This is a genomic window from Nocardioides sp. (assembly GCF_047606145.1).
In the GTDB taxonomy this organism is placed as follows: Bacteria; Actinomycetota; Actinomycetes; order Propionibacteriales; family Nocardioidaceae; genus Nocardioides.
Genome location: NZ_JASGET010000017.1, coordinates 1 through 51,845, shown reverse-complemented (window position 1 = coordinate 51,845; position 51,845 = coordinate 1). Strand labels below are relative to the sequence as shown.

Here is a 51,845-nt window from a genome sequence, read left to right as displayed (position 1 = left end):
CTGGTCGCGGCGGCGCGGGCGGCACTGCTGGCGACCCCCGAGGCGGCGGTCGCCCGGGCCTTCGGCGAGCCGGAGCTGCTGACCGCGCCGGTGTCCTGCGATGGAGCGTCGAGCGCGGAGTTCCTGGTGGTGGCGGGCGAGACCTACTGGAAGGCGGCGGTCTCGTCCACCGGCGTCACGCTCAGCGCTCACCCCACCGACGCCTATCCGCGGCTCGGCTACCTGGCGGCCGAGCTGTCGCCCGCGGAGGGCCGAGGTTGACCTCCTCGAACATATGTTCGATCCTTAGGTGTGGGCACAGTTGCGGAGGCGATCCGGCCGCACCGGCGCGAGGCGGAGATCGAGCAGCTCCGCGCCCGGATGCGCCGGCTGGAGCGGGCCAGCACCGGGCGTGAGCTGACCACCCACCCGGTGCTGGCGGACCTGCTGCGGCTGCGGACGGGGAGTGCGTACGCCGTCGGCGACGTCGGGCTGGCCCTGTTGCTGCTCGCCGGACCGTCGGCGGCGGGCGAGTGGTGCGCGGTGATCGGCGAGCCGGACCTCGGCGTGCTGGCGGCCGCCGAGACCGGGGTCAACCTGGAGCGCACCATCCTGGTGCCGCAGCCGGGGGAGTGCTGGGTGGAGGCGACGGCGGCGCTCATCGACGTGGCCACGCTGGTGGTGCTGCGTCCGCCGGGGAGGGTCCCGGTCGGGCTCGCCGAGCGGCTGGCGGCGAGGTTGCGCGCCCGGGACGCGGCCCTGGTCTGCCTCGGCCGGGACTGGCCCCGGGCGGAGGCCCGGGTCACGCTGGGCGATCCCCGGTGGGTCGGTCCGGGACAGGGCGAGGGGCATCTGCGGGCGCGCCGGGTGGAGGTCGAGGTGCGCCGCGGCACCGCACCCGCCCGGCGTACGACGCTGTGGTTCCCGTCGGTCGAGGGCCGGATCATGCGCGCCGAGTCCGAGGCGTCCGGCGCCGTCGGTCCGGGGCTCCGGGAGGTCGGCTGATGCGGATCATGGTGGTGTGGTGCGCCGACTGGTCGGTCGCCGCGGCGCTCGCCGCGGCCGGCCTGCCCCGGCACCTGCCGGCGGCGGTCTTCGGTGGCGCCGGCGGGACGAACCTGGTCCACGCCTGCAACGAGGCGGCCCGCTCGTTCGGGATCCGCCGCCGGATGCGCCGCCGCGACGCCCAGTCGCGCTGCCCGGAGCTGGTGGTCCTCCGGGCCGACGAGGCGGGCGAGGCCCGCGCCTTCGAGGAGGTGCTGACGGCGCTCGAACAGATCCGGCCCGGGGTGAGGCCGCTGCGGCCCGGGCTGGTCGCCCTGCGTTCCCCCGCGCGGTACTACGGCGGCGAGGCCGAGGCCGCGGCGGTGCTCGCCGAGTGCGTGGTCGAGGTCGGTGTCTGGGATGTGCGGATCGGCGTCGCCGACGAGCTCTTCACCGCCGAGCAGGCCGCGCGCCAGGCGAGGGTGCAGGACAGTCGCATCGTCCCGGCCGGGGAGTCGGCCGACTTCCTGCGCGGACTGCCGGTCGAGGTGATCGCCGAGGAGGAGACGGTCGGTCTGCTGCGCCGGCTCGGGCTGCCCCGGCTGGGCGATCTCGCCGACCTCCCGCCGACCGACATCAGGGCCCGCTTCGGTGCCCAGGCGGCCTGGGTACGGGAGGTGATCGCCGGCGCCGGCCGCCGTCCGCTGACCGGCCGTACGCCGCCTCCGGAGCTGGCCTGCGAGATCGGCTTCGAGCCGCCGCTGACCTCGGCGGAGACGGTCTGCTTCAGCTCACGGCGGACGGCGGAGCTGTTCATCGCCGGCCTCGACCGGCGCCGGTTGGTGGCGACCGAGGTGATCATCGAGGTGGAGACCGAGCGGGGTGGCGGAGCCGGCTCCGCGGCGGCCTCGATCCGACGCTGGCTGCACCCGCGCTGGTTCACCTCCACCGACCTGATCGATCGGCTGCACTGGCAGATCGGCGGGCAGACAGATGGGCGGCCGGGCGGGCGGCGGCGTGCCGGCGAGATCGCCTCCGCCATCACCCGGGTGCGGTTCGTGCCCGGCGAGGTCGTTCCCGAGTCGGTGCACGCCGATGGCCTGTGGGGTGGTACCGACGCCCGGGTGGAGCGCGGCGTCGCCCGGGTGCAGGGGATGCTCGGGCCGGACGCGGTGGTGGCGCCGATGCTCCAGGGCGGTCGGTCCCCCGGTGACCGGCAGGCCGTCCGCTCCTGGGGTGCGCTCCGGCCGGGTGGACCGGGTGAGGGCGGGCTGCGGGACCCGGCCCTGCCCTGGCCGGGCAGCATCCCGCCGCCGGCACCGGCCCGGGTGCTGGCCGAGCCGTGGCCGGCCGAGGTGGCCGACGCCTCCGGCCGCCCGGTCGTCGTACGCGTCCGGGGAGGCGTGAGCGGCGAGCCCTCCCGGTTCCGGACCGCGCCGGGCGAGCGGTGGCAGCCGGTCGCCGCCTGGGCAGGTCCCTGGCCGGTCACCGAGCAGTGGTGGGAGCCGGGCGGGGGACGGCGGATCGCACGCTTCCAGCTGGTCGGGGTGGACGGTCGCGCCTGGTTGCTTCGCTACGACTGCGACGGTCCAGGTGGCCCAGCGTGGGCCACCGAGGCGGCCTACGACTGAGGGGGTGAGGCGATGGGATGGGACAACCCGAACATCGGGTGGAAGGAGATGGAGCGGAGGCTCTCCGGCCGGCCGCTGCCGAGTGATCCGTACGGCGACGCGCCGATCTCGCGGCGCAAGAGGCGGCCCGCCGCCGTACCGCCCGCCGAGCCGACGGAGCCGACCGGGTCCGCTGAGCCGATCGGACCGACCGAGCCGCCGGTGCCGTACGCCGAGCTGCACGCCCACTCCGACTTCAGCTTCCTGGACGGGGCCAGCAGCCCGGCGGCGCTGGTCGAGCAGGCGGTCGCGCTGCGGCTGGAGGGACTGGCGCTCACCGACCATGACGGCTTCTACGGCGCGCCGGCGTTCGCCGAGGCCGCCGCGTCGCATCCGGAGCTGCGCACCATCTACGGCGCCGAGCTGTCGCTCGGGCTGTCGGCACCACAGCAGGGCGTCGCCGACCCCGAGGGCACCCATCTGCTGGTGCTGGCCCGTGGCGTCCCCGGCTATCGCAGCCTGGCCGCCGCGATCACCGAGGCGCAGCTGCGTGGCGACGAGAAGGGCCGTCCGCGCTACGACCTCGACGAGCTCGCCGCGCACGCCCGGCACAGCGACGACTGGCTGATCCTGACCGGCTGCCGCAAGGGACACCTGCGGCAGGCGCTGGCTGCCGGCGGACCCCGCGCGGGGGCACGGGCGATCGGGGAGCTGGTGGAGATGTTCGGCGCGGCGAACCTCGCCGTCGAGCTGACCGACCACCGTCATCCGACCGACAGCGCCGACAACGACCTGGTGGCCGGTATCGCTGCCGAGCATCGGCTGCCGACGGTGGCGACCGGCAACGTCCACTACGCGACTCCCGAGCGACACCGGCTCGCCGATGCGATGGCCGCGGTGCGGGCCCGACGCTCACTGGGCGAGATCGCCGGCTGGCTGCCGGCGGCGCCCTCGGCGCATCTGCGCAGCGGTGCCGAGATGGAGCGTCTCTTCCGGCGCTACCCGGGTGCGGTGGCCCGCTCGGTCGAGCTGGCGGCCGGGTGTGCCTTCGACCTGCGCAAGGCCTCGCCGCATCTGCCCAAGCGGGGCATCCCGGCCGGGCACACCGCGGTCAGCTGGCTGCGGGAGCTGACCGAGCGTGGCTTCGCGCTCCGCTATGTCGACGCGAACCCGGGCGACCCCACGTTCGTCGCGGCCGCCCGGGAGCGGATCGAGGAGGAGCTGGCGACCATCGAGAAGCTCGACTTCTGCGGCTACTTCGTGATCGTGCACGACATCGTCGCCTATGCCCGGGACCGGCGGATCCTGTGTCAGGGCCGGGGGAGCGCCGCCGCCAGTGCGGTCTGTTACGCGCTCGGGATCACCGCCGTCGATCCGGTCTACTACGAGCTGCCGTTCGCCCGGTTCATCTCCGACAACCGCGAGGAGCCGCCCGACATCGACGTCGACTTCGACTCCGATCGCCGGGAGGAGGTGATCGGCTGGGTCTACGACACCTACGGTCGGCACAACGCCGCCCAGGTCGCCAACGTCATCAGCTACCGGCCGAAGATGGCGGTGCGGGACGCGGCCAAGGCACTCGGACACTCGCCGGGGCAGCAGGACGCCTGGTCCAAGCGGGTGCACAGCTGGTCCCAGGTGGAGGACGGCGGGGTCGACGAGGACGGAGCCGAGGATCGGGCCGGCCACCGGTCCGAGGGCAGAGGGTCCGGTGGCAGAGGGTCCGATGGGCAGGACGACCTGGCCATCCCCGAGCCGGTGCTGGCGCTCGCCCGGGAGTTCCACGGCGCCCCGCGCCATCTCGGCATCCACTCCGGCGGGATGATCCTCACCGAGGAGCCGTTGGGCGAGGTCTGCCCGATCGAGCGCGCTCGGATGCCGGGCCGCACCGTGATCCAGTGGGACAAGGACGCCGCGGAGTTCATGGGGCTGGTCAAGTTCGACCTGCTCGGGTTGGGGATGCTCGCCGCACTCGACCACATCATGCGGATCGTCGCGCAGCGGTGCGGTGAGTCCTGGGAGCTGGCCAGCATCCCGAAGGAGGAGCCGGCGGTCTACGACATGCTCTGTCGCGCCGACTCGATCGGCGTCTTCCAGGTGGAGAGCAGGGCCCAGATCGGGACCCTTCCCCGGCTGCTGCCGCGTTGCTTCTACGATCTGGCGATCGAGATCGCGTTGATCAGGCCCGGCCCGATCCAGGGCGGCGCGGTGCATCCCTACGTACGCCGGGCCACCGGCCGCGAGCCGGAGAGCTACGCCCACCAGCTGCTGGAGCCGGTGCTGCGGCGGACCAGGGGAGTGCCGCTCTTCCAGGAGCAGCTGATGGAGATGGGCCGGGTGCTCGGCGACTTCAGCGTCGACGACGCCGACCTGCTGCGCCGGGCGATGGGCTCCAAGCGGGGTGTGGAACGCATCGAGTCACTGCGCAGACAGCTCCTCGACGGGATGCGGGAGAAGGGGCTGAGCGAACAGCAGGCCGGGGCGATCTACACCCAGATCGTCTCGTTCGCGAGCTTCGGCTTCGCGGAGTCGCACGCGCTCAGCTTCGCCAAGCTGGTCTACGCCTCCTCCTGGCTCAAGCTGCACTACCCCGGCGCCTTCCTGGCCGGGCTGCTGCGAGCACAGCCGATGGGCTTCTACTCGGCGCAGTCGCTGACCCAGGACGCCCGCCGGCACGGCGTACGGGTACGACGGCCGGACCTGCTGCGCTCGGCCGAGGCCGCGGATCTCGAGCCCCTGGCCGGCCCGGCCGGCCCGGCCGGCCCCGACTCGTCCGCGGGGCGGGAGGAGTGCCTGGGCGATCATCTGGGAGGTCCCACCGACTGGGTGCCCGGCACACCCGATCCGACGCCCGAGCACCGTCGCGACGCCGGCCTCGCCGTCCGGCTCGGCCTGGGCTCGGTGCGCGGGATCGGCCAGGAGGTGGCGGCCCGGATCGTGGCGGCGCGGGCCGAGCGGAGCTTCACCGACCCGCTCGACCTCTCCCGCCGGGCCGGGCTGGACCGGGCGCAGCTGGAGGCGTTGGCCACCGCCGGCGCACTCGACGAGGCCTTCGGGCTGACCCGTCGGCAGGCGCTGTGGCAGTCCGGGTGGACCGAGACCGAGGAGCAGCTGCCCGGGCTGCGACTCAGCGGCGAGGTGCCGCTGCTGCCGGAGATGAACGAGGTGGAGACCACCCTCGCCGACCTGTGGGCGACCGGGGTGACCACCGGCTCGCATCCGTTCGCACATCTGCGCGCGCGGCTGAGCGCGGCCGGGATCCCGACGGTGGCGGAGCTGGCCCGGGTGGAGGCCGGCCGACGGCTGACGGTGGCGGGACTCATCACCCACCGGCAGCGGCCGGGTACGGCGGGCGGGGTGACCTTCCTCAACCTCGAGGACGAGACCGGGATGCTCAACGTCATCTGCACCGCCGGGCTGTGGCATCGCCACCGCAAGGTGGCGGTCTCGGCCAGCGCGATGCTGATCCGCGGCATGCTGGAGCGCAACGACGGCGTCACCAACCTGGTGGCCGACCGGCTCTCGACGCTCGACGAGCTCCATCCCGAGGCGGCCCGGGCGCTCGCGGCGCGGCATCGCTCCCGGGACTTCAGGTAGTTCGACCGGTGGCCGCGCCGTCGAGCCGATCGTCCTCGGGGAGCTGCTGCGCGCCCGAGCCCTGGTCCAGGGCCGATCTCGCGCGTGCGGGCCTTCGCGTCGGTCCGCGCGAACCTCGCGCGACAATGGGGCGTGCCCTCCACCCTGCCGCCCGGCGACCCCGTGCCCGACGACGGCGGCCTGCCGGCGGGGGCGCTCGAGGCGGTGGGCTCCCACGGCTTCGGCTGCTACGTGCACGTGCCGTTCTGCACGGTGCGCTGCGGCTACTGCGACTTCAACACCTACACCGCGACCGACCTGGGCCTCACCTCGTCCGGGGGTGCGGTCACCAGGGCGGCGTACGCCGACCAGGCGATCGCCGAGATCAGGCTCGCCCGCCGGGTGCTCGGTGAGCGCGACCTGCCGGTAGAGACGGTCTTCTTCGGCGGTGGTACGCCGACCCTGCTGCCGCCGGCCGACCTGACCGCGATGCTCGGTGCGATCGGAGCCGAGTTCGGGCTCGCCCACGACGCGGAGGTGACCACCGAGGCGAACCCGGACAGCGTCGGCCCGGCCGAGCTGGCCGCGCTGCGCGAGGGCGGCCTCACCAGGATCTCCTTCGGCATGCAGTCGGCGGTCCCGCACGTGCTGGCGACCCTCGACCGCACCCATGACCCCGACCGGGTGCCGCGGGTGGTCGAGTGGGCCCGCGCCGCCGGGTTCGAGCAGGTCTCGCTCGATCTGATCTACGGCACGCCGGGGGAGAGCCTGGCCGACTGGCGGACCTCGGTGCGGGCCGCGCTCGACTGCGAGCCCGACCACGTCTCGGCGTACTCGCTGATCGTCGAGGACGGCACCGCGCTGGCCCGCCGGGTCCGCCGCGGCGAGCTGCCGATGCCCGACGAGGACGACCTGGCCGACAAGTACCTGCTGACCGACGAGCTGCTCCGGGCGGCCGGACTGGAGTGGTACGAGGTGTCCAACTGGGCGAGCGGCCGGGCACAGCGCTGCCGGCACAACCTGCTCTACTGGCGCGGCGGTGACTGGTGGGGGATCGGACCCGGGGCGCACAGCCATGTCGGCGGCGTGCGGTGGTGGAACCGCAAGCATCCGGCCGCGTACGCCGAGCGGGTCGAGGCCGGCCTCAGCCCCGCCCAGGCGCGGGAGGTGCTGGGCGCCGAGGACCGGCGGGTGGAGCGGGTGCTGCTGGAGCTGCGACTGGCCGACGGCCTGCCGGTGGACGCGCTCGACGAGGCCGGTCGCGCCGAGCTGCCGGTGCAGGTCGAACGCGGCCTGGTCACCCGTACCGCGGACCGGCTGGTGCTCACCGACGCCGGCCGGCTGCTCGCCGACGGCGTGGTGCGTGACCTGCTGCCCTGACCGGTTGCCCTGACCGGTGACCGGGACGGCAGGTCAGGGGAGGACCCGGGGCGTCCCCGATGGCTCGGCGCACCACGGCGACGCATGCTGGAGCCATGACAGCAACCACTCTCTCCCGCCCCCGCCAGGGGCGCTGGATCGCCGGGGTCTGCGCCGGCCTCGCCCGCCGGTTCGGCCTGGACCCGAACGTCGTCCGGATCATCGCGGTCGTCTCCTGCCTGCTGCCCGGGCCGCAGTTCATCGCCTATATCGTCTTGTGGCTGCTGATGCCCGAGGACGACACGGCGTGACGACCACGACGCCGGTGCCCGGCGTGCCGACCTGACGCCCGGGCCCGGGCTACCGTGTCCGGGTGGCTGATCGATATGGCAACGACGTCCTCGCCGGTGACTGGCGCAAGCCGAAGCGTGGCCGGGCGGTCGAGACGCCCGCCGAGTACGGTGCGGTCGTCGAGGAGGTCGAGACCGACTTCGTCGGCGAGATCGTCAAGGTCGATCGCGACCTGTACACCGTCACCCTCGAGGACCGGCGCCGCAAGCGCCGTACCTTCCCGCTCGGGCCGGGCTTCCTGCTGGAGGGCCGACCGGTCATCCTGACGCCGCCGGTGGTCGCGGTCACGGCGCCCAAGCCGAGCAGGACGGCCTCGGGATCGGTCGCGGTGGCCGATGCGCGAGCCCGGGTCGCACGCGCCTCCCGGATCTTCGTCGAGGGCCGGCACGACGCCGAGCTGGTGGAGAAGGTCTGGGGCGACGACCTACGGATCGAGGGCGTCGTGGTGGAGTACCTCGGCGGCGTGGACGACCTCGCCGACCACCTGCGCGACTTCGAGCCCGGTCCGCAGCGCAAGGTCGGCGTACTCGTCGACCACCTGGTCACGGGCTCCAAGGAGGCCCGGATCGCGGAGTCCATCCGGCGCTCGGCGGTCGGGCAGCACGTCTTGATCGTGGGGCACCCGTTCATCGACATCTGGCAGGCGATCAAGCCGGACCGGGTGGGGTTGGCGGAGTGGCCGCAGATCCCGCGCAGCATCGAGTGGAAGAAGGGCATCTGCCAGCACCTGGGCTGGCCGCACCGCGACCAGGCCGACATCGCGCGTGCCTGGAAGCGGCTGCTCTCGACGGTGAGCTCCTGGAGCGACCTGGATCCGGCGCTGCTGGGCCGGGTCGAGGAGCTGATCGACTTCGTCACCGCGGAGTAGCTTTCGCCGCACCGTCACCGGGCGGCGGCCACCTCCACCAGGAGCGTCGTCCCGTTGAGCGTCACCCGATCGCCGAGGACCTCCAGCATCTCCCGGGATGGCTCGACGACCTCGACCCTGGCTCCCCGTCGTACGAGCGGCAACGTCGCGCGTCCGGTGCCGGCGCCCACGTCGAGCACGCGACCGTCGAGGCGTGCGCCCGCCGCGTGGCGAATGTCGTCGAAGAGCCGGCTCGGGAACTCCGGCCGCCAACGCTCGTAGTCATCGGCGGCACGTTCGAACGAGCGCGCCCGCCGCGTCCTGTCGGCTGGGTCCATGCCATCCACACCGATAGGACATCATCTGCGGCCGCGACCCGGTGTGCCGCCGCGCCCTCAGGTCGCGGACCGTCGAGCCGGCCGATCGGTGCCCTCGCGATCGGTGCCCGCCGTCGGTCGAGTAGCCCGTCGTGAGGAACGAGCCAGGGCGTATCGAGACCGTGCGAGACCGGCGCGGAATCTGTGGGGCACCTCTCGCTGTTGTGGGTGACTGCGATGACGAACCAGCCACCGAGCCCACCGGGCGCGACCACACCACGCGCCACCACAGCAGACGGATTCCGAGTGCTCGGCGTGGCGATCCGCCGAGAGCCGTGGGTCTTCACCCTCTCGACCCTGGGCAGTGCGCTCTTCGGCGCGCTCACCGTCGCCGACGCATGGGTGCTCGGCTGGTCGACCGACCACGTCATCCTGCCGGCGTTCCGCGACGGTGAGATCGGGGCGGGCTGGCTGGTGGCGGTGGTGGCGCTCTTCGTCGCGGTGGCGATCCTGCGGGCCGTCGGCGTGGTCGCCCGGCGACTCGGCGCGGGCATCATGCAGTACCGGATGCAGGCGCACTACCGACGCGCGGTCACGCGCAGCTATCTTCGGCTGCCGCTCTCCTGGCACCACCGGCATCCGACCGGCCAGCTGCTCTCGATCGCCAACTCCGACGTCGAGGCCGCGTGGGCACCGATCGCGCCGCTGCCGATGGCGGTCGGCACCATCGCGATGATGGTGATCGCGGTGGTGCAGATGTTCCTGGCCGACATCGTGCTCGCAATGATCGGGCTGTTGGTCTTCCCCGCGGTCATCGCCACGAACCTGATCTATCAGCGACTCAGCTCTCCGCTGATGACCCGTGCCCAGCAGCTGCGCGCCGAGCTGAGCGGGATCGCGCACGAGTCCTTCGACGGCGCCCTGGTGGTCAAGACGCTGGGTCGCGAGGACGAGGAGACGGGCAGGTTCGGCGCCAAGGCGCGCGAGCTGCGCGACGTCAACATCCGTGCCGGCCGGTTGCGAGCCGCCTTCGACCCGAGCCTGGCGGCGCTGCCCGAGCTCGGCGTGCTCGTCGTGCTGGCGGTGGGCGTGGCCCGGGTCCTGGCCGGGGCCGCCGTGGCCGGCGACGTCGTCCAGGTCGCCTACCTGCTCACCATCGTGGCCTTCCCGATCAGGTCGCTGGGCTGGCTGCTGGGCGAGTTCCCGCGCAGCGTGGTCGGCTACCGCCGGGTGCGGTCGGTGCTCGACAGTCCCGGCGCGATGGAGTACGGCGCGATGGGGTACGGCGATCGGCGGACGAGCGGCGACGGTGCTCGGCTCGAGCTGGAGGCGGTCGGCTATTCCTATGCCGACACCCGCCAGGAGGCCAGCCCGGAGACCAGCCCGGAGACCAGCCCGGACGTCGGCCCCGATGCCGACGGCCCCGACGACCACGGCCTGCTCGACCGGGTGGACCTGGTGGTCGAACCGGGCCGCACCGTGGCGATCGTCGGCCCGACCGCCTCCGGCAAGAGCACCCTGACGATGTTGCTCACCCGGCTGATGGATCCGGTGCGTGGCCGGATCCGGCTCGACGGCATCGATCTGCGCGACCTCTCGCCGGGTGCGCTCGCCGAGGCGGTGGCGCTCGTCCCGCAGACCGCGTTCATCTTCGACGACACCGTCCGGGGCAACGTCGTCCTCGACCGGGCCGTCGACGACGAGGCGGTGTGGGAGGCGCTGCGGATCGCCCAGGCGGACGGCTTCGTCGCCGCTCTGCCCGACGGTCTGGAGGCGCGCCTGGGGGAGCGCGGCGCCAGCCTGTCCGGCGGCCAGCGACAGCGGATCGCCCTCGCCCGGGCACTGGTACGCCGCCCGCGGCTGCTGATCCTGGACGACGCGACGTCTGCGGTCGACCCGGAGGTCGAGCAGCGCATCCTGGCCTCGCTCCGCGACGCCGACGCGGGGCGGGCCACCCTGGTCGTGGTCGCCTACCGCCGGGCGACCATCGCGCTCGCCGACGAGGTGGTCCATCTCGAGGGCGGCGAGGTGGTCGACCACGGCACCCATGACGACCTCCTGGCCCGCGATCCGGGCTACGCCCGGCTGGTCAACGCCTACCAGCCCGAGGAGGTGGAGACCCGGTGACGAGCCCCACCTCGACCACGCCGTCCTCGACGGGCCCCGCGACGACCGGCGTCGACTCGGGGGAGTCGCTCGGCGCGATGGCGACCATCCGCCGTGGGCTGCGGTACTCCCCGGAGCTCGCCGAGGGCATCGGCGTGACGCTGGCGCTGGCCGTGCTGGCGAGCATCGGCCAGGTCGTCGTACCGGTGGCGGTGCAGCAGACCCTCGACCATGGGCTGCACGGCGACCACGGTGCCGACGTCAGCTTCGTGGTGCTGGCCGGCGTCTGTGCGGCGGCCGCGATCGCGATCACCGGGATCGCGTCGTACCTGATGACCCGACGCCTGTTCACCGCCTCCGAGCGTGGGCTGGCGACACTGCGCACCAAGGCGTTCCGCCATGTCCACGAGCTGCCGATGCTGACCCAGGCCAGTGAGCACCGCGGTGCGCTGGTCTCCCGGGTGACCAGCGACGTCGATCAGATCAGCCAGTTCATCGTGTACGGCGGCCTGCTCTTCGTGGTCAGCATCGGCCAGATGCTCATCGCCACCGTCGTGATGGTGGTCTACTCCTGGCAGCTCGCGCTGGTGGTCTGGGCCTGCTTCGGTCCGCTCTTCGCCAGCCTGCGGTTCTTCCAGCGCAAGCTGGCCAGCGCCTACACCCATGCCCGCCGCCAGGTCGGCGCGATGCTCTCCGCGATCGCGGAGCCCGTCGTCGGAGCGGCCGTGGTCAAGGCGCACGCGATCGCCGACCGTACCCAGCAGCGCATCGACCGTGAGGTCGAGGCGACCCAGCTCGCGCAGACCCGCGCGCAGGGCTTCACCGCCTCGTTCTTCAGCCTCGGGGGCCTCTCCGGCGGGCTCGCCAACGCCGGGGTGATCGTCGTCGGCGTCCTGCTCGGCCTGGCCGGCGATCTGAGCGCCGGCAAGGTGCTCGCCTTCGCCTTCCTGGTCACGCTGTTCGTCGGTCCGGTGCAGACCGGGTCGCAGATCCTCACCGACGCCCAGAACGCGATCGCGTCGTGGCGCCGGGTGATCGGCATCCTCGACACGCCGGCCGATCTGAGCCCACCCGACGCGGCCACCGGTGAGATCGGCGAGATCGGCCAGATCGGTGAGACCGGCCAGGACAGGCAGGACAGGCAGGACAGGGCGGTGGCGCTGCCACGCGGCCCGATCGCGGTCACCTTCGACCGGGTCGGCTTCGCCTATCCGGGCGCGGCCCCGGTGCTGCACGACGTCAGCCTCGAGCTGGCGGCCGGCACGCGGGTCGCGGTGGTGGGCGAGACCGGTTCGGGGAAGTCGACCCTGGCCAAGCTGCTCACCCGGCTGATGGATCCGACGTGCGGCCGGATCCTGTTGGACGGCGTCGATCTGCGCCGGATCGGCTTCGACTCGCTCCGGCGCGGTGTGGTGCTGGTGCCGCAGGAGGGCTTCCTGTTCGACGACACCGTGGCGGCCAACGTGCGCTACGGCCGGCTCGAGGCCACCGAGGCGGAGATCGAGCGGGCGGCGGCGACCCTGGGCCTGGCCGACTGGCTCGACCGACTGCCCGCGGGTGTGCGGACCCGGGTGGGCCAGCGCGGTGAGTCGCTGAGCGCCGGCGAGCGTCAGTTGGTGGCGCTGCTGCGCGCTCAGCTCGCCGATCCGGACCTGCTCGTCCTGGACGAGGCCACCTCGGCGGTCGACCCCGAGCTGGAGGTCCGGATCGGTCGGGCGTTGGAGCGGCTGCAGGCCGGCCGTACCTCGGTCACCATCGCGCACCGGCTCTCCACGGCGGAGGTCGCCGACGAGGTGGTGGTCGTCGACGCCGGCCGGATCGTCCAGCGTGGGCCGCACTCCCGACTGGTCGCCGAGGTCGGCTCCGTCTATGCCCGGCTGCACGCGTCCTGGACGGCACAGCACACCGCCGAGCCGTCCCGGGCGAGGGCAGCGGAGTGAGACGCGCGGGAGTGGAGGGGGCCAGGACCGGCCGGGACCGGTTCAGTGCGAGGGCGGTGTCACCGGCAGCGGCAGGTGCATCGACATCACCGCCAGCTCGCCGTTCGTCTCGCTGACCCCGTGCACGGTGTTCGGCGAGATGATCAGCACGTCGCCCTTGGCGATCCGGTACGGCGTGGCGTCCACGCAGTCGCGGGCGCTCAGGTTCGGCCCGTGCCGCTCGGGGTCGACCAGCGAGCCGCCCAGCAGCATCGTTCCCTCGCCGTCGACGACGACGTAGATCTCGTACTGGTCCTCGTGCAGGTTGTAGCCGTCGGCCGGCTTCGCGCGGGACTCCAGCATCAGCTCGAAATGGCCGATGCGGAGCATCTCGGTGATGAACGGTGGCCGCGGCGTCCAGGTCTCGCCGCGGAGCTCGGCGGCACGCCCGTCGGCCACCACCCGCTCGATCTCGGCGGCGCGCACGATGACCGGCGCGACGCCGGCGTCGTCGGGGTGTGCGGCGGGGATGACGGGCTCGCCGGGCTTCAGCGCGGTCGGCTCACTCATGGTCGGGCTCCTTCGAGTCGTGTGATGTCGTGCCACTCCTGGCGACGTCGTGCCTGGTCGTCGGGGTCGGGCACCGGCGCTGCGGCGAGCAGCGCCCGGGTGTACGGCGCGCTCGGCGCGTCGCAGATCTGGGTGGCGGGGCCGTGCTCGACGACCTGGCCGGCGCGCAGGACGAGGATCTCGTCGCTGAGGTAGCGCACCACGCCGAGATCGTGGGAGATGAACAGATAGCTCAGCCCGCGGCGCCGCTGCAGCTCGACCAGGAGGTTGAGGACCTGGGCCTGGACGGAGAGGTCGAGGGCACTGGTGGGCTCGTCGCAGACGATGAACTCGGGGTCCATGACCAGGGCGCGGGCGATGGCGATCCGCTGCCGCTGACCACCCGAGAACTGGGCCGGGTACCGGTCGGCGGCACTGCTGGGCAGGCCCACGTCGGTCAGCGCGTGCTCGACCCGCTCGTCGATCTCGGCGCGGTCCAGCCGCAGGTTGTAGCGCAATGCCTCGGTCAGGGTGTCCCGGATCGTGCAGGCGGGGTTCATCGAGCCGTAGGGGTCCTGGAAGACCACCTGCAGCCGTCGGGAGAGCAGCTTGCGCTCCGCTCGGGAGGTGCGGGTGATGTCCTGGCCGTCGAAGACGACCCGGCCGCCGGTGGCCGGGGTCAGCCCCAGGAGGACCGAGCCGATGGTCGTCTTCCCCGAGCCCGACTCGCCGACCAGCCCCAGCGTCGTACCCCGGGCGACGGAGAAGCTCACCTGGTCGACCGCGGTGAAGACCCGCCGGCGCCGGCCCTGGTAGTCGACCCGCAGGTCGGTGACCGCGAGCAGGTCGTCGCGCTGTCCGGTCACCTGGTGAGTCTCGGTCATGCCGATCTCCCGTCGAATCGTTCGCCGGTCCGCACGCATCGGGCCGTCCGGCCCGCGGTCGGCTCGACGAGGGGGATCGGCGCGGCGCGACAGGCGTCGATCACCAGTGGGCAGCGGTTCTGGAAGTGGCAGCCGACGGGCCACTCGGTCGGCTGCGGCACGCTGCCGGGCAGCGCCGGCAGCGGTTGGCCGCGTACGCCGCGGTGCGGATCGGACCTGAGCAGGCCGGCCGTGTAGGGGTGGAGCGGGCCGCGGACCATCGCTCGCACGTCGGCGCGTTCCACGGTCTCGCCCGCGTACATCACCACCGCCCGTTCGCACAGGTCGGCGAGCACGCCCCAGTCGTGGGTGATGAGGACGACCGCCGTGCCGCTGTGCTGCAGGTCGCGCAGCAGCTCCAGGATCTCGGCCTGCACCGTGACGTCGAGTGCGGTGGTGGGCTCGTCGGCGATCACCAGCTCCGGACCGCCGGCCAGCGCGGCCGCGATCCCGATCCGTTGCGCCATCCCGCCGGAGAGCTGGTGCGGGTAGCTCTTCGCCACGCGATCCGGCTGCGGCAGCCTGACCCGTTCGAAGAGCTCGAGCGCCCGCTGCCGGGCGGTCGCGCGGCCGCAGCCGGTCGCGCGGCGTACCGCCTCGGCGACCTGCGAGCCGGCGGTGAAGCTGGGGTCCAGGCTGGCGATCGGATCCTGCGAGATCCAACCGATCCGGGAGCGTCGCACCGCGCGCAGGGCCGAGGAGGAGACGGTGGTCAGGTCGGTGCCGTCGAACCAGACCTGGCCGGTGCTGATCCTGCCGCCGACCGGAAGCAGACCGAGGATGGAGGCGGCGGTGACGGTCTTGCCGCAGCCGCTCTCGCCGACCAGGCCGACGGCCTCGCCGGGCCTGACGTCGAAGCTGACGCCCCGGATCAGGTCGGTCGGCGTGTCGTCGATCGGGACCGTCACCGTCAGGTCGCGCACCGCCAACAGGACGTCGGTGGGCGGGGGACCGGCGGCAGGCTCGGTGATGGCAGAGTCACCGGCCACCGCGACCCGGGCCTGCTGTCCCACGGTGGTCGTGAGCGTCCGTCGCCGCGGCCGGGTCGAGGACGCCGGCGCCTGCTGGTACCGCTCGGCCAGGGCGTCTCGGACGCCGTCGGCGGCCAGGTTCAGCGCGATGATGAAGGTGATGATGATGAAGCCCGAGGGCACCAACAGCCAGGGCTGCACCCCGAGGTTGCGGGACGCCTCGGCGACCAGGTTGCCCCAGCTGGCCGTGGTGGTGCCGACGCCGAGGAAGCCGAGCCCGGTCTCCATCAGCACCGCTCCGGCGGCGAAGGTGGAGATCTGCACCAGCGCGGTCCCGGTCACCTTCGGCAGCACATGCCGCACGATGATCACCCGGTCGCTCAGACCCGAGCTGACCGCGGCGCGGACGTACAGCTCCTCGCGTACGCCGAGGGTCACCGATCGGACCACCCGGGCGAGTCCCGGAGCCGCCAGCAGGCCCATGGCCGCCATCGCCGCGGTCTCGTTGCCCGGGAAGATCGCCAGCACGACGAGCAGCACGATCATCACCGGGATGGCGAAGAGCAGGTCGGCTGACTTGAGCACGAACCGGTCGAACCGGCCGCGGCGGTAGCCGGCGACCATGCCGGCGGGCACCCCGATCACCGCGAACACGCCGGTGGCGGTGAGGACGCCGAGCAGGGTGACCCGGCCGCCGTACAGGATCCGGCTGAAGACGTCCTTGCCGAGCTCGCCGGCACCGAGCCAGTGCTGGCCGCTCGGCCCGGTCAGTGCCGCGCTCAGCTCCTGATGCTCGGCGCCGTAGGGGGCGAGCACGCCGGCGAAGATCGTCCCGATCACGATCAGGGCGAGATAGACGAGGGCGATCATCGCCACCGGCTTGCGGATCAGCCGGGCTCCGAAGCCGGTCCGTCGGGTCGTGCCCCGCCGCGAGGTGGTCGACATGTCGGCCGGCAGCTCGCCGGTGCCGGGTGCCGTGGTCATGACCGCACCTTCGGGTTGACCAGCGAATAGCTGAACTCGATCACCAGGTTGATCACCATCACCACCATCGTGAAGACGACGGTGAGACCCTGGATCATCGGGATGTCGTGGCTGGCGGTCGAGCTCACCGCCAGGCCGCCGAGTCCCGGCAGCACGAACACGGTCTCGGCCAGGACGGTGCCGCCGAGCAGCACCACCGCGATGATGCCGAGCATCGTGATGATCGGCGCGGCCGCGTTGCGCAGGACGTGCTTGAGCAGGATCTCGCGCGGGGACGCGCCCCGCGCCCGCAGCACGCGCACGTACTCCCGGCCGAGCTCGGTCAGCACGCCGTCGCGGATCTGTTTCGCCACCGGGGCCGCGGCCGGGATGGCGAGGGTGAGGACCGGCAGGACCAGCGACTGGAGCCACTGCGCCGGCGACTGGCCGAGCGGGACGTAGCCGGTGGCCGGGAAGATCTGCAGGCGCACCGCGAAGGTGGAGACCAGCACGAGGGCGAACCAGAAGTTGGGGACCGCGATCCCGATCAGCGAGATCACGTCGACGACCTTGCCCAGCCACCCGCCGCGGACGGCGCTGATCAGGCCCAGACCGATCCCGAGCACCGCCGCGACCGCGACCGCGCCGACGATGAGGCTGACGGTGACGCCGATCCGACCGGCAATGGCGCTGGTGACCGACTGACCGGTGATGATCGACTCGCCGAGCTGGCCGTGCAGGGCGGCGGAGAGCCAGTGCCAGTAGCGGACCGGAAGCGGCTCGTCCAGACCGAGCTGCTTGTTCAGCGCGGCCACCTGCGCCTGAGAGGCGCTGGCGCCCAGGATCGTACGGGCCGGGTTGCCCGGAACCAGCGCGGAGAGCACGAACGTCACCGCCGAGACGGCGAGCAGCACCGGTACGGCGCCGCACACCCAGCGCCACAGGATCTTCAGCATGTCCGAGCACCTCCCGCATCCGCCGCGTCCACTGGCTCGCCGGCCTCCACCGACGGTCGGGCACCGGTGACCAGGTCCGCCGCGCGCTCGCCGATCATCACCGCGCTCAGGTGCGTGTTGGCGCGCGGGATGGTGGGGGCGACCGACAGGTCCGCGACGCTCAGCCCGTCGACACCGCGCACCCGCAGATCGGTGTCGACGACGGCGTGCTCGTCGTCGGCGCCGCCCATCGGGGCGCTGCAGCTCACGTGCGCGGTGTCGTGTGCGTGTCCGCGGATCCAGGCGTCGACCGCGGCGTCGTCGTCGACGGCGGGCAGCTCGCCACCGTCCATGCCGAGCACGGCCCGCAGCGGGGTCTCGCCGATCGCGGCGGTCAGCATCGGCACCGCCTGGCGGAACATGGCGCGCAACGCGGCCAGGTCCCGCTCGTCGCCGAGCAGATCGAGCTCGACGTCCGGCAGTGCCCGCGGGTCGGTGTCGGTCACGGTGAGCCGGCCGCGGGAGAAGCACTCGGCGACCTTGCAGAGCAGCCCGCCGACGGGGGCTCCGGTCTGCGGGACGTTGACGGTGGTCATGATGACGTCGCCGGCGCCGCCGAGGCCGGTGGTCTGCCGGATGGTGACGTTCCCGCGCTGACCCGAGAGCGAGCCGACGCCGTGGTCGAGCACCAGGCCGAACTCGTAGCCGACGTGGTCCTGGATCCTGCGGCCGACCGGAAGATCGGCGACCACGTCCCGGCCGAGCGTCGCCAGATCCTCCGCCGGGCCGATCCCGGAGCGCAGCAGCACGCCCGGGGTGAGGAGGGTGCCCCCGCAGAGGACGACGTGGTCGGCCCCGATGTCATGGACCTCGTCACCGATCAGCGCCCGGACCCCGACCGCGCGGCCGTGGTCGACCAGGACCTGGTCGACCAGGGCGCCACCCTGGATGGTGAGGTTCGAGCGCTGCCGGGCGGGCTCCAGGTAGCCGTCGTTGCTGGTCACCCGGACGCCGAGGCCGAGGTTGTAGGCGCTCGCCGACGCTCCGGTCCGGCCCGGCTCGTGATAGTCCGGCACCCAGTCCAGGCCGGAGGCCACCGCGGCCTGGGCCACGGCCTGGTCGACGGTGCCCCAGAACTGGCGCGGCATCCGCACGATGGGGACAGGGCCGGCGTCACCGTGGTAGTCGGCGTCGCCGAAGTCGACGTCGTTCTCCAGCCGGTTGAAGTAGGGGAGCACGTCGGCGGCACCCCAGCCCTTGCAGCCCGCGGCGGCCCAGTCGTCGAACTCCTCCAGCGGCGGTCGGATGGCGAAGCAGCCGTTGATCGTCGAGGTACCGCCCAGCCCGCGTCCACGCAGGTACTCGGTCGGTGGCCCGCCGGCGAACCGGCGGGCCCGTTGGCCGGCCCACAGGAACTGGCTGGGCAGCTCGTCGACGTGCAGCTCGAACTGTTTGAACGGATGCCGCAGCGAGTCGGGCAGGGCGGCCGAGCGCCAGTCCTCGCCGGCCTCGAGCAGGCAGACCTGCACCCCGCGCTCGCTCAGCCGGCCGGCGACGGCGGCGCCGGCGGAGCCGCCGCCCACGACGACTACCTCGTAGCAGGAGCGCAGCTGCGGCGCGGTGGTGACCGTGTGTGTCATCTCGATGGGTTTCCCTCGGTGGTCGGTCGGCTCGGTCGGCTCGGTCGGCTAGGTCAGCTCGGTCAGGCGGTCTGGTGGAACATCAACGGGCTCGCGTACGGCGCCCCGACACTGGTGGCGACACCTCCCAGGTCGTCGGCCGCGAAGTAGATCACCGGTGCGAAGGCGATCGGTGCGAACCACGCGTTCTTGACCAGGTACTCCTGCATCTGCTGGTCGAGCTTCGCGCGGGCGGTCTCGTCGGCGGCCGCCGCCCGGTGCCACAGCGTCTCCAGCTTCTTCGAGCGCGAGCCGAAGCCGTTGAACGCCTGCGATCCGGGCATGAAGAGGTCCAGCCCCTGTTGGTACATGGTGTTGCCGTCGTACCCGCCGACCCAGGCCGGATAGGTCTTGTTGGTCGCATCGTCGGTGTAGGTCCCGAGATCGCTCTTCACGTCCACCGTGCAGTTGATGCCGATCTTGGCCAGTTGCCCCTTGACCGCGTCGGCGACCTGGTCGAAGCCGGCGAAGGAGGCGGCAAGCAGCTTCAGCTCGAAGCCGTCCGGGTATCCGGCCTCGCCGAGCAGCTGCTTGGCCTTGTCCACGTCGTAGGAGTAGTAGTCGGCATAGCCGGCGGAGTAGCCGTCCCCGCCCTTGGCGATGGTCTCGTCCGTCTCCACCCCGTAGCTGCCGAAGACGGCGCTGGTGACGCTGTCGCGGTCCAGCGCGTAGTTGATCGCCTGCCGCACCCGGACGTCGCCGAGCGGCTTGCAGACCTCGCCACCGCGGTCGATGAGGAAGACGCCGGTCATGATCGCCGGATTGGCGACGATCTGCAGGCCTGCGCTCTTGGCCTGCGCGGCCATGCTTCCGTTGCCCTTGAACAGCGCGACCTGGCCGGTCTTGGCGGCGTTGAGCGCGGCCTGGCTGTCGGCGATGATCCGGATGACGACCTTGTCGTAGTACTGCTGCGAGGTGTCGTAGTAGCTCGGGTTGGCCTCGTAGGTGTAGTGGTCGCCGGCGACCGAGTCGTCGCCGTTGTAGACATAAGGACCGGCGCCGTGGCTCTGGCCGGTGATGGAGAGTGCCTGGGGGTTGGCCAGGCCGGTCGGGCTGATGACCTGCCCGATCGGGTACTTCTGGGTCAGCAGGGTCGGCAGTGCCGGGTTCGGTGTCGACGACCTGATCGACACCGTGAGCTTGTCGACGGCCGCGAAGGTCATGCCCTCCAGCAGCGCCGCGTGCGCGCCCTTGCCGTCGCGAACGTACTCGAGGGAGGCCTTGACCGCTGCCGCGTCGAGGGCGTCGCCGTCGCAGAAGGTGACGCCCGAGCGCAGCGTGAGGTCGAGCCGGGTGTTGCCCTTGCCGACGAACTTGTACGACGTGGCGAGCCGTGGCTTGACGCTGCCGTCGGAGTCGAGCAGCAGCAGCGGGTCGTAGGCCAGCTGGCTGAAGTCGGTGTAGTTGTGGTCGAGGATGCCCGGGTTGAGCGAGGACGGCGGTTGCTGCTCGGCGAAGGTGAGGGTCCCGCCCTTGACGATCTTGCTGCCGGTCGGACTCGAGGACGAGGTCTGCGCGCCGCAGCCCATCAGCAGCGCGGCGGTGCCGCCGAGGGAGAGCCCGAGGACCGAACGGCGGGAAAGACCGAGCGTGGGATGAGTGTTGTGCATCGGGCTCTGCTCCTGTCGCGGCCTGTGCCGCACGCGTAATTGATCTACAAAATTGTGGAACGATGTGACTGGTGTCACGCATTGAACAACAACCCTTGACTGACGTCAAGGAAAGTGAGGGTGCATCTCACCGACTGGTTGCGCATCTCAGCGCTTGACCCGCCGGCGCCCTAGGGATGGGCCGCGGACGAGCCCACCAACGGCCCTGCCGGCAGTTGGCCGGCGATGCGACGTGCCGCACGCAGCACGAGTGCCACGCTGAGCAGGGTGGGGTTGGCGCCGGTGGCGGTGGGGATGATGCCGTTGCCGCCGAGGTAGAGGTTCGTCAGGGACCAGACCCGACCGTCGCTGTCGCACACCGAGGTTCCGTCGTCGGCCGTTCCCATCCGGAAGGTGCCCTGGAAGTGCTGCGAGCTGCCCGGCTCGAGGAGGATCGGCTCCGCCTCCGGCACGAGCGGCTCGATCGCCCGGCGGGTACGCCGGAGGGTGTCTCGGGCGCGCTCGAGGTTCGCCTCGTCCCGGGCGCTGAACCCGTAGGAGATCGAGATCGCCGGCATGCCGAACGCGTCGGGGACCGCGTCGTCGAAGCTCACCGCGTCCTGGTGGCGAATGTCCTTGGGCACCAGCAGCGCCAGGCTGACCGAGGGCGACCGGGCGTCGTGGTCGTCGTGGTCGATATCGGTGTCGCCGTGGATCATGATCGGTCCATGGAAGGGGTGCGCCTCGGAGAGCGGCATCCACAGCGCATCGAGCAGTTCCCCGCCACCGGGATGAGCCTCGCCGGGTTCGTGGTCGGCCGCAGGTCCGGTGGGTACGACGAGCCAGGTGTGGTCGTTGAGATAGTGCCCGAGCGCCGGTGGCCTGATGCCGGAGGCCCAGAGCAGCTGGGGGGTGCGGAGCGAGTCGGCCGCGACCAGCACCGCGGCGGCGCGGGTCGTCCATCGTTCCCCGGTGCGCCGATCCTCGAGCTCGACGCCGGTCACCCGGGCTCCGTCGGTGTCGATGCGCCGGGCGAGCGTATCCGGCCGGATGGTGATGCGCTCGGCGCCCGCCCCGGCGGCCTCGAGGATGTCGGCGGGTCCGGTCCAGTGCTGTCGCCCGCTGTCGTCGACGTCCACGGCGAGCGGCATCGGCTGCGGGCCTCGCCCCTCGGGGAAGCCCGGATACTCCCTCGCCAGTGCGTCCACGATCCGGGCACGCACGGATCGTGCGGGCAGCGCCGACTGGGTCACCCGCAGCAGGGCGCGGGCGTCGTCGAGGCACTCGTCCAGCTCGGCGTCGGAGAGCTGCGGAGGACGCTCGGCGCCATAGGGCCACGGGCAGGCGCCGGTCCAGAGCACGCCCATGCCGCCGACGCCGGCGGCCATCGCCGCCGCCCGCAGGTCGACTCGCTGTCGATCGGGCGCGGCTGATACATCGGCTGATACATCGGCTGAGGCACCGGCTGAGGCACCGGCTGAGACACCAGCTGGGGCACCGGCTGCGGAGTCGGGCCGATTGTGCTCGACCAGGAACGTCCCGGGGAAGGCGAGTCGATCCGAACCCACCGGGTTCGTCCCGATGGCGCGATCCTCGATGCCGCTGGGTGGGTAGTCGCGGGCCACCGGCCCCTGCAGGCGGCGCAACACGGTGGCGAGCTGATCGTCGGCGAGGTGGCGCTGGTTTCGGCCGGGCGGATCGGTGAGCGCCGGCCCGACCTCGACGATGAGCACCCGTGCGGTGGGGTCGCGGCGGACGATCTCGACTGCGGCGGCGCTGCCGACCGGACCGCTTCCGACGATCAGGACGTCGGTCTCTTCGGGTCGTTCGTGACAGACCCGAGGGTGCTGTGGCATGCGGGAATCTCCCTGTGGCATGGGCGTCCGGTGGACGGCATCGTGCGGACGCGCACCGCACCGGGCGTACGTCACCGGTTCGGCGCGAGTGTGAGCGGTGCCACTCATCGAATCAGGGGCATCGGCACATGTCAATGAAATGTACCTACAGGATTACAAAAAGATTCCGGCGGTCGGGACGCTGCTGCGGGGGCCAGCCCACGGGGCCTGACCACGGGGGCGGATAATGACCCGGTGACCTCCTTGGACCCGGCCATCGCCGCACGCCTCAAGCGGGACCCGCAGGGTCTCGTGCCGGCGGTGGTGCAGCAGCACGACACCGGTGAGGTGCTGATGCTCGGCTACATGGACGACGAGGCGCTGGCCCGCACGTTGAGCACCGGGCGGGCGACGTACTGGTCCCGCAGCCGCGGGGAGTACTGGGTCAAGGGCGAGACGTCCGGTCACCGGCAGCAGGTCATGGAGGTGCGGCTGGACTGCGACGGCGACACCCTGTTGGTCAAGGTCGACCAGGAGGGCCCGGCCTGTCACACCGGAGACCACACCTGCTTCGACGCGGGCCTGCTCGATGGCTGATGACCGGGTGGACGACCAGGTGAGCGACGGCGCGGAGCCAGCCGATCCGTCGCCCGATCAGGCGTCCGACGATGCGGCACCGGGCGACCGGAGGCGCTCGCGCCGGAGGTCGTTCGGCCCGGTCGTCCTGGTCGGTCTGGTCGGCGCCGGGGCGGCGGCGATGGCCGGCAGCAAGGACTGGGTGAGCCCGAAGCCGTCGAGCACCAAGGCGATGCTGGACGCGTACGGCGTGACGCTGGACGCGCCGGCGGTGACGGCACTCGCCCTGGTCTCCCTGGCGGCGTGGGGCGCCGCACTCGTCACCCGGGGCTGGGTGCGACGGGTGATCCTGCTGCTCGCCGCGCTGGCCGCGCTGGTGAACCTGCCGATCGCCGTGCAGGCGGCCCGGTCGGTCAGCGATACGGTGACCGGCAGCAGCGGCGCTCACGGCGAGCTCGAGTCGGTGACCGGCTACTCCTGGACGCCGTGGCCGTGGTTCGCCGGGGTCGGACTGGTGTTGACCCTGGTGGCTGCCGTGCTCGGTGTCCTGCTGGCGCGGTCCTGGCCCGAGATGGGCAGCAAGTACGACGCCCCGGCCGGTGCCGCTCCGGCTCCCGCGGTTCCGCTGGAGGAGCAGTCCAACCTGGAGCTGTGGAAGGCACTCGAAGACGGCCGTGACCCGACCCAGGATGCGACCCAGGATGCGACCCGTGCGGAGAATCCGGGCGAGCACTGAATAGACTTGTGCCATTCGTGAGCCGGTGACCTCACCCCCTCACGTCGCCGGTGCCCGCCGGCACAGCCCATGCCCCGTTCGAAGGAGACCGCGCATGTCCGACAACCACGGCAACACCCCGGCCGCGTGGAGCGCCGTGGCGGTCGCGCTGCTCGGCTTCGTGATCGGCTGCGTCGGGATCATGCTCGAGCCGGTCAACTGGGTGATCTTCGCCATCGGCGCCGTCGTCGTGGTCGCCGCCGGTGTCCTGTTCGTGGTGATGGCGCGACTCGGCTACCACGCCGAGGGCCACTGAGCCGCGTGGGTGAGCAGCAGATGAGCAACCGATGAGCGGTCCGCAGGCGGGTGCGCTGGCCGGCGATGTGCTGACCGATCTCGTCGCCGGGGCCCGCGCCGACTTCGAGGAGCGCCGTACCAGGGTGAGCACGGCGGATCTGCGCGCCGCGCTCGCCGACGTGGACCCGCCGCGCGACCCCATGCCGCACCTGCGCGGTCGGGGCAGCAGTGTGATCGCCGAGGTCAAGCGGAAGAGCCCGAGCAAGGGCGCGCTGGCCGACATCCCGGACCCGGCGGCGTTGGCAGGTGCCTATGCGGCCGGGGGAGCGGCGGCGATCAGCGTGCTCACCGAGGGGCGTCGCTTCGGCGGCAGCCTCGAGGACCTGCGGGCGGTGCGCGCGCGTGTCGACGTGCCGTTGCTGCGCAAGGACTTCATCGTCGACTCCTACCAGCTGCTCGAGGCCCGCGCCGCCGGCGCCGACCTGGCGTTGCTGATCGTGGCGGCGCTCGGCGACGACCAGCTGCGCCGGCTCCACGACGAGGCCCGTGCCCTGGGACTGACCGTGCTGGTGGAGACCCACGACGAGGCCGAGATCGAGCGGGCGGTGGACCTCGGCGCGGAGCTGATCGGCGTCAACGCCCGCAACCTCAAGACCCTCACCGTCGACGCGGACCTCTTCGCTCGACTGGCACCCTTGATCCCCGAGCAGTGCGTGAAGGTGGCCGAGTCGGGCATCTTCACGCGCGGCGATGTCCAACGCTTCGTCACCCAGGGCGCGCGCGCCGTACTCGTCGGCGAGGCGCTGGTCAAGGACGGCGACCCCGCGGCAGCGGTCCGCGGCTTCACCGGTCTGACGGCCTGATCCGTCCTGATCCGGCCCGATCCGTATCGTGAGAGAGCAGCATGACGACCGACCCCATGACCTCACCTAACCCGAGCAGTCTGTCCGAGGCCGACGCCGCGGGATGGTACGGCGGCCGAGCCGACGGGTTCGGCGGACGGTTCATGCCCGAGGCGCTGATGAAGGCGCTCGACGAGCTCGATCTGGCCTGGCGTGAGGCGAAGGCCGACGCCGAGTTCATGACGCAGTTCGAGACGATCTGCCGGGACTACGCCAACCTGCCCAGCCCGCTCTACCACGCGACCCGGCTCAGCGAGCGGCTCGGCGTCCGCGTGCTGCTCAAGCGCGAGGACCTCAACCACACCGGGGCCCACAAGATCCGCAACGTGCTCGGCCAGGCGCTGCTCACCAAGCGGATGGGCAAGCCCCGGGTGATCGCCGAGACCGGCGCCGGTCAGCACGGCGTGGCGAGCGCGACCGCGGCGGCGTACTTCGGCCTCGACTGCACCGTCTACATGGGGAAGGTCGACACCGAGCGGCAGGCCCTCAACGTCGCCCGGATGCAGTTGCTCGGCGCCGAGGTGATCCCGGTCGACTCCGGCTCGGCCACGCTCAAGGACGCGATCAACGAGGCGCTCCGGGACTGGGTGGCCAGCGTGGAGCGGACCGCCTACCTGTTCGGCACGGCGGCCGGGCCGCACCCGTTCCCGACGCTGGTCCGCGACCTGGTGCGCGGCATCGGCGACGAGGCCCGGGCCCAGTGCCTGGCCGGCTACGGCCGGCTGCCCGACGCGGTCGCCGCGTGTGTCGGCGGCGGCTCGAACGCGATCGGGCTGTTCAGCGCGTTCCTTGACGACGCCGAGGTGGAGGTCCTCGGCTTCGAGGCCGGCGGGGACGGCTTCGAGACCGGTCGGCACGCGGCCACGATCGAAGCCGGCGACGAGGGCGTGCTGCACGGCGCCCGCACCTACGTGCTGCAGGACGAGGACGGTCAGACCATCGAGTCGCACTCGATCTCGGCCGGGCTCGACTACCCGGGCGTCGGCCCGCAGCACGCCTGGCTGGCCAAGTCGGGCCGGGCCCGCTACGCCTCGGTCACCGACGCCGAGGCGATGGACGCCTTCGCCCTGCTCGCCCGCACCGAGGGCATCATCCCGGCCGTCGAGTCCGCGCACGCCGTCGCCGGCGCCGTCCGGGTCGCGCCGCGGCTGCGGGAGCGGTACGGCGAGGACGCGACCATCCTGGTGAGCCTCTCCGGCCGCGGGGACAAGGACATGGAGACGGCGGTGGAGTGGTTCAAGCTGGGGGGGCGGAAGTGAGCACGAGCTTCGCCTTCGAGGCGGCGAAGGCGGAGGGCCGGGCCGCCCTGGTGGGGTATCTGCCGGCGTGCTTCCCGAGCGTGGAGGTCTCCATCGAGGCTCTCAAGGTCATGGCCGGGGCGGGCTGCGACCTCATCGAGCTCGGCCTGCCCTACAGCGACCCGGTGATGGACGGCCCCACCATCCAGGCGGCGGTCCAGCAGACACTCGACGCCGGAGCACGCGTCGACGACGTCTTCCGGGTCCTCGAGGCGGTGGCGGCCACCGGTACGCCGACGGTGATCATGACCGCCTGGAACCCGGTCGAGCGCCGGGGCGTGGAGCGCTTCGCGCAACAGTTGCACGATGCCGGCGGAGCCGGTCTGATCACGCCGGACGTCACCCCGGAGGCGGTGCCGGAGTGGAGCGCGGCCGCCGACGCCCGCGGACTGGACAAGATCTTCCTGGTCGCACCGAGCAGCACCGACGAGCGGATCGCGATGACCACCGCGGCCTGCCGCGGCTTCGTCTACGCCACCGCGGTGATGGGGGTGACCGGGGCCCGCGCGACCACCTCCGAGCTGGCCGCCCCGCTGGTGGCCCGCACCCGGAGCCTGGCACCGGCGGGGCTGCCGGTCGGCGTCGGGCTGGGCATCAGCAACGGCGACCAGGCCGCCGAGGTGGCCGAGTACGCCGATGGCGTCATCGTCGGCTCGGCGCTCGTCCGTGCCGTCCTGGACCATCCCGGTGACCGGACCGGCGCGCTGGCCGCGCTCTCCCGGCTGACCGAGGATCTGGCCGACGGCGTACGTCGGGGGGTGCGGTCGTGACGGTGCTGTCGATCCCCAGCCCCAGCTCGGGCGTCTGGGACCTGGGCCCGATCCCGATCCGCGGCTACGCGCTGGCCATCGTGCTCGGCATCGTGGTCGCGGTCTGGGCCGCCGAGCGCCGCTGGGTGGCCCGTGGTGGCCGCGCCGGTGAGATCCAGGACATCGCACTGTGGGCGGTCCCGTTCGGCCTGGTCGGCGGGCGGCTCTACCACGTCATCACCGATCACGACCTCTACTTCGGCGCCGGCCGCAACCCGTGGCGGGCGTTCGCGGTCTGGGAGGGCGGACTCGGCGTCTGGGGCGCCATCGCGCTCGGCGCGGTCGGGGCGCTGATCGGCGCGCGGCGCAAGGGCATCAGGTTCTGGCCACTGCTGGACGCGATCGCGCCTGCCTGCCTGCTGGCCCAGGGCATCGGCCGGTGGGGGAACTGGTTCAACCAGGAGCTCTACGGCAAGCCGACGGATCTGCCCTGGGGCCTGGAGATCGACCCGTCGAAGTACCCCGACGGCCCCGACCAGTTCCCGGCCGGCACCACCTTCCACCCCACCTTCTTGTACGAGTGCCTGTGGGACGTCGCGATGTTCTTCGCGGTCACCTGGGTGGACCGCCGGTTCAAGCTCGGCGGCGGTCGGGTGCTCGCGCTCTACGTGATGGCCTACTGCCTCGGCCGCGGCGCCATCGAGACCCTGCGGATCGACAACGTGGAGCTGCACGACGTCCTCGGCCTGCGGTGGAGCGACTGGATGGCGATCATCCTCTTCGTCGCGGCGGCCGTCTTCTTCGTCTGGACCACCGTCCGCGGCCGCGGCAAGCGCGAGGCCTCGGTCTACGTCGACGGCCGCGCCCCCGCCGAGTCGGTCGCCGGAACCGCCGAATCCGTCGACGGAACCGCCGAGTCGGTCGGTGGAACGGGCGAGTCGGTCGACGCGACCGAGTCGAAGCCTCCTAGAGGAGACTGACTCACCCGTCGAGATGCGGGGTGGCGGTCAGGGAGACGAGCCGCTGGGGAGTGCCCGGGATGGTGACGGTGCCGTCGATGCGGCGACCGCCGGTGCCGTCGACGGTGTACGTCGCGGTGTAGCTGACGTCGACGTGTGGATGAAAGGTGTCCTTCGTCAGGTACCGATGCGTGATGTCGCGCGGCAGATGGGCTTGGGTCGAATACGGGTCGCCCGCCTTCGTCGTGGTGAGGGTCCGGCCGTCACCGAAGACCCAGCGGTACCGGGCGGGCCTGATGTGGAACGTGATGTGGTGGCCGAGGAGAGTCACCGAGCGGGCGAACGGTCTGCGCGTGGTGTAGAAGATCGTGTCGAAGTTGACCAGGGTCCGGCCGTCGGGCGGTTGGATCTTCAGCGGTGCCTCCGGCATCGGGAGGCGACGGAACGCTTCGATCACCATGCCGACCGTCAGCATCGCCTCATCGTCCTCATCGTGCTTCGCTGCCATGAGCTGACACGACGTTGGCGTGCCGCCGGCCTGGAGAGCGGTCATCGAGACCAGCGAACTCGCGTCGGTGGTCGGGAACCACGACGTGGTGGTTCCATCGCCGCACGTCGACGGTGCGCAGCCTCCCGCCTGCTGGAGCTCGCAGGTCGTACTGGGCGAGGAGTAGTCGAATCCGGTCGATGTGGATCGGCTGTCTCCCGAGCGTGGCGGCCGGAAGGTGCCGCTATCGAATTGGGTGATCTTCACCCACACACCGGTGTCGTCGCTTCCCGCGTCAGAGGAGCCGCCGCCGTAAGCAATCCGAGGCTCGAGAGCAAAGGCGATCAATAGCGCTCCGACTACCGAGGCTCGGGCGATTGACACCATCGGCCAAGACCTCATTGCGTCCCCAGCCGCGCGATCTTCCAGCCCGACTTGGTGGGCATCAGGTTGATGATCGACGCCTGCTTGCCACCGTGATGCTCGACATCCCGTTTGCCGGGGATGACGATCGTCTCGGGTGCTACATGCAACCTGAGGTGGATGACTGCCACGCGCTGTTCGCCGTTGATGAGCCAGAGCTTCCCGGTGATGGACCGTATGGACCACGTGGACCCTCGGATGTCGCCCCCGCGGCGCTTGACGCTCCTAATGAACGCGAGCGCTCCCTTGCATCCGGCGCACACCGGATGGAAGAGCTTCGCCAGCGCGGGTGGGTCGAGATTCGCTATCGCGTAGTTCGCGGTGGCGACGAAGTAGCGGGTGAAGGCCTTCGCGCCGACGAGGGTGTGCTTGCGGGCCGCCGCCGGCATCGCGGGCGGCAGCGGGGAGGCAGGGGCCGAGCTGCGCGGGGAGGGGGTGGGGTCGACCACCGGGGAGACCGTCGCGGAGGACGCTGTCGGCGGTCCGCTCGATGTTGGGTCGCCGCCGCACGCGCTCACCGGCGCCGAGAGGACGAGCAGCAGCCCGATCACGGAGAACGACGTACGCCTCATTGCTGTGCCTCCCGAGAAGTGCGCGGGCGTAGCTCTGGTGAAGTATCGGCCGAGCCGTGATGCCTTGGCTACCCCGAGGCGGTGGGCTGTGGATACCGGTGTCGGGTCAGGTCTCGATGTCGTCGAGACGACTGATGACGGTCTCGAGCAGGCGAGCGAGCTCCTGACGCTCGCCGTTGGTGAGATCCTGCAGCACGTCGGACTCGACCACGTTCGAGCCCTGGATCGCGGAGCTGAACAGCTGCCAGCCGTCGTCGGTGAGGCCGACGAGCACGCGCGTGCGGTTCGTCGCGTCCGGGGTACGCCGTACCAGCCCACGTTCGCTGAGCTTGTCCAGTCGATGCGTCATCGAGGAGGGGGCGATGCTCGTCAGATCGGCCAGCTGGCTCGGGGTGAGGGCATCGCCGGCCTTGGCGAGCGCGGCGATCACACCCCACTCGCCGGCCGTCAGGTCCAGGTCGGCGAGCTGGCGGGCGTACCACTGGTCGAGCTTCTTGTTCAGACTGTGCACAGCGGTGATGACCTGCTGCACGGATTCGTCGCCGCCGGCCGCGACGTAGGTCTCGACCGCCTGTCGATAGAGCTCTCGCGTGCTCGGGCCTCTTCGTGCCATGCGGGAATTCTCCCACGCTCTCTTCGGTTGCTAATATTTCGACGTCGAAATCTTTGAACGCGAAGGGCGTTCGGAAGGGAAGGTGCCCCGTGCGTGCGAGGCTGCTCGTGCTCGCATCGGCGATCGGATCGCTCGGGTGGGGCGCCGTACTGCCCTATCAGTACGCCTACGCGAACGAGACCCGGGGCTGGGGCACGCTGGTGGCGACGGGTGCCGCGTCGTTGTTCTCGGTCGGCGCCCTGGTGGCGGCACCGCTGGCCGGACGGCTGGCCGACCGGTTCAACCCGGTGGCGGTCGCGGTGGTGGCACAGGTGCTCGGGGCGGCTGCGGTGGGCTCGCTCGTCCTGGTGGGCACGCCGGCGCTGTTCCTGGCGGGCATGCTCGTCTTCGGGCTCGGCCTGGCGGCCGCGATGCCGGCCAAGCAGGTGCTGGCGCTGCGCTGGTCCGACAGCGCGGACCGACGCAAGATCTTCGCCTACAAGTTCACCGCCGAGGCGCTCGGCATGGCGGCGGGGGCGTTCCTCGCCGGGCTGGTGGTCGACCTGGGGCGCAGCGACGGGCTGGACCCCGGCTTCCTGATGGCGGCCGGCGGGTTCCTGGCCTCCGCGGTCGTGATCGGGTGGGCCGGACGGCTGCGGACCGCAGGGTCGGAGGTGGAGTCGACGCTCGTCACCGGCGACGGCGCCGCGCGCTCGGTGATGAACCAGCGTCGCTCCGGCGTGGTACGGGCGATCCTCGCCGAGCCCGCGCTGCGCTGGACGATGGTGGTCACCATCGCCCTCGGGCTCGGGTTCTACGCCCAGTTCGAGTCCGGGCTGCCGGCGTACGCCATCACCATGCTCCACGTGGACCCGTCGGTGATCGGCACCGCGGCGGCGGTGAACTGCCTGGTGGTCGTGGTGCTGCAGGTCGTGGTGGTGCGGCTGACCGCGAAGCGGAGCGCGCCGTTGCTGCTGATGGCGGTCGGCGGCGTCTGGGTGGTGTCCTGGCTGTTGTTGGCGGTGGCGCAGCTCGCCCCCGGCATCGCGTCGGTCATGTTCATCACGACGTACGCCGTCTTCGCGGTGGGTGAGACCCTGTACAGCCCGGTGCTCAACCCGCTGACCGCGTCGCTGGCGCCGGCCGGGATGGTCGGCCAGATGCTCGGCACGATGTCCGCGCTGCAGACCGCGTTCTCCGCCGTCGGGCCGCTGCTCGCCGGGGTGCTGCTCGGGTCCGGCCTGGGTCAGCTCTTCCTGTTGCTCCATCTGGCCATCAGCGCGGTGGCGGTCGTCGCCGCCTGGCGCGTGCATCGGGCACTGGTCGAGCGGGAGCGCCGAGCGGTCGGCTCCGCGGTCGGCTCCGGCGAGCCGGGGAAGACGGAGCCCGGACCCGCGGAACCCGGCCGCCTGATCGGCGCGTGAGGGCTCGAACCCGCGGCCGGCTCGTCATAGCATCGTGCCGGGTCCGTGCTCCTGTCCGGGCCGGATCCATGCCGTGTCCGGGCCGCGTGGGTGCCCGATCTCCTGCCCGGTGTCGTGCCCGATGTCCATGAACGGCGCCTGCGTGGCTCAGCCGTGTCACATGCTGGTAACGTTTCGTCACAGCTAGGGCCAATGCCGTCCCCTGCAACCTGCCTTTGCCAAACGGTACGGCGCGAACCCTATGGAGCCGGCGGTCCTGCCGCTGGTCTTCACGAGTGCGCCGTGCATGGACAGATGACGGGAGACCACGGTGCCCTACGAGCACTCCTACCCCGCGGCCCAGGGCCTCTACGATCCGCGGTTCGAGAAGGACGCCTGCGGTGTCGCCTTCGTCGCCAGCCTGACCGGTGAGCCGACCCACAAGATCGTCCAGCAGGGCGTCCGTGCCCTGCTCAACCTGGACCACCGCGGCGCCGCTGGCGCGGAGACGAACTCCGGTGATGGTGCCGGCATCCTGATCGGCGTCCCGGACGCGTTCCTGCGCGCCGTGGTGGACTTCGAGCTGCCCAGCGAGCGTTCCTATGCCGTCGGGACCGCCTTCCTGCCCGGCGATGCCGACGCGGTCGAGGCGAGCGTCAAGCAGATCGAGGAGCTCGCCACCGAGGAGGGCCTGGAGGTGCTCGGCTGGCGCGATGTCCCGGTCGTCCCGGACACCCTGGGCGCCACCGCGCGCGCGGTGATGCCGACCTTCCGGCAGCTCTTCGTCGCCGGCGCCAAGCAGCGGGTCGCCGGGATGGCGTTGGAGCGGATGGCGTTCTGCCTGCGCAAGCGCGCCGAGCGGGAGACCGACGTCTACTTCCCGTCGCTGTCCAGCCGCACCCTGATCTACAAGGGCATGCTCACCACCACCCAGTTGGCCGAGGTCTTCCCCGACCTGACCGACGAGCGGGTCGCCTCTGCGATCGCGGTGGTGCACTCGCGCTTCTCCACGAACACCTTCCCGAGCTGGCCGCTGAGCCACCCGTTCCGCTACATCGCGCACAACGGCGAGATCAACACCGTGATGGGCAACCGCAACTGGATGCGGGCCCGGGAGGCGCTGCTCGCCTCCGACCTGATCCCGGGCGACCTCGAGCGGCTCTATCCGATCTGCACCCCGGGTGCCTCGGACTCGGCCTCGTTCGACGAGGTGCTCGAGCTGCTCCACCTCGGTGGTCGCAGCCTCCCGCACGCGGTGCTGATGATGATCCCGGAGGCCTGGGAGAACCACACCGAGATGGACCCCAAGCTGCGGTCGTTCTACGAGTTCCACGCCAGCCTGATGGAGCCCTGGGACGGCCCCGCGTCGGTCGTCTTCACCGACGGCAGCCAGGTGGGCGCCGTACTCGATCGCAACGGCCTGCGGCCCTCGCGATTCTGGGTGACCGACGACGGGCTCGTCGTGCTCGCCTCCGAGGCCGGGGTGCTCGATGACATCGATCCGGCCACGGTGATCCGCAAGGGCCGGGTGCAGCCGGGCCGGATGTTCCTGGTCGACACCGTCGAGCACCGCATCATCGAGGACGACGAGATCAAGTCCCGGCTGGCCGACGAGCAGCCGTACGGCGAGTGGCTGCACGCCGGCCTGGTGCACCTGGCCGACATCCCCGAGCGCGAGCACATCGTGCACACCCACGCCTCGGTCACCCGGCGCCAGCAGGTCTTCGGCTACACCGAGGAGGACCTGCGGGTGCTGCTCGCGCCGATGGGGAACACCGGCGCCGAGCCGATCGGCTCGATGGGCACCGACTCGCCGATCGCCGCGCTCAGCGCCAAGCCGCGGATGCTCTTCGACTACTTCAGCCAGCTGTTCGCCCAGGTCACCAATCCGCCACTGGACGCGATCCGCGAGGAGCTGGTCACCTCGCTGTTCGGCACCATCGGGCCGGAGGCGAACCTGCTGCACCCCACGCCGGCGTCGTGTCGTCAGATCGTGCTGCCGTTCCCGGTGATCTCCAACGACGACCTCGCCAAGATCCGGCACGTCAACCACGAGGGTGACATGCCCGGGTTCGCCGTCCACGTCTCTCGCGGTCTGTACGACGTCCAGGGCGGTGGCCAGGCGATGGCGGCGCGACTCGACGAGATCTGCGGCGAGGTGTCGGCCGCGATCGCCGACGGCGCCCGGATCATCGTGCTCTCCGACCGGCACTCCACCCAGGAGCTCGCGCCGATCCCGTCGCTGCTGCTCACCGCGGCCGTCCACCACCACCTGGTCCGGGAGAAGACCCGCAGCCAGGTGGGGCTGCTCATCGAGGCGGGCGACGTGCGCGAGGTGCACCACGTGGCCCTGCTCATCGGCTACGGCGCGGCGGCGGTCAACCCGTATCTGGCGATCGAGTCTGTGGAGGATCTCGCCTACGAGGGCTACTACGTCTCCGCGGAGCCGGAGAAGGCGATGGCGAACGCCATCAAGGCGCTCGGCAAGGGCGTGCTGAAGGTGATGTCGAAGATCGGCGTGTCCACCGTCGCCTCCTACACCGGCGCCCAGATCTTCGAGTGCGTCGGGCTGTCCGCCGAGGTGATCGACACCTACTTCACCGGCACCACCTCCAAGCTCGGCGGCGTCGGTCTCGACGTGATCGCCGAGGAGGTCGCCAAGCGGCACGCCACCGCCTACCCGCGCGACGGCGTGGCGCCGGCGCACCGGGAGCTGCCGATCGGCGGGGAGTACCAGTGGCGGCGCGAGGGCGAGCCGCACCTGTTCGACCCCGAGACCGTCTTCCGGCTGCAGCACGCCACCCGGGCCGGTCGCTACGACATCTTCAAGCAGTACACCGCCCGGGTGAACGAGCAGTCGACGCGTCTGATGACGCTGCGCGGGCTGTTCCGGTTCAAGGGTGTCGACGAGTCCGGCCGGCCGCCGATCCCGATCGACCAGGTCGAGCCGGTCGAGGAGATCGTCAAGCGGTTCTCCACCGGCGCGATGTCGTACGGCTCGATCTCGCGCGAGGCGCACGAGACGCTGGCCATCGCGATGAACCAGCTCGGCGGGAAGTCGAACACCGGCGAGGGCGGCGAGGACCCGGAGCGGCTCTACGATCCGACCCGTCGGTCGGCGATCAAGCAGGTCGCCTCCGGCCGGTTCGGCGTGACGGCCGAGTACCTGACCAACGCCGACGACATCCAGATCAAGATGGCGCAGGGTGCCAAGCCCGGCGAGGGCGGTCAGCTGCCCGGGCACAAGGTCTACCCGTGGGTCGCCAAGACCCGGCACTCCACGCCGGGTGTCGGGCTGATCTCGCCGCCGCCGCACCACGACATCTACTCGATCGAGGATCTCGCCCAGCTGATCCACGACCTGAAGAACGCCAACCCGTCGGCGCGGATCCACGTCAAGCTGGTCGCCGAGGTCGGAGTGGGCACGGTGGCGGCCGGGGTGAGCAAGGCCCACGCGGACGTCGTACTCATCTCCGGGCACGACGGCGGCACCGGTGCCTCGCCGCTCACCTCGCTCAAGCACGCCGGCGGGCCCTGGGAGCTCGGCCTGGCCGAGGCGCAGCAGACGCTGCTGCTCAACGGGCTGCGCGACCGCATCGTGGTGCAGACCGACGGTCAGCTCAAGACCGGCCGGGACGTCGTGGTCGCCGCGCTGTTGGGCGCGGAGGAGTTCGGCTTCGCCACCGCGCCGCTGGTGGTCTCGGGCTGCATCATGATGCGGGTCTGCCACCTGGACACCTGCCCGGTCGGGGTCGCCACCCAGAACCCGGTGCTGCGCGAGCGGTTCTCCGGCAAGGCCGAGTACGTGGTGAACTTCATGCGCTACATCGCCGAGGAGGTCCGCGAGCTCCTCGCCGAGCTCGGGTTCCGCTCCATCGAGGAGGCCGTCGGCCACGCCGAGCTGCTCGACACCCGGGCCGCGGTCGAGCACTGGAAGGCGGCCGGTCTCGACCTGGCGCCGGTCTTCCACACCCCGCAGCTGCCCGAGCAGTTCGCCGGCCAGGACCTGTTCCACACCAAGCCCCAGGACCACGGCCTGGAGCGCTCCCTGGACGTCACCCAGCTCGTGCCGCTGGCCGAGCCCGCGCTGGAGCGGGGTGAGCCGGTGCGCGCGCAGCTGTCGATCCGCAACGTCAACCGCACCGTCGGCACGATCCTGGGCCACGAGGTGACCAAGCGCTACCGAGGCGAGGGGCTGCCGGACGGCACCATCGACATCACCTTCACCGGTTCGGCCGGGCAGTCCTTCGGGGCGTTCGTGCCGTGCGGGATCACGCTCCGACTCGAGGGCGACGCCAACGACTACGTCGGCAAGGGTCTCTCCGGCGGCCGGATCGCGATCCGGCCGGATCGCGAGGCGAGGTTCGCGCCGGAGCGGCACATCATCGCCGGCAACACCCTCGCCTACGGCGCGACCTCCGGGCAGATCTTCGTGCGCGGGGGCGTGGGGGAGCGGTGCTGCGTGCGCAACTCCGGCGCGTCGGTGGTGACCGAGGGCGTCGGGGACCACGGCTGCGAGTACATGACCGGCGGCCGGGTGGTCGTGCTCGGCAAGACCGGGCGCAACTTCGCGGCGGGCATGTCGGGTGGCATCGCGTGGGTGCTCGATCTCAAGCACCACCGGGTCAACCCGGAACTGGTCGAGCTCACCGAGGTCGACCCCAAGCACGCCGCCGACCTGGAGGCACTCGTGCGGGCACACCACGAGGAGACCGGTTCCGAGGTGGCCGGGGCGCTGCTGGCCGACTGGCCGGCCGCGATGGCCCGATTCACCCAGGTCATGCCGAGCGACTACAAGCGGGTCCTGGAGGCCCAGGAGGAGGCCCTCGAGGAGGGACTCGACGAGGACGAGGCCGCGCAGCGGATCATGGAGGTGCTCCATGGCTGAGGAGTGCCCCGTGCGTACGCCGGCGACGGCCCGCGCCTCGTCGTACTCGATCCTCCGCGGCCGGTTGCGCCGCCCATCTGGCAAGGAGCTGAACCATGGCTGACCCCAAGGGGTTCCTCAAGCACGGTCGCGAGGTCGCCGAGCGGCGCCCGGTGGCCGAGCGCATCGGGGACTGGCAGGAGGTCTACCCGGGAGGACCCGGCAAGGCGCTGCTGCCCATCATCGCCACCCAGGCCAGCCGCTGCATGGACTGCGGCATCCCGTTCTGCCATCAGGGCTGCCCGCTGGGCAACCTCATCCCGGAGTGGAACGACCTGGTGTATCGGGGCGACTGGGAGGGTGCGGCCGAGCGGCTGCACGCGACCAACAACTTCCCCGAGTTCACCGGTCGGCTCTGCCCGGCACCGTGCGAGACCGCGTGCGTGCTCGGCATCAACCAGGACCCGGTGACGATCAAGAACGTCGAGGTCTCCATCATCGACCGGGCCTGGGCGGCCGGGCACGTCCGGCCGCAGCCGCCGGAGTGGCTCTCCGGCAAGGCCGTCGCGGTGATCGGCTCCGGCCCGGCCGGGCTGGCGGCCGCGCAGCAGCTCACCCGGGCCGGCCACACCGTGGCCGTCTACGAGCGGGCCGACGCCATCGGCGGACTGCTGCGCTACGGCATCCCCGAGTTCAAGATGGAGAAGGCGGAGGTGGACCAGCGGCTCGGCCAGATGAGGCGTGAGGGCACCGTCTTCCGGACCGGCGTCGACGTCGGCGTCGACCTCACCGGCGAGACCCTGCGCGACCGGTACGACGCGGTCGTGCTCGCCATCGGCTCCACCCTGCCGCGCGACCTGGACGTGCCCGGTCGCGAGCTCGCCGGGATCCACCAGGCGATGGAGTACCTGCCGCAGGCCAACCGGGTCGCCCGCGGGGAGAGCGTCGAGGACCAGATCGTCGCCACCGGCAAGCACGTGGTGATCATCGGCGGCGGCGACACCGGCGCCGACTGCCTGGGCACGGCGACCCGTCAGGGCGCGCGCTCGGTGACGCAGCTGGAGATCATGCCCGAGCCCCCGGTCGATCGCCCGGCCGGCCAGCCGTGGCCGACGTACCCGATGATCTTCCGGGTCTCCTCCGCCCACGAGGAGAACGGCGATCGGGTCTACGCCGCCTCCACCAAGGAGTTCCTCGGCGACGCCGACGGCAACGTCCGCGCGCTGAAGCTGGTCGAGGTCACCTTCGCCGACGGCCGGCTCGCCGAGGTGCCCGGCACCGAGCGGGAGATCCTGGCCGACCTGGTGCTGTTCGCGATGGGCTTCGTCGGCCCGCAGCGTGAAGGACTGGTCGAGCAGCTCGGCGTCGAGCTCGACGGCCGCGGCAACATCGTGCGCGACGCGGCCTACGAGACCACCGTCCCGGGCGTCTTCGTCGCCGGCGACGCCGGCCGCGGTCAGTCGCTCATCGTGTGGGCGATCGCGGAGGGCCGCTCGGCCGCCGCAGCGGTCGACGAGTACCTCACCGGCTCGACGGCGCTGCCCGCTCCGATCCGTCCCACCGATCGGCCGCTGGTGGTCTGAGCCTCACCACCGCCGACTCGGCGCATCCGGCACGCTCGGGTACGCCGAGTCGGCGTTGCGTTCGGCCGGCACCGGGCGGTTCGCCGTACGGCGGCACGATTGTGTCGAACCGAACGACCACCGGGTCGTCCCGGGTCCACATCAGGGATCGGCGACCCGCTCGGCACCTGCCTGGACGCCCGCCCATGGTGGGCGGGCGCCCAACGGCGTTACCGCCGTCCGGCCGCGCCGAGCTCAGTTACCGCTCGTCGGCGTGAGCACGATGTCGCCGGTGTAGGTCTGGCCGGCCGCGATCGGCGTCTCGACGCCGTCCACGGTCATGGTCACGCTCCGGCCGGAGCGCCCGACGATGTGTGAGCCCTTCGCCATGGTGAGCGAGGTCAGGTGCGACTCACCGGTGACGGTCCAGGTCGATCGGTGCGCAAGCGAGACCACCACGCCGTTGTTGACCGGCGTGGTCACGGTGTTGTCGACCTCGCCGACCTCCTGGTAGGTGTCCTCGGTGACCGCGTCCACCCGGTGCTTGGTCCGGCTGGCCGAGACGACGCCGGCCAGCGAGGACCGGTCCAGGTTGACCACCAGATTCTTCGCGGTGTCGAACAGGCCGTTGTAGAAGTCGCCCTTCAGGTTCATGTGGGAGACGTTGGCGATCGCGTCGCCGGTGTCGCCATCGTGCACAGCGGTGATGTCGAAGGAGTCATCCTTGGTCGGGTCGCCGGTGGGATCGGAGTAGGTCTGCGGCCCCTTGAAGCCCTGGGTGTCGGCCTCCATCAACTGGAAGAGCACCCCGGTTCCCGAGCGCACCGTGGCACCGTGGGCGCCGTCGAGGTTGAGCACCACGTGGTCGCCCTTGTCCAGGAACGAGGTCTCGCCGGTGCGCAACTTGGTGCCGCCGGCGATGGTGGTGGTGCCGGCATTGATGTTGGCATTGCTGCCGCCGTGCCACATGAAGCCGAATCGATCCGAGCGCAGCGTGTTCGACTTTGCCTTGATCTTGGCGATCTCGCGCTTGGTCAGGCCGAGGTCGAGGTCCTTGTTCAGGGATTTCACCGTGGCGCGGCCGGAGTCGCCGAAGTAGTAGTCACCACCGGTGCTGATGCCGATGTAGTCGTTGGTGCGGATGGTGCTGCCGTAGGACTTCACGGCGACGTTGTTCTGGCCGTCGGCGTAGAACCCGTATCCCTCGTCGCGGGTGGTGGCGGTGGTGTCGATGGCGGTCAACTGGCTGTTGGAGGTGCTGTCGGTCGACAACACGCCCCAGCCGGTGCTCGACACCTTGCTGTTGATGTAGGTCGCATGCGTGTTCGCCCCCAGCATGTTGGTGGCGCGGACGTTGCCGACGATGCCCAGCAGCCACGGTGCCTGGCGCATGTCGGTGCCGGAGAACACGTAGTCGTCGGGCAGCGTGCCGTCGTGGGTGGCGATGTCGGAGTCCTTCACCACCAGGTTGCTGCCGTCGGTCGCGACGATGCCGGTGCGGACGGCGCCGTGGTTGTCGATGTGCGCGTGGTCGACGGTGAGCCGGGTGTCGTCGCCCGAGGCGCGTAGCGCCGCGCCCATGCCGATGAAGTCGTAGCGGCCGTTGCCGGTGAAGTCGAAGTCGGAGTCGTTGACGGCGTAGTCGCCGTCGGTCACCAGGATGCCGTTGTAGCCCTCTCCGGTGGAGGTCAGCCGGACCCGATCGGCCGAGTTCGCGTCGTAGCTGCCGCCCACGATGTTGGAGGTCACCGACTTCGATTCGTCGATCCCGTTCTCGCCGACGTAGAGCGCCTGCCGGAAGGGGTAGGCGACGCCCTGCCAGGTCAGGTCGTTGGCGTCGGTGAGCACCAGTTCGACCTCGCCCTGGTAGGTGCCGGGGACCAGGACGGGCTCCAGCTGCGAGGCCGAGGTGTAGGCCTGGGCGGTCTCCACGCCGTCGACGGTGATCGTCAGGCGCTCGCCATCGGGGACGGTGATGAAGCCACCGTCGTCGATCACCAGGGAGGACACCTCGGTGGTCTGGTCCAGTTCGTAGCCGTCCGCGGTGATGGTGAGAGTGTCGCCGTCGGCGGCGGTCGCCGCCGGGGCGTAGACGAGGCCGGCGGTGACCAGACAGGCGCTGGCCAGCCAGACGGGCGTGCGCCACCGGTGGCCGGTGGAGGGAGCGAGTGGACGTTGCGACATTGACACTCCTGTCGACACTAATGGACGTAAGCCCTCGAGGCGTCGATGCGAGCGGCGGTTCCGAGAGCACTTGCTCACGCTCCACAGCACCTGTCCCGAGACCTCGAGGCCAGAGATGATGTGAGCGCGGTCACGATCAGCCAAGCACTGGTGATGAAAAGTGTCGACAGAAATGCGGAGATGTCCACGTCGTGAGACAAGATTTGACGGTGTCGCCCGTTCCGGACCGGGGTCGACCGGCGGGGTTGCGGCGATGACGTGGCTCCGATCGAGGTTCCTCGTCGTGCGGAGGCCGCCCGGCGGGGAGCACGGCCGACTCTCGTTTGGAACGTTCAACTCCGCTAGGGTGGAGCCGTGAGGAGAGCGAAGATCGTCTGCACCCTGGGTCCGGCCGTCGGGACCGAGCGCCGGATCCGCGAGCTCGTGTACGCCGGCATGGACGTCGCCCGTCTCAACATGAGCCACGGCAGCCAGGACGAGCACGCCGAGCGCTACCGGATGGTACGGGAGGCGGCCGACGCCAGCGGCCGAGGGGTCGGCATCTTCGCCGATCTGCAGGGGCCGAAGATTCGGCTGGAGACGTTCGCCGACGGCAGCGCCACCCTGCGCCGTGGCCAGGTGTGGACCATCACCACCCAGGACGTGCCGGGCGACGCGGAGATCTGCGGGACGACGTACAAGGGGCTGCCCGGCGACGTCAACGCCGGCGACCCGATCCTGATCGACGACGGCAAGATCCGGCTCCGGGTCACCGACGTCACCGAGACCGACGTCGTCACCGAGGTCCTGGTCGGAGGCCCGGTGAGCAACCACAAGGGCATCAACCTGCCGGGGGTGGCCGTCTCGGTGCCGGCGCTGTCGGAGAAGGACGCCGACGACCTGCGCTTCGCGCTGCGCCTGGGCGTGGACTTCGTCGCGCTGAGCTTCGTGCGTGACGCCTCGGACGCCGAGGACGTGCGCAAGATCATGCGCGAGGAGGGCCGGCTGGTGCCGGTCATCGCCAAGATCGAGAAGCCACAGGCGATCGAGAACCTCGACGAGGTCATCGCCGCCTTCGACATGTTCATGGTCGCCCGCGGTGACCTCGGCGTGGAGTGCCCGCTGGAGGACGTGCCGTTCCTGCAGAAGCGGATCGTCGAGCTCGCCCGGCTCAACGCCAAGCCGGTCATCGTGGCCACCCAGATGCTCGACTCGATGGTCGCCAACCCGGCGCCGACGCGGGCCGAGGCCAACGACGTCGCCAACGCGGTGCTGGACGGCGCCGACGCGGTGATGCTCTCGGCGGAGACGAGCGTGGGCGACTATCCGATCCACACCGTCGAGACGATGGCTCGGATCATCAGCGCCACCGAGACCCATGCCTTCTCCAGCGACAGCCGGGTCGGGCACCTGAGCAGCATCGAATGGAACCCGCACACCAGGTCGGGGGTCATCGCGAAGGCGGCCGAGGAGGTCGCCGAGCGGGTGGAGGCCAAGTATCTGGTCGCCTTCACCACCTCGGGCGACTCGGCACGTCGGCTGTCCCGGCTGCGCGGTCCGATCCCGGTGCTCGCGTTCACGCCGTTCCCCGCGGTCCGCTCCCAGCTGGCCCTGAACTGGGGCGTGGAGACGTTCAAGACCGACGAGGTCGAGCACACCGACGAGATGGTCCGGCAGGTCGACGAGCAGCTGCTCCAGACCGGCCACGTGGTCGAGGGCGACCTGGTGGTCATCATCGCAGGGTCGCCGCCGGGCATTCCCGGGTCGACCAACGCGCTCCGGATCCACCGGATGGGAGATGCGATCAACGAGGTGGCTCCGGCGTACCGGCGCAACTGACGCCGATCACGGACGTCAGGTGCTCACTGCTCGGGGCCGATGAGGGCGTCGAGGCGAGCGGCCTCCCCGGCGCGGGACACGGCGATGGTCCTCCATTCGTACGTCTTCGTACGTCGCCACGAGAGGCCCCGGCCAGGTCGAGCGCCCACGCGCACGGCTCCCGGATGTCGTCGGAACGGTTGGTGAACTCCCAGCGCCCGTACTCGTAGCGCCTGCGTTCGCCCGCGACCAGGCGTGACGCCCCGTTGTGAGGTCGGCATCGTCGCACCTCGGACACGGCGGCGAGATGCGTCTTGCCCGCGTGGGAGCCCCGCCGTTGGTACGGGCGACGCCACCGGCGGATCGTCTTGACCGCAACCCGATGAGCTGCCGCGTTGTCGGCGTCGCTCACGCCCGCACTCGACGCGCGTGGCGCGCTGTCGACGATCGACCGGGACCGGACGTGTGGCACGTGCCGATCATTCCGCCGACCGCTGACAACCGGTATCCCGGGTGTGCCGGGTGTGGGACTTGAACCCACACGCCCTCTCGGGCAACGAGGTTTGAGCTCGCAGCGTCTGCCGATTCCGCCAACCCGGCCAAGCAGGCCAAACCTACCGGACGCCGACCTCGTCGGCCCAACCGCCTCGGCTTCGATGCCATAGGCTGGGACCGTGCCCGAAATCAGCGCCGGCCTCGCGTCCACCACCTCAGGCGTCTCAGCACGCCGTACCGTCGTCATCGCCGAGGACGAGGTCCTGATCCGGATGGACCTCGCGGAGATGCTGGCCGAGGAGGGGTACGACGTCGTCGGCGAGGCCGGCGACGGCCAGACCGCCATCGACCTCGCCACCACCCACCGGCCGGACCTGGTGATCCTGGACGTCAAGATGCCGATCCTGGACGGGATCGCCGCCGCGGAGTCGATCGCCCGGGGCCGGATCGCCCCGGTGGTGATGCTCACCGCCTTCTCCCAGCGCGAGCTGGTCGAGCGTGCCCGCGACGCCGGCGCGATGGCCTACCTGGTCAAGCCGTTCACCATCGGTGACCTGTTGCCCGCGATCGAGCTCGCGGTCAGCAGGTTCCAGGAGATCGCCGCGCTCGAGCGGGAGGTGGCGGGGCTGACCGAGCGGCTGGAGTCGCGCAAGGCGATCGACCGCGCGAAGGGCATCCTGCAGTCCCAGCTCGGCATCTCCGAGCCCGACTCCTTCCGCTGGATCCAGAAGACCGCGATGGACCTGCGGATGTCGATGCGTCAGGTCGCCGAGGGCGTCGTCGAGCACGGCCTCAGCGTGAGCGGCACCACCGCGGAGACGGCCGAGTAGCGCCGCCTTGCGCCGGCCGGCGCGGCCGGCGCAAGGCGGCGCAAGGGCGGCCGGCTCAGGAGACGCCGAGGTAGGCCTCCTTGATGGCCGGGTTGGCGAGCATCTCTCCGCCGGTGCCGGAGTGGGTGATCTTGCCGGTCTCCAGCACGTAGGCCCGGTCGGCGAGAGCCAGGGCCTGGTTGGCGTTCTGCTCCACCAGCAGCACGGTGGTGCCCTGCTCGTTGACCTGGCTGATGATGGCGAAGACCTGCCGGATGAACTGTGGTGCGAGTCCCATCGAGGGCTCGTCCAGCAGCAGGATCCGCGGTCGTGACATCAGGGCCCGGCCGATGGCGAGCATCTGCTGCTCCCCACCGGACATGGTGCCGCCCTTCTGCTTGAGCCGCTCCTTGACCCGCGGGAACAGGTCGAAGACGCGGTCGAGATCCTCAGCGATGCCGGCCCTGTCCTTGCGGCCGTAGGCGCCCATGTCGAGGTTCTCCATCACCGTCATCGCCGGGAAGATGCCGCGCCCCTCCGGCGCGAGTGAGATCCCGCGCTCCACGCGCTTGTGGCCCTTGAGCTTGGTGATGTCCTCGCCCTCGAGCCGGATCGACCCGTGCGACAGGCTCAACAGGCCGGCGATCGCCCGCATCGTGCTGGTCTTGCCGGCGCCGTTGGCTCCGATCAGGGTGACGATCTCGCCCTCGTCCACGGTGATCGACAGGCTCTCGATGGCCTGGATCCGGCCGTAGTGGACCGACATGTCGGTGATCTCAAGCAGCGCCACCGTCGGCCTCCTCTCCCAGGTAGGCGGAGATGACGGCCGGGTTGTCCCGGATCTCCGCGGGCGTGCCCTCGGCGAGCAGCTTCCCGAACTCCAGTACGACGATCCGGTCGGTCACGCCCATCACCAGCCGCATGTCGTGCTCGATGAGCAGGACCGTGTAGCCGTCGTCCCTGATGGTGCGGATGAGCTCCATCAGGTTGTCCTTCTCGGCGGGGTTGAACCCGGCCGCCGGCTCGTCGAGACAGAGCAGCTTGGGATCGGTCGCCAGTGCTCGAGCGATCTCCAGGCGACGCTGGTGGCCATAGGGGAGCGCGCTCGCCTTGGTCATCGCGGCGTCGGCGATGCCGACGAAGTCGAGCAGCGCCATCCCACGATCGATGGTCGTCTTCTCCTCACGCTGGTACCGCGGCAGCCCGAGCATGGCGCCGAACAGGCTGGTCCGGTGTCGGGTGTCGAGGCCGACGGCCACGTTCTCCAGGGCGGTCATCTCGCCCCACAGTCGGATGTTCTGGAACGTGCGGGCGAGTCCCATCCGGGTGATGGTGTGCTGCTTCTTCCGGACCAGGGACCTCCCCTCCAGCCGGACGTCGCCTCCGGAGGGACGGTAGACGCCGGTCATGGCGTTGAAGCAGGTCGTCTTGCCGGCGCCGTTCGGCCCGATCAGGCCGAGGATCTCGCCGCGCCTGATCTCGAAGCTGACCGAGTCGAGTGCGGTCAGTCCGCCGAAGGTGACCGACAGGTTCTCGATCTCGACCAGCGTCTCGCCGACCTCGACGTGGATCTCGCGCTCCGGCGCGGCCTTCTCGGCCACCTCCGAGTCGAGCGGGGGCGGGGCGTCCGGCTCGACCTTGTCGAGGAACTCCGGTGGGGGAGTCTCGCTCACGATGGGACCTCCTCGGCCTTCTCGGTGGTACGTCGCTGCGACAGCTCGGCCACCATGGCCCGGGCTCGCCGCCCGAACTTGAGCAGATGCGACTTGGCCCCGATCAGGCCCTGGGGACGGAAGATCATCAGCAGCACCAGCGCGACGCCGAAGATCAGATACTTGTAGTCGGCGATCGAGGTGAACCGCAGCGGGATGTAGGAGATCAGCGCGCCCCCGATGATCACGCCGACCTTGTTGCCCGAGCCGCCCAGGATCACCGCGCAGAGGAAGAGCACCGAGGTCACCACGTCGAACTTCTGGTTGTTCACGAACCCGACCTCTCCGGCGAAGAGCGCGCCCGACAGCCCGCCGATCGCCGCACCGGTGGCGAACGCCCAGATCTTGAACTTGAAGGTCGGCACTCCCATGATCTCGGCCGCGTCCTCGTCCTCTCGGATGGCGATCCAGGCGCGACCGACGCGGCTGCGCTCGACATTGCCGAGCAGCATCATCACCAGCACGATGATGACGACCGTGAGCATGTACCACGGCGTACCGTGCGAGTTGGTGAACAACGAGCCGGAGTCGCTGCCGTCGCAGAGCCAGGCCTTGCCGTCGCAGGACCCCGGTGGGCTGCCGACCTCCTTGAAGCCCTGCTGCCCGCGCATGGCCGGGATGATGGTGGCCAGCAGTCGGATGATCTCGCCGAACCCGAGCGTGACGATCGCCAGATAGTCGCCGCGCAGCCGCAGCGTCGGGATGCCGAGCGCCACGCCGAAGACCACGGTGACGACCATGGCCAGCGGCAGCGTCCACAGGTAGGGGATGTGCACCATCGAGGAGTCCGGACTCGTCCACAGCGCGGCCACGTAGGAGCCGACCGCGAAGAAGCCGACGTACCCGAGGTCGAGCAGGCCCGCCATCCCCACCACCACGTTCAGGCCGAGCGCGACCAGGGCGAAGCGGGCCATGTCGAAGCAGGCCAGCGGCCAGTCGTTGCCGGGCTCGGTGGTGATCAGCGGAGGATTGATGACCGGCAGGAAGAAGAGCACCACCACGATCGGCGAGAGGTAGAGCCACTGCCGGGTGCGCGGCTGGGACTCCCACCAGCTCGACAGTCCGGCGAAGCGCGAGGGGGAGGTGGCGCGTGCGGCGAGCTGATCCAGGTGCTCCTGGTCGGTGCCGCTGCCCGGTGGGGTCGTCATGCGCGTGCCTTTCCGAGATCGGAGCCCAGCAGACCGGTCGGTCGCACCATCAGGATCAGCACCAGGACGACGAAGCTGACCACGTCGGTCCACTGCGAGTCACCCAGCAGGATCTGGCCGTAGTTGCCGATCAGGCCGAGCAGCAGGCCGCCGACCAGGGCACCGCGAATGTTGCCGATGCCGCCGAGCACCGCGGCGGTGAAGGCCTTGATGCCGAGGATGAAGCCGCCGTTGTAGATCACCCCGGAGGGGACCTGCATGACGTAGAAGACGGCGGCGGCCCCGGCCAGCAGGCCGCCGATGATGAAGGTGGTGACGATGATCCGCTCCCGGTCGACACCCATCAGGGTGGCGGTGTCGGGATCCTGCGCCACCGCGCGGATGCCGCGACCCAGCCGGGAACGACGGACGAACTGGTCGACGATGACCATCATCGCCACCGCCGCCACCACGATGATCACCTGGTAGTTGTAGATCGGCGTGCCGAAGACACTGGCGTACCAGCCGAGGATCTTGACCTGTTCGGGCTTGAACATCACGATCGCGGACTCGGCGCTCGCGCCGCGCCACAGGTAGATCAGGTACTGGATGGCGAACGAGGCACCGATCGCGGTGATCAGGAACGAGAGCCGTGAGGCGTTACGCGTTCGCAGCGGCTTGTAGGCGGCACGTTCCAGGAGGAACGCGACCGCCGCCGAGGTGGCCATCGCGGCCACCGCGGCGGCCAGCAGACAGCCGATCAGCTGATACAGCGGCATGGAGAGCAGCGAGGGCCCGAAGCCGAGTGCGCTGAGGGTGAACACGCAGGCGTAGGCACCGGCGATGAACACCTCGGAGTGGGCGAAGTTGATCAGGTTCAGCACGCCGTAGACGAGGGTGTAGCCGAGCGCGACGAGCGCGTAGATCGAGCCGAAGGTCAGCCCGTCGACCGTCACGCTCCAGAAGTTCTGACCGAGCGAACCCCAGTCCAGGCTGATCCATTGGTTGCTGTCGACGAGGGGGAGTATCACAAGCCGTTCCTCACTTATCGCAGTGCGACGGTGGCCGAGCGAGGGGAAGGGGATCGCCCGGTACGTGGACGATCCCCTTCCCCGTGATGACTGGTCCGGCGGTCAGCCGATGGAGCCGACGGAGACGATCTTGCCGTCCTGGACCTTGTAGCCGAAGACGGGCGTCTCGGCGAGCTCGCCGGTCGAGTCCCACTTCAGCTTCTTGCTGAGGCCCTGGCCGTTGTAGTCGGTCACGTAGCTGAGCAGCTTCGCGCGGGTGGTGTCGCCGGCGTCGATGCCCTTGAGCAGCACGGTGGCGGCGTCGTACGCCTCCACCGAGTAGGTGCCCGGCTCGGCGTTGAACATCGACTTGTAGGTCTTGGCGAACGACGGGATCAGGTCACCGGGCAGGCAGGGGCAGGTGAAGTAGGCGTTGCTCGACGCGGAGCCGGCCAGCTTGATGAACTGGTCGTCCTTCACCCCGTCCGGACCGATGAAGGCGCCGGTGTAGCCCTTGTTGACCAGCTGCTGGTCCAGCGGCGCGCCCTCGGCGTAGTAACCGGAGTAGAAGACCGCGTCGGGATCGGCGTTCATCACCTTCGAGACCACCGCGGAGAAGTCCTTCTGCCCGGTGGTCACCTTGTCGGTGCCGGCGACCTTGTCGCCGAGCGCCTTCTGCGCGGTCTTGGAGAGTCCGATGCCGTAGTCGGAGTCGTCCTGGATGACGTAGACGCTCTTGGCGCCGAGCTTGTCGGCCAGGTCTGCCACCGCGGGACCCTGCACGTTGTCGTTGCCCAGCGCCCGGAAGAAGGTCTTCCAGCCGTTCTGGGTGAGCTCCGGGTTGGTGGCCGACGGCGTGATGTGCACCAGGCCGGCCTGCTCGAAGATGTTGCCGGTGGCCTGCGACTCGCCGGAGAACGGCAGCCCGACGACACCGATGATGTCGCTGTCGTTGGTGGCTTGGGTGACCGGCCCGGTGGCCTTGTTCGGGTCGCCCTCGGTGTCGTACTTCTTGAACTGGACCTGGCAGTTCGGGTTGTTCTTGTTGTGCTCGGTGATGGCCTGCTGCACGCCGTTGTAGATGTTGATGCCGAGCTGGGCGTTCGGACCGGTCTCGGCGCCGATGTAGGCGAGCGTGGTCGACGAGTCGCAGGTGGCCTTGCCGTCACCGGCCGGGTCGGCGGCGTCCTTGGGCACGGTGACGCTCGTCTCGACGGCAAGGTCGTTGAGGCCGCTGCTGCTGGTGCCGCCGCTGCTACCTCCGCTGGAGTCGCTGTCCGTCGCGGCCGTGCCGCATGCCGCTGCGACGAGCGCGACGGCGCCGACCGCAGCCGCGAGCTTGATGGTTGGGCGCATCTGGTCTCCGTGTGTCAGCCCCAGAGCTCGGCTCCGGGGATCGGATGGTGGGCCACGGCACCGCGGCCGACAGGCCACGCGTACCGGTGTGGGGGAGCATTCGCCGCTGTGGTGGGCCTGTCAAGGCGACCGGCCGGATTGTCGCCGAGTCGTCACAAAGCGCGATGTGTCGAAATATCGCGGTGACCCTCCGGGCCGCGAACGACGGCATCCGGCTCAGAGCACCTTCGACAGGAATGCCTTCGTGCGCTCGTGACGCGGCTCGGCGAGCACGCTCCGGGGGTCGCCCTCCTCGACGATCACGCCGCCGTCCATGAAGACCAGCCGGTCGCCGACCTCTCGGGCGAAGCCCATCTCGTGGGTCACGACCATCATGGTCATCCCCTCGGCGGCGAGCTCGCGCATGATGGCGAGCACGTCGCCCACCAGCTCTGGGTCCAGCGCGGAGGTGGGCTCGTCGAAGAGCATCATGTCGGGGTCCATCGACAGCGCGCGGGCGATGGCGACGCGTTGCTGCTGCCCGCCGGAGAGGTGTGCGGGGTAGGCGTCCTCCTTCTCCGCGAGGCCGACCTTGACCAGGTTGGCCCGGGCGATCTCGACGGCCTCGGCCTTGGAGCGCCTCTTGACCCGCTGTTGGGCGATGCACAGATTGCGCAGCACCGTCATGTGCGGGAACAGGTTGAACTGCTGGAAGACCATCCCGATCCTGGTCCGGATCTGATCCAGCTCGGCGTCGGGGTGGGTGACATCGACCCCCTCGATGAGGATCTGTCCCGAGGTCGGGTCCTCCAGCCGGTTGATGCAGCGCAACAGGGTCGACTTGCCCGACCCGGACGGGCCGATCACGCAGACCACCTCGCCGAGCGCGACCCGGAAGTCGATCCCGGTGAGCACCTCGTGGCTGCCGAAGGACTTGTGCAGATCGCGTACGTCGATCGCAGGTACGCCGGCCGTCCCACCCCAGGTCTGGGTAGCGGGGTTCGTCATCGTGCTCTCCTCTGTCGGCGCTCGAGCCAGGCGACCAGCTGGGTAAGCGGCAGGGTGATCGCCAGGTAGAGGAAGGCGGCCATGATGAGGCTGGTGGAGGTCCCGCTGGAGGGGCCGCTGGTGAGCATGTCCCGGGCGACGTTCGTCAGCTCACGACCGTTCACGGTGGAGCCCAGCACGGCGATCAGCGAGGTGTCCTTGATCAGCAGCACCAACTCGTTGGTCAGCGGCGGGATGATCACCCGGAACGCCTGGGGCAGCACGATCGAGACCATCGTCTTCGTCGGACTCATCCCGAGCGACCGCGCGGCCTCGGTCTGGCCCTTGGGGACCGCCTGGATCCCCGCCCTGAGAGTCTCGGCCATATAGGCGGCCGCCACCAGGATCAGTCCCACCGCGCCGGAGCCGAGGCCGCCGCCGGGCGGGGTCCAGCCGAACGCGATCGGAACGCCGAAGCCGACGAGCAGGATCGTCACCAGAGCCGGCAGTCCGCGGAACAACTCGATGTAGCCGGTCGCCAGCCAGCGATACACGGCGACGTCGGAGAGCTTCATCAGCGCCAGCACGATCGCGAACGCCAGCCCGCCGACGAAGGCGGCCGCGGTGCAGATGATGGTGTTCTTCACGCCGGTGAGGATCAGGTCGTGCCAGTTGTGCTTGAGACCGTCGACGTTGAAGAACGTCTGCTGCACCTTCGTCCAGTCGACGGAGGCGACGACCCACGCCAACACCGCGATCAGGACGACGTAGAGGACCAGCTGGCGCGCCAGGCGCCGCTGGCGCACCGTCAGTTGCATGCTCATCGGTGGTGGCGGCTCAGCTGACCTTGAAGTAGGTGTTGTAGAGCTTCTTGTAGGTCCCGTCCGACTTCATCGCGTCGAGCTGTTCGTCGACCGCGTCGATCAGCGCGGTGTTGCCCTTCTTCGCGGCCAGCCCGTACTCCTCGTTGGTGTCGAACTTCTGCACGATCTGGTAGCCCCCCGCCTGCTGGTGGGTCAGGTTCACCGGCAGGTCCTGGAGCAGCGCGTCGACCTGGCCGGCCTTGAGTGCGGAGAACTCCTCCGCGTCGCTGGGGAAGCTCACGATCGAGGCGCCGGAGGCGTGCTCGGTGGCGTAGTCCTTGCCGGTGGTGCCCTGCTGGACGCCCACCTTCTTGCCGTCCAGGTCGTCGATGGAGGTGATCGAGGAGCCGTCCGGGACGAGCAGCGACTGCTCGGAGTCGTAGTAGCCCTCGGAGAACTCGAGGTTCTTCTTCCGGTCGTCGGTGATGGTCAACGCGCTGGCGACCAGGTCGCAAGTGCCGGCGTTGAGCGTCAGCCCGCTCTGCAGGCCGTCGAAGTCCTGGTCGCTGATCACCAGCTTGAGCCCGAGACCCTTCGCGATCTGGGAGACGATGTCGACGTCGAAGCCCTTGAACCCGGTGGCGGAGCTCTTGTCGAAGTCCTCGAACGGTGCATACGGCACGTCGCTGCAGACCGTCAGCGTGCCGGACTTGACCAGGTCGAGCGAGGAGGACGCGCCCGAGCTGGCGCCCGACCCGCTGCCGGAATCGCTGGCGGTGTCATCGGAGCCGCCGCAGGCGGCGAGGGGCAGACAGAGCAGGGCGGCGGAGGCCACGGCGACCAGAGAGCGCTTCATCATGCTTGCGCACTCTAGACCCCTCGCAGGCCGGTGGAACCCCGTCGCGCGGCCTGGATCACCATGGTTAAGAGATGGAAACTCTTCCGTAACCTGCAGCCCCGCGGGCAACGGCAGACTTTGCCTGACAACATGGTGAACGAAGTGGTTGACGGCTATACCATGGCCGCTGGGCGGCGTACGCTGACGCCGATGCGGCCACCGAATCGGTGGCCGGAGTCCTGATTGGGCGTTGTTTCCATCGAGATGATGCCGGTTCAGGATCGATCCAGCGCTCGTTGAGAACGCGCCACCAGGGCCGAGCACAGGGAGGTCGCAGTGAGGTTGCCGACGTACGGCGGGATCGGTCGATGAGTCGCACCGCCGTGACGATGCGAGAGGCACATCTCGGCGACACCCGGTTCCTGCAGGGCCTGTGGCAGGACAGTCTGCGCCGGGCCGACGCCGCCGATCAGGTCATCGACCTGGAGCTCATCGTCAAGACGGCCGCCGGGTCGCCGGAGCAGCGCCTGCTGATCGCCGAGTACGACGGCGTGCCCGCGGGAGCGGTCTTCCTACGGGCGACCACCTTCGGACCGCTCAACCTCGAGCCGGCGCTGCAGATCATCGCTCCGCACGTGGTCCCACCGATGCGCCGACATGGCGTCGGCCGGGCGCTGATGGACGCCGCGGTGGCCTTCGCCGAGGAGCTCGGCATCCCGACAGTGAGCTCCGCCGCGCTCGCCGGCTCGCGGGACGGCAACCGCTTCCTCGCCCGGCTCGGCTTCGGGCCACAGGCGACGCTGCGGCAGGCGCCGACCGCCACCGTGCGCGGCCGGCTGACCGCCTCGCGCCCG

General features: G+C 70.7%; 42 protein-coding genes and 1 tRNA gene. 22 read left to right on the top strand and 21 right to left on the bottom strand.

Going from position 1 to position 51,845, the window contains the following annotated elements; all coding sequences use genetic code 11:
• The 7 genes from QM638_RS02130 to QM638_RS02100 form a co-directional block, all read left to right on the top strand.
• The coding region (locus QM638_RS02130) for a hypothetical protein (protein WP_415140279.1) at positions 1 to 261 on the top strand (261 nt) is incomplete at its 5' end.
• 30 nt (positions 262 to 291) lie between these two features.
• Positions 292 to 984, top strand: a complete 693-nt coding sequence (locus QM638_RS02125) for a hypothetical protein (RefSeq protein ID WP_415140278.1) — start codon at positions 292 to 294, stop codon at positions 982 to 984.
• Complete coding sequence (locus QM638_RS02120; protein ID WP_415140277.1) at positions 984 to 2,594, top strand: DNA polymerase Y family protein; 1,611 nt, start codon at positions 984 to 986, stop codon at positions 2,592 to 2,594. The genes QM638_RS02125 and QM638_RS02120 overlap by 1 nt, the downstream gene beginning before the upstream one ends.
• A 12-nt stretch (positions 2,595 to 2,606) precedes the next feature.
• Complete coding sequence (locus QM638_RS02115; RefSeq protein ID WP_415140276.1) at positions 2,607 to 6,170, top strand: error-prone DNA polymerase; 3,564 nt, start codon at positions 2,607 to 2,609, stop codon at positions 6,168 to 6,170.
• Between the two features lie 132 nt (positions 6,171 to 6,302).
• Positions 6,303 to 7,529 (top strand): radical SAM family heme chaperone HemW, encoded by a 1,227-nt coding sequence (hemW, locus tag QM638_RS02110; protein ID WP_415140275.1) that lies wholly within the window; start codon positions 6,303 to 6,305, stop codon positions 7,527 to 7,529.
• A gap of 95 nt (positions 7,530 to 7,624) precedes the next feature.
• Complete coding sequence (locus QM638_RS02105) at positions 7,625 to 7,819, top strand: PspC domain-containing protein (RefSeq protein ID WP_415140274.1); 195 nt, start codon at positions 7,625 to 7,627, stop codon at positions 7,817 to 7,819.
• Positions 7,820 to 7,881: 62 nt separating this feature from the next.
• Positions 7,882 to 8,727: a DUF3097 domain-containing protein gene (locus QM638_RS02100; protein ID WP_415140273.1), complete on the top strand. Its 846-nt coding sequence runs from the start codon at positions 7,882 to 7,884 to the stop codon at positions 8,725 to 8,727.
• 14 nt (positions 8,728 to 8,741) lie between these two features.
• Here the strand turns inward: QM638_RS02100 and QM638_RS02095 are convergent, their stop codons facing one another.
• Positions 8,742 to 9,044 carry a class I SAM-dependent methyltransferase gene (locus QM638_RS02095; RefSeq protein ID WP_415140272.1) on the bottom strand — a complete coding sequence of 101 codons (303 nt, stop codon included), beginning with the start codon at positions 9,042 to 9,044 and terminating at the stop codon, positions 8,742 to 8,744.
• Between the two features lie 216 nt (positions 9,045 to 9,260).
• Between QM638_RS02095 and QM638_RS02090 the strand changes: the two genes are divergently transcribed.
• Positions 9,261 to 11,150: an ABC transporter ATP-binding protein gene (locus tag QM638_RS02090; RefSeq protein ID WP_415140271.1), complete on the top strand. Its 1,890-nt coding sequence runs from the start codon at positions 9,261 to 9,263 to the stop codon at positions 11,148 to 11,150.
• A 77-nt stretch (positions 11,151 to 11,227) separates the two neighbouring features.
• Positions 11,228 to 13,069: an ABC transporter ATP-binding protein gene (locus tag QM638_RS02085; RefSeq protein ID WP_415140283.1), complete on the top strand. Its 1,842-nt coding sequence runs from the start codon at positions 11,228 to 11,230 to the stop codon at positions 13,067 to 13,069.
• A 42-nt stretch (positions 13,070 to 13,111) separates the two neighbouring features.
• On the opposite strand, the gene QM638_RS02080 is transcribed toward QM638_RS02085, so the two are convergent.
• The 7 genes from QM638_RS02080 to QM638_RS02050 all read right to left on the bottom strand — a co-directional run bounded on the left by QM638_RS02080 (position 13,112) and on the right by QM638_RS02050 (position 22,513).
• Positions 13,112 to 13,618, bottom strand: a complete 507-nt coding sequence (locus QM638_RS02080; RefSeq protein ID WP_415140270.1) for a hypothetical protein — start codon at positions 13,616 to 13,618, stop codon at positions 13,112 to 13,114.
• A complete protein-coding gene (locus QM638_RS02075) occupies positions 13,615 to 14,481 on the bottom strand; it encodes an ATP-binding cassette domain-containing protein (RefSeq protein ID WP_415140269.1) in 867 nt (288 codons plus the stop codon). The genes QM638_RS02080 and QM638_RS02075 overlap by 4 nt, the downstream gene beginning before the upstream one ends.
• Positions 14,478 to 16,475 carry a dipeptide/oligopeptide/nickel ABC transporter permease/ATP-binding protein gene (locus QM638_RS02070; RefSeq protein ID WP_415140268.1) on the bottom strand — a complete coding sequence of 666 codons (1,998 nt, stop codon included), beginning with the start codon at positions 16,473 to 16,475 and terminating at the stop codon, positions 14,478 to 14,480. Before QM638_RS02070 ends, QM638_RS02075 begins: the two co-directional genes overlap by 4 nt.
• The gene (locus QM638_RS02065; RefSeq protein ID WP_415140267.1) at positions 16,472 to 17,410 is read right to left on the bottom strand and encodes an ABC transporter permease; all 939 of its coding nucleotides are present in this window, start codon (positions 17,408 to 17,410) and stop codon (positions 16,472 to 16,474) included. Before QM638_RS02065 ends, QM638_RS02070 begins: the two co-directional genes overlap by 4 nt.
• A complete protein-coding gene (locus QM638_RS02060; protein ID WP_415140266.1) occupies positions 17,404 to 19,029 on the bottom strand; it encodes a GMC family oxidoreductase in 1,626 nt (541 codons plus the stop codon). The genes QM638_RS02065 and QM638_RS02060 overlap by 7 nt, the downstream gene beginning before the upstream one ends.
• Positions 19,030 to 19,091: 62 nt before the next feature.
• The gene (locus QM638_RS02055) at positions 19,092 to 20,678 is read right to left on the bottom strand and encodes an ABC transporter substrate-binding protein (RefSeq protein ID WP_415140265.1); all 1,587 of its coding nucleotides are present in this window, start codon (positions 20,676 to 20,678) and stop codon (positions 19,092 to 19,094) included.
• 170 nt (positions 20,679 to 20,848) lie between these two features.
• Positions 20,849 to 22,513 carry a GMC oxidoreductase gene (locus QM638_RS02050; RefSeq protein WP_415140264.1) on the bottom strand — a complete coding sequence of 555 codons (1,665 nt, stop codon included), beginning with the start codon at positions 22,511 to 22,513 and terminating at the stop codon, positions 20,849 to 20,851.
• A 234-nt stretch (positions 22,514 to 22,747) separates the two neighbouring features.
• Here QM638_RS02050 and hisI point away from each other — a divergent pair, with 234 nt between their 5' ends.
• From hisI to lgt, 7 genes are all read left to right on the top strand, one after another.
• Positions 22,748 to 23,089 carry a phosphoribosyl-AMP cyclohydrolase gene (gene hisI / locus QM638_RS02045; RefSeq protein ID WP_415140263.1) on the top strand — a complete coding sequence of 114 codons (342 nt, stop codon included), beginning with the start codon at positions 22,748 to 22,750 and terminating at the stop codon, positions 23,087 to 23,089.
• A complete protein-coding gene (locus tag QM638_RS02040; RefSeq protein ID WP_415140262.1) occupies positions 23,082 to 23,804 on the top strand; it encodes a Trp biosynthesis-associated membrane protein in 723 nt (240 codons plus the stop codon). The genes hisI and QM638_RS02040 overlap by 8 nt, the downstream gene beginning before the upstream one ends.
• A 94-nt stretch (positions 23,805 to 23,898) precedes the next feature.
• Positions 23,899 to 24,099: an HGxxPAAW family protein gene (locus QM638_RS02035; protein ID WP_415140261.1), complete on the top strand. Its 201-nt coding sequence runs from the start codon at positions 23,899 to 23,901 to the stop codon at positions 24,097 to 24,099.
• Positions 24,100 to 24,130: 31 nt separating this feature from the next.
• A complete protein-coding gene (gene trpC, locus QM638_RS02030) occupies positions 24,131 to 24,943 on the top strand; it encodes an indole-3-glycerol phosphate synthase TrpC (protein ID WP_415140260.1) in 813 nt (270 codons plus the stop codon).
• Positions 24,944 to 24,999: 56 nt separating this feature from the next.
• On the top strand, positions 25,000 to 26,241 hold the full coding sequence (gene trpB / locus QM638_RS02025; RefSeq protein WP_415140282.1) for a tryptophan synthase subunit beta: 1,242 nt from the start codon (positions 25,000 to 25,002) through the stop codon (positions 26,239 to 26,241).
• The gene (gene trpA, locus QM638_RS02020) at positions 26,238 to 27,050 is read left to right on the top strand and encodes a tryptophan synthase subunit alpha (RefSeq protein WP_415140259.1); all 813 of its coding nucleotides are present in this window, start codon (positions 26,238 to 26,240) and stop codon (positions 27,048 to 27,050) included. Before trpB ends, trpA begins: the two co-directional genes overlap by 4 nt.
• The gene (lgt, locus tag QM638_RS02015) at positions 27,047 to 28,009 is read left to right on the top strand and encodes a prolipoprotein diacylglyceryl transferase (RefSeq protein WP_415140258.1); all 963 of its coding nucleotides are present in this window, start codon (positions 27,047 to 27,049) and stop codon (positions 28,007 to 28,009) included. Before trpA ends, lgt begins: the two co-directional genes overlap by 4 nt.
• Position 28,010: 1 nt before the next feature.
• On the opposite strand, the gene QM638_RS02010 is transcribed toward lgt, so the two are convergent.
• From QM638_RS02010 to QM638_RS02000, 3 genes are all read right to left on the bottom strand, one after another.
• The gene (locus QM638_RS02010; RefSeq protein ID WP_415140257.1) at positions 28,011 to 28,496 is read right to left on the bottom strand and encodes a hypothetical protein; all 486 of its coding nucleotides are present in this window, start codon (positions 28,494 to 28,496) and stop codon (positions 28,011 to 28,013) included.
• Between the two features lie 377 nt (positions 28,497 to 28,873).
• Positions 28,874 to 29,449, bottom strand: a complete 576-nt coding sequence (locus tag QM638_RS02005) for a DUF6318 family protein (protein WP_415140256.1) — start codon at positions 29,447 to 29,449, stop codon at positions 28,874 to 28,876.
• Positions 29,450 to 29,576: 127 nt separating this feature from the next.
• Positions 29,577 to 30,083 (bottom strand): MarR family winged helix-turn-helix transcriptional regulator, encoded by a 507-nt coding sequence (locus QM638_RS02000; RefSeq protein WP_415140255.1) that lies wholly within the window; start codon positions 30,081 to 30,083, stop codon positions 29,577 to 29,579.
• Positions 30,084 to 30,172: 89 nt separating this feature from the next.
• Here QM638_RS02000 and QM638_RS01995 point away from each other — a divergent pair, with 89 nt between their 5' ends.
• The 3 genes from QM638_RS01995 to QM638_RS01985 all read left to right on the top strand — a co-directional run bounded on the left by QM638_RS01995 (position 30,173) and on the right by QM638_RS01985 (position 37,915).
• The gene (locus QM638_RS01995; protein WP_415140254.1) at positions 30,173 to 31,486 is read left to right on the top strand and encodes an MFS transporter; all 1,314 of its coding nucleotides are present in this window, start codon (positions 30,173 to 30,175) and stop codon (positions 31,484 to 31,486) included.
• A gap of 310 nt (positions 31,487 to 31,796) precedes the next feature.
• Positions 31,797 to 36,353 (top strand): glutamate synthase large subunit, encoded by a 4,557-nt coding sequence (gene gltB / locus QM638_RS01990; protein WP_415140253.1) that lies wholly within the window; start codon positions 31,797 to 31,799, stop codon positions 36,351 to 36,353.
• Positions 36,354 to 36,448: 95 nt separating this feature from the next.
• Positions 36,449 to 37,915, top strand: coding sequence for a glutamate synthase subunit beta (locus tag QM638_RS01985; protein WP_415140252.1), 1,467 nt, complete (start codon positions 36,449 to 36,451; stop codon positions 37,913 to 37,915).
• A 234-nt stretch (positions 37,916 to 38,149) separates the two neighbouring features.
• Here the strand turns inward: QM638_RS01985 and QM638_RS01980 are convergent, their stop codons facing one another.
• On the bottom strand, positions 38,150 to 40,078 hold the full coding sequence (locus QM638_RS01980) for a hypothetical protein (protein WP_415140251.1): 1,929 nt from the start codon (positions 40,076 to 40,078) through the stop codon (positions 38,150 to 38,152).
• 354 nt (positions 40,079 to 40,432) lie between these two features.
• On the opposite strand from QM638_RS01980, the gene pyk reads away from it, so the two are divergent.
• The gene (pyk, locus tag QM638_RS01975) at positions 40,433 to 41,896 is read left to right on the top strand and encodes a pyruvate kinase (protein ID WP_415140250.1); all 1,464 of its coding nucleotides are present in this window, start codon (positions 40,433 to 40,435) and stop codon (positions 41,894 to 41,896) included.
• 495 nt (positions 41,897 to 42,391) lie between these two features.
• On the opposite strand, the gene QM638_RS01970 is transcribed toward pyk, so the two are convergent.
• Positions 42,392 to 42,475 (bottom strand) — tRNA-Leu (locus tag QM638_RS01970).
• A 74-nt stretch (positions 42,476 to 42,549) separates the two neighbouring features.
• Here QM638_RS01970 and QM638_RS01965 point away from each other — a divergent pair.
• Entirely contained in the window at positions 42,550 to 43,200 is a 651-nt protein-coding gene (locus QM638_RS01965; RefSeq protein ID WP_415140249.1) for an ANTAR domain-containing response regulator, read from the top strand.
• A 55-nt stretch (positions 43,201 to 43,255) separates the two neighbouring features.
• Here QM638_RS01965 and QM638_RS01960 read toward each other — a convergent pair whose 3' ends face one another.
• The 8 genes from QM638_RS01960 to QM638_RS01925 all read right to left on the bottom strand — a co-directional run bounded on the left by QM638_RS01960 (position 43,256) and on the right by QM638_RS01925 (position 51,012).
• The gene (locus tag QM638_RS01960; protein WP_415140281.1) at positions 43,256 to 43,963 is read right to left on the bottom strand and encodes an ABC transporter ATP-binding protein; all 708 of its coding nucleotides are present in this window, start codon (positions 43,961 to 43,963) and stop codon (positions 43,256 to 43,258) included.
• Positions 43,956 to 44,852 (bottom strand): ABC transporter ATP-binding protein, encoded by an 897-nt coding sequence (locus QM638_RS01955; protein ID WP_415140248.1) that lies wholly within the window; start codon positions 44,850 to 44,852, stop codon positions 43,956 to 43,958. The genes QM638_RS01960 and QM638_RS01955 overlap by 8 nt, the downstream gene beginning before the upstream one ends.
• Positions 44,849 to 46,039, bottom strand: coding sequence for a branched-chain amino acid ABC transporter permease (locus tag QM638_RS01950; protein ID WP_415140247.1), 1,191 nt, complete (start codon positions 46,037 to 46,039; stop codon positions 44,849 to 44,851). Before QM638_RS01950 ends, QM638_RS01955 begins: the two co-directional genes overlap by 4 nt.
• Positions 46,036 to 46,974 carry a branched-chain amino acid ABC transporter permease gene (locus tag QM638_RS01945; RefSeq protein WP_415140280.1) on the bottom strand — a complete coding sequence of 313 codons (939 nt, stop codon included), beginning with the start codon at positions 46,972 to 46,974 and terminating at the stop codon, positions 46,036 to 46,038. Before QM638_RS01945 ends, QM638_RS01950 begins: the two co-directional genes overlap by 4 nt.
• 177 nt (positions 46,975 to 47,151) lie before the next feature.
• Positions 47,152 to 48,384, bottom strand: a complete 1,233-nt coding sequence (locus QM638_RS01940; protein ID WP_415140246.1) for a branched-chain amino acid ABC transporter substrate-binding protein — start codon at positions 48,382 to 48,384, stop codon at positions 47,152 to 47,154.
• Positions 48,385 to 48,600: 216 nt separating this feature from the next.
• Positions 48,601 to 49,371 carry an amino acid ABC transporter ATP-binding protein gene (locus QM638_RS01935; protein ID WP_415140245.1) on the bottom strand — a complete coding sequence of 257 codons (771 nt, stop codon included), beginning with the start codon at positions 49,369 to 49,371 and terminating at the stop codon, positions 48,601 to 48,603.
• Positions 49,368 to 50,174 carry an amino acid ABC transporter permease gene (locus QM638_RS01930; protein WP_415140244.1) on the bottom strand — a complete coding sequence of 269 codons (807 nt, stop codon included), beginning with the start codon at positions 50,172 to 50,174 and terminating at the stop codon, positions 49,368 to 49,370. Before QM638_RS01930 ends, QM638_RS01935 begins: the two co-directional genes overlap by 4 nt.
• A 13-nt stretch (positions 50,175 to 50,187) precedes the next feature.
• Complete coding sequence (locus QM638_RS01925) at positions 50,188 to 51,012, bottom strand: ABC transporter substrate-binding protein (protein ID WP_415140243.1); 825 nt, start codon at positions 51,010 to 51,012, stop codon at positions 50,188 to 50,190.
• Positions 51,013 to 51,359: 347 nt separating this feature from the next.
• Between QM638_RS01925 and QM638_RS01920 the strand changes: the two genes are divergently transcribed.
• On the top strand, positions 51,360 to 51,845 hold a 486-nt coding region (locus tag QM638_RS01920), incomplete at its 3' end, for a GNAT family N-acetyltransferase (protein ID WP_415140242.1).

Bases quoted from the DNA above. Each gene is read 5' to 3' on its own strand.
- QM638_RS02115 (WP_415140276.1), top strand. From the start codon at position 2,607: ATGGGATGGGACAACCCGAACATCGGGTGGAAGGAGATGGAGCGGAGG.
- QM638_RS02055 (WP_415140265.1), bottom strand. From the start codon at position 20,678: ATGCACAACACTCATCCCACGCTCGGTCTTTCCCGCCGTTCGGTCCTC.
- QM638_RS01950 (WP_415140247.1), bottom strand. From the start codon at position 46,039: ATGACGACCCCACCGGGCAGCGGCACCGACCAGGAGCACCTGGATCAG.
- QM638_RS01985 (WP_415140252.1), top strand. From the start codon at position 36,449: ATGGCTGACCCCAAGGGGTTCCTCAAGCACGGTCGCGAGGTCGCCGAG.
- QM638_RS01935 (WP_415140245.1), bottom strand. From the start codon at position 49,371: ATGACGAACCCCGCTACCCAGACCTGGGGTGGGACGGCCGGCGTACCT.
- QM638_RS02075 (WP_415140269.1), bottom strand. From the start codon at position 14,481: ATGACCGAGACTCACCAGGTGACCGGACAGCGCGACGACCTGCTCGCG.
- QM638_RS02105 (WP_415140274.1), top strand. From the start codon at position 7,625: ATGACAGCAACCACTCTCTCCCGCCCCCGCCAGGGGCGCTGGATCGCC.
- trpB (WP_415140282.1), top strand. From the start codon at position 25,000: ATGACCTCACCTAACCCGAGCAGTCTGTCCGAGGCCGACGCCGCGGGA.
- trpC (WP_415140260.1), top strand. From the start codon at position 24,131: ATGAGCGGTCCGCAGGCGGGTGCGCTGGCCGGCGATGTGCTGACCGAT.
- QM638_RS01925 (WP_415140243.1), bottom strand. From the start codon at position 51,012: ATGATGAAGCGCTCTCTGGTCGCCGTGGCCTCCGCCGCCCTGCTCTGT.
- QM638_RS02065 (WP_415140267.1), bottom strand. From the start codon at position 17,410: ATGCTGAAGATCCTGTGGCGCTGGGTGTGCGGCGCCGTACCGGTGCTG.
- QM638_RS02080 (WP_415140270.1), bottom strand. From the start codon at position 13,618: ATGAGTGAGCCGACCGCGCTGAAGCCCGGCGAGCCCGTCATCCCCGCC.
- QM638_RS02010 (WP_415140257.1), bottom strand. From the start codon at position 28,496: ATGGCAGCGAAGCACGATGAGGACGATGAGGCGATGCTGACGGTCGGC.
- QM638_RS02035 (WP_415140261.1), top strand. From the start codon at position 23,899: ATGTCCGACAACCACGGCAACACCCCGGCCGCGTGGAGCGCCGTGGCG.
- QM638_RS01930 (WP_415140244.1), bottom strand. From the start codon at position 50,174: ATGAGCATGCAACTGACGGTGCGCCAGCGGCGCCTGGCGCGCCAGCTG.
- QM638_RS02095 (WP_415140272.1), bottom strand. From the start codon at position 9,044: ATGGACCCAGCCGACAGGACGCGGCGGGCGCGCTCGTTCGAACGTGCC.
- QM638_RS02085 (WP_415140283.1), top strand. From the start codon at position 11,228: ATGGCGACCATCCGCCGTGGGCTGCGGTACTCCCCGGAGCTCGCCGAG.
- QM638_RS02090 (WP_415140271.1), top strand. From the start codon at position 9,261: ATGACGAACCAGCCACCGAGCCCACCGGGCGCGACCACACCACGCGCC.
- QM638_RS02050 (WP_415140264.1), bottom strand. From the start codon at position 22,513: ATGCCACAGCACCCTCGGGTCTGTCACGAACGACCCGAAGAGACCGAC.
- QM638_RS01980 (WP_415140251.1), bottom strand. From the start codon at position 40,078: ATGTCGCAACGTCCACTCGCTCCCTCCACCGGCCACCGGTGGCGCACG.
- QM638_RS02040 (WP_415140262.1), top strand. From the start codon at position 23,082: ATGGCTGATGACCGGGTGGACGACCAGGTGAGCGACGGCGCGGAGCCA.
- QM638_RS02120 (WP_415140277.1), top strand. From the start codon at position 984: ATGCGGATCATGGTGGTGTGGTGCGCCGACTGGTCGGTCGCCGCGGCG.
- QM638_RS02070 (WP_415140268.1), bottom strand. From the start codon at position 16,475: ATGACCACGGCACCCGGCACCGGCGAGCTGCCGGCCGACATGTCGACC.
- QM638_RS02000 (WP_415140255.1), bottom strand. From the start codon at position 30,083: ATGGCACGAAGAGGCCCGAGCACGCGAGAGCTCTATCGACAGGCGGTC.
- QM638_RS01940 (WP_415140246.1), bottom strand. From the start codon at position 48,384: ATGCGCCCAACCATCAAGCTCGCGGCTGCGGTCGGCGCCGTCGCGCTC.
- QM638_RS02060 (WP_415140266.1), bottom strand. From the start codon at position 19,029: ATGACACACACGGTCACCACCGCGCCGCAGCTGCGCTCCTGCTACGAG.